Consider the following 56,456-nt stretch of genomic DNA (forward strand, 5'->3'; position numbering starts at 1 on the left):
GCCAGCACCGGCGCGGGCACCGGCCGTGTCCCGGACACCCGCGCGCGGCTCCCCCGCCGCGCCGTCGCGTGACGCGACGGGGCCGGGCCCCGTACCGGCCGCGCCCCGGTCAGGCGCCACGCGTCCCATGGGCGCGGCCACGTCGCCACCCGCGACGGCTTCCTCCACCACCGGGGCCCCAGCAGCGACGGCTTCGCCGTGAGCGGCCAGCGCGCCACCACGGTCAGCCGCGCGCTCCCCGTCCGCTGCCCCCGATCCGGCCGCGTGCCCGGACACGCATGGCCGCGCCGCCTCACCTCCGTCCGCGGGCACTCTGTTCCGCACGGCGACCACGACAGCCGGGGCCGCGCCCTGCCCCGCCTCACTCCCGCGCTGGCGCGGCACAAGCGGCTCAAGCGGCTCAAGCGCTGCAAGCGGTACAAGAGGTGCCTCATGCGCGTCCAGGAAGGACCTGGTCGCCCGGTGCCAGTCGAAGCGCTCCGCACGCGCGCGTGCCGCCTCGCGGCGGCCGCGGGCCGGGCGGGCGAGCAGGCCCGAGATCGCGTCCGCGAAGGCCCGGCCGGTGTTCGCCGCTGCCGCACCTGCCGTGCCCACGACCTCCGGGAGCGCCGACGATCCGCTGACCACCACCGGGGTTCCGCAGGCCAGTGCCTCCAGGGCCGCGAGTCCGAAGGTCTCCGCGGGGCCCGGTGCCAGGCAGATGTCGGCCGTGGCCTGAAGGGCGGCCAGCTCGGACCGGTCCGAGACATGGCCCAGGAAGGTCACCGGCAGTCCACGCGCGCGTGCCTGCCGGGCCAGTCGGGTGCGCAGCGGCCCGTCCCCCGCGACCACAAGCCGGGAGGGTGTCCCGCGTCGGATGAGCTCGTCCAGCGCGTCGATGGCCGTGCCGGGCCGCTTCTCGACGGACAGCCGGGAACAGAGGAAGAGCAGCACCTCCCCGTCGCGCGCGTGACGGGCGCGCACCCCTGGGTCGCTCAGGGCCGGGTGGCAGCGCGCCAGGTCGACCCCGAGCGGGGCCCGTACGACGTTGCGCGCCCCGATCCGCAGGAACTCGCGCTCCGCCCACTGCGTGGTGCACACGACCCGCGTATAGGCGTGTGCGGTACGGGTGTTCAGCACGTCGGCCACACGGCGGGCGGCCCGCCGTGGCACGCCCCAGGTGCGCAGCACCCCGTCCGCCGTCTCATGGGAGACCATCACGGCCGGAACCCGGGCGCGCCGCGCCCACTCCCCCGTCCAGCGCAGTGTGGTGCGGTCGCAGACCTCGAGCCGGTCGGGAGCGAGCCGCTCAAGCAGCCGTGCGGTGGCGCGCCGGTCCGCGAGGACCCGATAGCCGCCGGTGCCCGGCAAGGCGGGGCCCGGCAGGGTGATCACCCGCCCCTGCGGGGTGTCCCGGTCGGACGCCCGCTCGCCGGGCACGATCAGTACCGGCTCGTGCCCCGCGGCCAGGTATCCGGCGCCGAGTTCGCGCAACGCGGTGCGCAGACCCCCCGACGCGGGGGCCACGAAGTTCGCCATCCGGACGATCCTGAGGCTCATACGGCCACCGCCGTCGGCGTGCCGAGTACGTCGGCGTAGTGGCCGACGAGCTGGTCGCCCACGGCCTCCCAGCTGCGCTCTTCGACGGCGGCCCGCCCGGCCCGTCCGAAGGCCGCGCGCAGCCGCCGGTCGGCGGCCAGGGCCCACACCGCGTCGCGTACCGCGGGTGCGTCCCCCGGGGGCACAAGGAGGCCGGTACGGCCATGGGCGACGAGGTCGAGCGGTCCACCCGCGGCGGGGGCGATCACCGGGACTCCGGCCGCCATGGCCTCCTGCACGGTCTGGCAGAACGTTTCGTACGGGCCGGTGTGGACGAAGAGGTCCAGTGAGGCGAAGATCCGGGCGAGGTCGTCACCGGTGCGGCGGCCGAGGAAGACCGCGCCCGGCAGGGCACCGCGCAGCGCGGCCTCGCTCGGCCCGTCGCCGACGACCACCACCCGTACGCCGTCCATGGCGCAGGTGTCCGCGAGGAGTTCGATCCGCTTCTCGGGGGCGAGCCGCCCGACGTAGCCGACGATGAGCTCGCCGCCGGGCGCCAGCTCCCGGCGCAGCGCGGTGTCCCGCCGGTCGGGCCTGAAGCGCACGGTGTCCACGCCGCGAGGCCACAGCCGCACCCGGGGCACCCCGTGCTCCTCCAGGTCGCGCAGCGCGGCCGTGGAGGGGGCCAGGGTGCGCGCGGCCGCGGTGTGGACGCCGCGGATGCGCCGCCAGGCCGTGGCGCGGCCCGCACCCAGGTAGGTACGGGCGTAGCCGGCGAGGTCGGTCTGGTAGACCGCGACGGCGGGGATGCGCTGCCGCGCCGCGGCCGCCATGCCGCGTACGCCCAGCACGAACGGGCTCGCCAGATGGACGAGTTCGGCCCGGTGCGCGGTCAGTGCCGCGGCCACCCGTCGGCTGGGCAGCGCCACCCTGACCTGCGGATATCCGGGCAGCGGCAGGGACGGGACGCGAACCACCGGGCAGGGTGCCGCACGGTCGGGGCCGCTGGAGCCGTCGGTGTCGGACGCCGTGGCCGGGGCGATGACGAGCGGGTCGTGGCCGCGCCGTGCGAGGTGCCAGGCGGTCTGCAGGGCGCAGTGCGACACGCCGTTGATGTCGGGGGGAAAGGATTCGGTGACGATGACGACACGCATACGGCTGTTCTCGTCATCCGCGGCGTGGCCACGTCAACGTCGATCTTTCCTGACGGGGAACGTCCCATGAGCGTTGCGCTCCGGGTGCGCCCATCCGTTACGTCCATCCGTACATTCGGTACTTCACGCGTGCGTCAATCGGTACACACGCGTGCGACAAGCGGTGCGTCACACGGCGGGCGCGTCAGGTCCGATCCGGCTGCGTACCGCCGTCTGGACCTCGTCCTCCTCGGCCGGGTCGGCGGCGAGCCTTCTGAGCTGGTCGACCACGCGCATGTCTCCGGTCTCGGCGTGCCGGGCGGCGACCTCGCGGGTGGACTCCTCGCAGTCCCACAGGCATTCGACGGCGAAGCCCGCGGCGAAGGAGCGGTCGGTGGCGGCCAGGGCGCGTGCGGTGCGGCCGCGCAGCTGGGACGAGGCGGTCTCGCGGTAGACGTGGCGCAGCACGGGTGCCGCGCAGGAGATGCCGAGCCGCCCCGCTCCGTCGACCAGGGTCCACAGTGTCTGCGCGTCGGGACCTTCGCCGCGCACGGCCTCGCGCAGGGCCCCGAGCACCAGGGGCGCGTCCTGCGCGCCGCCTCGGCAGGCGAGCACCCGGCCCGCGGCGGCGCCGAGCTCGTCGGGCCGGTGCACCCAGCCACGGGCGCGGTCCACGGCGGCGTCGCTCTGCATCCGCTCGAAGGCGTCCACGGCGGCGTCCACGACCGTACGGGTGCCGTCGGCCACGGCGGCGTCGATCAGGTCGAGTACGACGGGGTCGCGGGCGTCGGCGAGGTAGCGCAGCGCCGTACTGCGCGCCCCGTCGCCGCCCATGCGGGCCGTATCGAGGATCTCCGGGCGGTCGTCGGGCCCGGCGACGGCGGCCAGACATCGGGCCGCGGGCACATGCCGTCCGGCGCCTCGTTCGACGGCTTCCTCGGCCCAGTCGAAGACGGCGCGCACGCTCCAACCGGGACGGGGCCCCGCCGGCTGCATCTGCCGTTGCCACTGGTCGAACGATCCGCGCTCCTGTGCCGCCCTGACCCGGGTGGCCACGGCCTCGCGCGGGTCGTCGGCCCACAGTCGCCACGGTCGCGGCTCGAAGGCGTCGCGTACGGCGGCCGCCAGCTCGGCCTCCCCTTCGGGGGTGTGCGGGAACCTGGCCAGGACCGGACCGGCCAGGGCGCGCAGGCCCGCGTCCTCGTCGCGCAGGGCGAGCTCGTCCAGGGCCCAGGCCCAGCCGGTGCCGCTCGCGGCGTACCGGCGCAGCAGGGCCAGCGCGTCGCCCCTGCCGTACGAGGCGAGGTGACCGAGTACGGCGAGGGCGAGCCCGGTGCGTGACTCGTCGGTGTCGACGACGTCGGCGCCGCAGAACAGGTGCCGCTCGATCTCGTCGAGTCCGCCGTGCAGGTCGAGGTAGAGACGGGCGTAATAGAGCGAGCGGTTCTCCACCTGCCAGTCGTGGCGGGGGTCGCTCAGCACACAGTGGTTGAGAGCCGCGAGTGCCTCGGCGCGGGGGGCCGTGAGGGCGTGCAGGGTGCCGTCGCCGCGGCCCCGCTGAAGCAGGCCGAGCAGGGTGCCGCTGGGCGCTATGACCGTGTCGAACATGGGAAAAGCCTCACATCAAGCTGTCGACGCAACAGGGGATCGTGCACTACCTGGCCGCGCAACAACACGTACGGCTGCCCGTCGTCTCTTGCTTGCTGTAGACCATCTTCCTCTGCCTCTCGTCGGTGGCCCGGAACGGGCCTCACGGTCCGCGTGGTGCAGCGTCTGCCCAGCCATCGCGTCCGTGAATCACGACGTCATGATGGCCCAGCCGTTCCAGCCACCGCGACCAGATTTCCTGTGGCTCCCCCCGTTCTCCCCCGTGGCACCCTCACTCGGCGCCGAACAGCTCCAGCAGCTCCGTCTTCTGGAACATCCGGGCCGTGTCCACCGCGGACGGTGTTCCGGCGGCCGGATCGGCACCCCCGTCGAGCAGTACCCGGACCACCGCGTCCTCGCCCTTGAAGACCGCTCCGGCCAGTGGCGTCTGCCCCCGGTCGTTGACCTTGTCGGCGTCCCCGCCGCGCTCCAGGAGGGCACGGACCGCGTCCGCGTGGCCGTGGTAGGCGGCGAGCATCACCAGCGAGTCACCCCGGTCGTTGGTGAGGTTCACCGGCACGCCCGCGTCGACGTACGCGGCAAGCGCTTCGGCCTCGCCCTGTCGCGCCAGATCGAAGATCTTCGTGGCGAGCTCCACGACCTCCGGATCGGGGGCTTCGGTCATCGCGGAACCGCCTTTCGCTGCATGGGTGGGGTACGCCTCATCGGCCGTACGAGTGAATCGACAGCGTACTGCCCACCAGGGCACATGACGGAGCGCGCCCGAGGCATAGATCACTCCAGGGTCACCCGTCGGATCGCGCGGCGCGTCCGGGCGGAGGCTCACGTTCCGCCATCGCGGCGAAACTTTCCGTAATTCACCCAGTTGCACCTTTTGTCGTATGGATACATGCTGTGAACCTGGAAGCACTCATGGTGACTGTCCCATCAACCAGGAGAAACACTCATGATCCTGTCCATCTCAGGCGTCGTGCTGCTGGGAATCATCGTCTTCCTCTTCTTCCGCAAGGACGGGCTGAAGGCCTCGCACGCTCTGGTCTGCGCCCTCTTCGGCTTCTATCTCGCGGGCACCGCGATCGCACCGAGCATCACGGCCGGCGGTGCGAGCCTGGCCAGCCTGCTCGGTGGGATCAAGCTCTGATCCCGGCGGACTACTTCAGGAGACAGACGTGGCCAGGCGACCACTCCCCCACATTCTGACCAGCGGCACCGCGTCGATCGCCCGCAGCAAGGCCTCGATCGCCCGCAGCCGGGAGCTGGCCAGGACGGCCGCCGACAGCGCCACCGACGTTCTCCATCCGCTGATCACCATCACCAGGGGACTCGGCCGACTGGCTGCCGCCGGTCGGCACCGGTGGACCGCGACGCCCAAGGACCGGCGCGGTCCGCTGCTGTTTCTGGTGGCCGCGTGCGTCCTGGTCGTGGCGCTCATGCCGTACGGGCCGCTGGTCGCCCTGATCTCCCTGATGGCAGCGGCCGCCTGGACCGGCCGGGACCGCACCCCACCGGCCCCGGAAGGTCCCGACGACACCCAGAAGCAGCGGCTGCAAGCGCTCTACGAGGCGCTTGTGCCGTACTTCTCGGTGGCCGACGACCCCAGCCCCCTCTACGCCCACGGCGGGGACTGGGACCAGGTCTTCGTCGACCACAAGTTCGACGACAGCGGGCGCGTCGCACGGCTGGTGCTGCGCTATCCGGCGTACTTCACGGACGGCGAGGCCGCCTCGCGCGCCCGGATCGAGCAGCTGCTGCACGCCAAGTCGGGGCGCGGCCGTGAGTACCACTTCGCCTGGGACGAGGAGGGCAACCAGCTCACGGTGACCGTCCTTGACCCACTGCCCACCGACATCGCGGCCCAGCGGTTCGTCACGGCCCCCGGCGAGACGGTGCTCGGCTTCACCGACGAGACCACCGTGCGGCGCACCCTCCCGGTGGCCGACGGCGACGAGCAGCGCGATGTGCCGCCCGTCGTCTGGCGTACGGGGGCCCGCTCCACCGAGCCGCATCTGCTGGTCGTCGGCCAGCCGGGCAGCGGCACCACCACACTGATGCGCTCCATCGCCCTGCAAGCCCTCCAGCACGGCGACGTGCTGATCGTCGAGGGCGGCGGCACCGGCGAGTACGCGTGCCTCACCGGCCGCGACGGCGTACTGGCCCTGGAGTGCGGACTTGCCGGGGCACTGGCGACGCTGGAGTGGGCGGCCCACGAGACCGAGCGGCGGCTGATCGCCGCCAACCGCGCACGGCAGGCGGGCCACGCGCCGCCCGACGACACCCGTCGGCCGCTGTGGCTGCTGCTCGACCGCCCCAGTGTCCTGGGGCATCTGGCCGCGGCGGACGGCCGTAAGGATCCGCAGGCGCTGCTTCAGGTTCCGCTGCGGCACGGCCGGGCGGCGAACGTGACGGTCGTGGTGGCCGACCAGTTCGACTGCCTGGAGGCCCTGAGCGATCCCGTACGGCAGCACACCCGGGCGCGCATGGTGCTCGGCCCGGCGGCGCCGGACCAGGTGGAGGCGGTCCTTGGCGTACCGCCGTCCACCACACCCACCCCCGATGTGCCCCCGGGCCGCGGCTACGCCCGGCTCGGCGCCGGTCCGGTGCACCGGCTCCAGGTGCCGGCCACGCCGGACCCGTACGACGACGCGACCAGCGAGGCACACCGGCAGGCGGTCCTCGACCTGCTCCCGCGGCACACCGAATCCTTCGCCGGCACGGAAACCTTCCCCGNGCCGTACGACGACGCGACCAGCGAGGCACACCGGCAGGCGGTCCTCGACCTGCTCCCGCGGCACACCGAATCCTTCGCCGGCACGGAAACCTTCCCCGCCGCCGAGGCCGAGCCCACCGCCGTGGCGCTCACCAAGGCCGGGCCGGTCACCCTCATCAAGGACGCACCCGCCCCGGCCACCGATTCCTGATGCCGTTTGTCAGGCCACGAACATCCGCTTGTCAGGCCACGAACATCCGCGACGACTCCGCCCCGCCGCCCGCGCCGGTCCGCACCAGCCGGGCGGCGGCCGCGAGCCGGACCGCCGCCTCGTCGGCAAGCGCGCCGCCGACCGTGAACGGCAGTCGTACATAGCCCTCGAACGCGCCGTCGACCCCGAACCGCGGCCCGGACGGCACCCGTACCCCCACCCGCTCGCCGACCTCGGCGAGCCGTGACCCGGAGAGCCCGCCGGCGCGCACCCACAGCGTCAACCCGCCCGCGGGCACCTCGAACTCCCAGTCCGGCAGCTCCCGGCGCACGGCGGCGACCAGCGCGTCGCGGTTCTCCCTGGCCTGTGTCCTGCGCACCTCGACAGCCCGCTCCCAGCCTCCCGTGCTGAGCAGCCAGCTGACGGCGAGCTGCTCCAGGACCGGGGTGCCCAGGTCGGCGTACGCGCGCGCCGCCACCAGGCTGCGGATCACGTCAGGGGCGGCCCGCACCCAGCCGATCCGCATACCCGCCCAGAAGGCCTTGCTCGCGGAGCCGACGGTGATCACCGTGGAGCCGCCCGGGTCGAAGGTGCTGACCGGGCGCGGCATGGTGAGGTCGGCGTCGAAGTGCAGCTCCGACATCGTCTCGTCGGCGATCAGTACGGTGCCTGCCGAGCGCGCGGCGTCCACCAGGGAGCGCCGCTGGTCGTCGTCGGCCAGGGCCCCGGTGGGGTTGTGGAAGTCGGCGACCACATAGGCGAGGCGGGGCGCGGCGTCGCGCAGCACCTGGCGCCAGCGCTCCAGGTCCCAGCCGGTCAGCCCGTCGGCCATGGCGACGGGCACCAGGCGGGCCCCGGCCTCGCGCAGCAGCTGGAGAATGTTCGCGTACGACGGCGACTCGACGGCGATGCGCTCGCCGCGGCCGCCGAAGAGGTGGCTGATCGCGTCGATGGCGCCCATCGCCCCGGTGGTGACCATGATCTGTTCGGGCATGGTCGGGATGCCGCGCGCGGTGTAGCGCTCGGCGAGCATCTGGCGCAGCACGGGCAGGCCCGCCGGATAGTCGCCGTGGGTGTGGGCGTACGGCGGGAGCTCCTCCAGCGCGCCCTGCACGGAGCGGGTCAGCCAGGGCTCGGGGGCGGGCAGGGCGGCACAGCCGAGATCGATCATCGAGCCGAGCGCCTCGGGCGGCAGCGGCTCCAGGCCGCGTGCGGGCAGCGGGTTGCCCGCGGGGACGGCGGTCCAACTGCCCGCCCCCCTACGGGATTCCAGGAAGCCCTCGCCGCGCAGCGCCTCATAGGCGGCGGCCACGGTGGTGCGGCTGACGTTCAGCGCCTGTGCCAGCTCGCGCTCGGCCGGCAGTCGCGCGGCCACCGGAACCCGGCCTTCCAGAACGAGCAGTCGGATGCCGTCCGCCAGCGACCGGTAGGCGGGCAGGCGGCGGGTGCCGACGCCCGCCGGGCGCTCCTGTTGGGAGCCGATGAGTCGGGCGAGCTGAGTGGAGCCCACCGCAGAAGTCCACTGCGCCATTTCGAGCAGTCCACCTTCCCCAAATTGGCCATGGTTGGCATCGCTCTACAAGCCACAGAGTGTCACGGGTCGGGCCACTACCACCACCAGGGGGCACAACTTGTCCAGGACAGACGCATCCACGATCCCGGAAGGCCGCCTCCCTCGGCGACTCGTGCAGCTGTACGTCGGCCTGGCGCTGTACGGCGTGAGCGTGGCGCTGCTGGTCCGCGCCGGGCTGGGTCTTGAGCCCTGGGGCGTGCTGAGTCAGGGCCTGGCGGAGCTGACCGGGCTGACCATGGGCATGGTGTCGATCATCGTGGGCGCGGCGGTGCTGCTGTTGTGGATTCCGCTGAGGCAGCGGCCGGGACTTGGCACGGTCTCCAACGTCTTCGCGATCGGCATCGCCCTGGACGCCACGCTCGCCCTCATGCCCGAGATCCACACCCTGGCCGTACGGGTGCCCCTGCTGGTCGCCGGGATCGTGCTCAACGGCGCGGCGACCGGCCTGTATATCTCGGCGCGCTTCGGACCCGGCCCGCGGGACGGCCTGATGACCGGCCTGCACCAGGTCACCGGCCTCTCCATCCGGCTGGCCCGCACCGCCGTGGAGGTCGCGGTCGTCACCGTCGGCTTCGTACTCGGCGGCACGGTGGGGCTCGGGACCGTCGCCTACGCGCTGGCCATCGGCCCCCTCGCGCAGTACTTCCTGCGCCTCTTCGCCATCCCCTCGGCAGGCGACGGCAGCAGGGTGGTCGCCGGTTCGCCACGCGACCACGCCATACTGCCGCGGTGAGCACCCTCGTACGGCACCCCTATCTCGACGCCGCAGGCCCCCTCGCCTTCGCCCACCGGGGCGGGGCGGCGGACGGCCTGGAGAACACCGCGGCCGCGTTCCGGCGCGCGGTCGACTCCGGTTACCGCTACCTGGAGACCGACATACACGCCACGGCCGACGGCCGGCTGGTGGCCTTCCACGACGCGACCCTGGACCGGGTGACGGACACCGGCGGCAGGATCGCGGACCTTCCGTGGCGCGCGGTACGCCACGCGCGCGTGGCGGGCGACGAGCCCGTCCCCCTCCTGGAGGAGCTCTTGGAGGAGTTCCCTCAGGCCCGCTGGAACATCGACATCAAGGCGGAACCCGCCCTCACCCCGCTGATCGATCTCCTGCGGCGCACCGGGGCCTGGGACCGGGTGTGCGTCGGCTCGTTCTCCGAGAGCCGGGTGGCGCGCGCCCAGCGGCTCGCGGGGCCGCGCCTGGCGACGTCGCTCGGCACCCGCGGCGTCCTCGGACTGCGACTGCGTTCGTACGGCCTTCCGGCGGCGCTGCGCCGGTCGGCGGTGTGCGCCCAGGTGCCGGAGGTCAGTTCGGGCGTACGAGTGGTGGACCATAGGTTCGTACGGGCCGCGCACGCGCTCGGACTGCAGGTCCACGTATGGACGGTGAACGACCGCGAGCGGATGACCGCCCTGCTCGACCTCGGCGTCGACGGCATCGTGACCGACGAGACCGGGACGCTGGCCGAGGTCCTCAAAGGGCGCGGAACCTGGACCTGAGCGAGTCCGTCGGGCGATCGTTCGGGAGCAGATTTAGCCGTTCAGGCCAAAGGCCGGTAGTGTACGCCTTTGACTTGCCGGGCGGACCGTTACTGCGCGCTAAAGAAAGAGAATCGCTGGGTGACATCTCCTGTTAGATGTGACAAACCGGGCGCCGGTGGGTACAACAAGGGGCGGCTACGACGGCGACGCATTACCCGGAACGGGAATCTTTACCGCCGACCGGACGTTGACCGGATGACGACGACAGCGACACCTGTCCTGTGGGCGACAAGCCCGGGAGGCACGATTCATGAGTGAGCGAGCTCTTCGCGGTACGCGCCTCGTGGTGACCAGCTACGAGACCGACCGCGGCATCGACCTGGCCCCGCGCCAGGCCGTGGAGTACGCATGCGAGAACGGCCATCGATTTGAGATGCCGTTCTCGGTAGAGGCGGAGATCCCGCCGGAGTGGGAGTGCAAGGTCTGCGGGGCCCAGGCACTCCTGGTGGATGGCGACGGGCCCGAAGAGAAGAAGGGCAAGCCCGCGCGTACGCACTGGGACATGCTCATGGAGCGGCGCACCCGCGAGGAGCTGGAGGAGGTCCTGGCCGAGCGCCTGGCCATCCTGCGCTCCGGAGCCATGAACATTGCCGTGCATCCGCGGGACAGCAGCCGCAAGTCCGCCTGACTCCGCGTACTTCAGTCAACGGCACCTAGCAGTAAGAGCCGTGGGCGGTGACACACCGAGTGTGTGTCACCGCCCACGGTGACACACCGAGTGTGTGTCACCGCCCACGGCTTTTTGTCATGGCTTTTTGTCATGGGGTACGCGAGCGGCCCCGGACCCGCACGGGTTCCAGGGCCGCTCCTACGTGGCCAGGACGGCCTTACGGGGCCAGGACGGCCTACGGGGCCAGCGGTGGGCGCGGGCCCTCGTCGGGGCGCTGGGCGTCGTCCTGCGGGCCCTCGTCGTCCTTGATGACCTCACCCTGGACGACCTTGCCGTCCGGGCGGTGAATGCGGGACTGCTGGAAGGCGTCCTCGAGGCTGCCCGGCGGCGCCTGCCGTACCCGCCGCTCGAAGGCCCGCTCCGCGTACCGGCTCACGGCGGTGCGTACCGGGGGCAGCAGGCACAGCAGGCCCACGGCGTCGGAAAGCACACCGGGCATCATCAGCAGCAGACCGCCCAGCATGACCATGCCGTTGCCGTTGGCCTTCTCCGGCGGTGTGGGTGCCTCGCCGCGCTGCTGCCGCTGGAGTGTCTCGCTCAGGTTCGCGAAGGCCCGGCGCCCGGCGCGCTTGACCACCGCGGCGCCGACCACGAAGCCCGCCACGAGCAGCAGGAACACGGTGAGGCCGCCCGCCGCACCCCCGATCACGATCAACAGCCAGATCTCGAGCACCAGCCAGGCGGCGATACCGAGCGGCAGGAGCCTGAGCAGCCGTGAGCGTGGCGGGCGGGCAGGGTTGGTCGGAGGCGGAGTGCCGGGCGTCATACTCCCAGTGTGCCGGGCGCGGCGTCCGTACGGCGTAAGGGGGTGCGAGCGAATTGACTGACCGCCGAGGTCAGGGGTCAGGACTGCTTGCGGCCCGTCACCCGGCCGATTCGCTCCTTCACGCCCCAGGCGGTGACCCGCCACAGCGCCTCGACGACGATGTCCCGGCTCATCTTGGAGTCGCCGAGCTCCCGCTCGACGAAGGTGATCGGCACCTCGACGACATGGAACCCGGCCTTGACCGCACGGCGGGCCAGATCCACCTGGAAGCAGTAGCCCTGTGAGGCGACCTCGTCCAGGCCGAGCCCCTCCAGGGTCTCCCGCCTGAAGGCCCGGAAGCCCCCGGTGACATCGCGGATCGGCACATCCAGGAGCAGCCGCGAGTACGTGCTGCCGCCACGGGAGAGGAACTTCCGGGACGCGGGCCAGTTCACGACCCTGCCGCCGGGCACCCAGCGCGACCCGAGTACCAGGTCGGCGCCCTTGAGGGCGGTCAGCAGCCGGGGCAGCTCCTCGGGCCGGTGGGAGCCGTCGGCGTCCATCTCCACCAGGACGCCGTAGCCGTGCTCGATGCCCCAGGCGAAGCCCGCGAGGTAGGCGGCCCCGAGGCCCTCCTTGCCCTTGCGGTGCAGCACCTGGACGTGGTCGTCCCCGACCGCGAGTTCGTCGGCCAGCTTGCCGGTGCCGTCCGGGCTGTTGTCGTCGGCGACGAGGACGTGCGCATCGGGCACAGAGGCGCGCACCCGGTCCACGATCGACTTGATGTTCTCGGCCTCGTTATAGGTCGGGATGATCACCAAGGCTGTGCCGAGCGGGCCGTACTGCCGCTCCTCGCCGTCCTTCACTACTGCCCCTTAAGTCCGTCCGCAGAGGCCCCACCATAGTCGGAGCCACGCCAGGACCTGCGGTTGCCCGGCAGGTGATGTCCGCGGCGGCTGCGGATCGGGGCCCGGCGCCCTTCGGGCCGACCTGGGGCCCGCTGGCTGCGGGTCGACCGAGAGCCGTTGTCTACTGAGCGTCCGGGCCCCACCCGGGTCACACCCTGCCGACCGGGCAGGACCTGCCATGCCCCCGAGGCGCGGGCGCTGGACCTGGCTGCCAGTGGAGGTGGCCGGTACGGCACACCCCCCATGGCCCAGCGGCGTTCGACGACTGCGTGGAGGTTTCCCGGTCGGACGTCCTGTGGTGGACCCGGCAGAACCTACCCGCCCCGGTCCGCCGTCTGTCAACAGTCGTTTGACCTGCGGCTCTTTGATGAACCGCCAGGTCAGCGCGGAGGACACGCAGGTCGCGCGACAGGCCGGGGAACATCGATCGGCGGACCGCATCGGGTGAGGATCACTCGTAAGGCCCTACGAGGCGTCAGGACCTCCCAAGCGTCGGGCCCTGCGAAGCATCAGGCCCTACGAGGCGTCAGGCCCTGCGTAGACGGTCTCGCCGAGCACCACGGTCCGCAGACAGACCGGCAGTTCGGCGTCCGGCGAGAGGTCGGGCAGTCCAGGGGTGCCCGAGCGCGGGTCGGTCGACCAGCGGGCCACCCGGTCGTCCGGGGCCTGCACCACCAGGTCGTCGGTGCGCCACACCGCGTAGTCCGCGGGCGCGCCGGGCACCAGCACCCCGGCGTCGTCCCGGCCGATCGCCCGCCAACCGCCACGGGTGTGCGCGGTGAAGGCGGCCCGTACCGAGATCCGGTGCTCGGGGGTGCGGTGGAACGCGGCGGCCCGCACCGTGCCCCACGGGTCGAGCGGGGTGACCGGGCCGTCCGAGCCGAAGGCCAGCGGCACACCGGAACGCAGCAGTGCGGCATAGGGGTTGAGGGTGCGGGCCCGCTCGGCGCCGAGACGCTCGGCGTACATCCCGTCCGAACCGCCCCACAGCGCGTCGAAGGCGGGCTGCACGGACGCGGTGAGCCCGAGCTCGGCGAAGCCGGCGATGCTCTCGGGGGTGAGCATCTCGGCGTGCTCGACGCGGTGCCGGGCCGCCCGTACACGGCCTGGGCCGACCTTCTCGGCGGCGGCGCGCACGCCGTCCACGACGGCGGTCACGGCCGCGTCGCCGATGGCGTGGAAGCCCGCCTGCAGGCCCGCTTCGGTGCAGGCCGCCACATGTGCGGCGACGGCCGCGGCGTCCAGGTAGGCGGTGCCGGAGTGGGCGGCGTCGGCGTACGGCTCGTGCAGGCAGGCGGTGTGCGAGCCCAGAGCGCCGTCCACGAAGAGGTCACCGGCGGCGCCGAGCGCGCCGAGCTCCCGGATGCGGTCGGCGTCCGCGGGCCCGGTGACCTGCTGGGCCCAGTAGCCGAAGACCCGCGGTCCCGGCTCGCCGGCCGCGAGTTCCAGCAGCCCGGTGAAGTCGTCCTCGCTGGAGATGTCCGGGCCCGCGCACTCGTGCACCGAGCCGATGCCGAGCGAGGCCGCGCGGCGCAGCGCCGCCCGCTGCGCCTCGGTGCGCTGCGCACTGGTGACCGCGCCGTACGCGGCGGCGCGTACGGCGTGGTGCGCGTCCTTGGTGAGCGGGGCGTCGGCCGCGTATCCGGCGCGCCCGGTGATGCCCGGCACGAGGTCGAGCAGGGCGGTCGTGGCGACCGCCGAGTGCACGTCGATACGGGACAGGTACAGCGGACGGCCGCCGGTGGCCTCGTCGAGCTCGGTACGGGACGGGGGCCGCCGTCCCGGCCAGCGGGCGGCGTCCCAGCCGTGGCCGAGGAGCACCCGGTCACCCGGCCTGGCGGCGGCGTGGGCGCGTACGAGGGCGAGCGCCTCCTCTAGGGTGCGCGCGCCGGAGAGGTCGAGGCCGGTGAGGGCCAGGCCGATCGCCGTGGTGTGCACATGGGCGTCGGTGAACGCCGGGGTGACCAGCGCCCCCTCAAGGTCGACGACCTCCTCGACACCCTCGGCGAAGGCGTCGGCCGCGCCTTCGGAGCCGACCCAGGCGATATGCCCGCGTTCGACCACCATCGCGGTGGCGAAGGGGTCGGCGGGGCTGTGGATGTCTCCGCCGCGCAGCAGCACGGTGCGGTTGGCGCTCTCGGTCATGGAGACCAGTCTCCCGCCTGCGCCCGGCCGGTCCGACCAGGGGGGCGGTCTTCACGCACCTGCCATGAGGTACGCGGCCACCGCCTCTGGCGCCACCACCTGGTGCAGATGGCCACCGGGCAGCACCGTCACCGGCCAGCCACGCGCGCGTGCCGCCGCGGCCACCGACTCGTAGGCCGGCGAGAAGCGCAGATAGGCGCAGGGCAGCCGACGCCACCCGTCGACCGCGGGCAGGGTCTGTTCGAAGTGGGCCAGTGGCAGTCGCGGCTGCTCCTCCTCCACGCGGCGGCGCACCTCGGGGTCGGGCAGCATCGCGGCGACGTCGCGCTCGGCGAACCAGGTGGTCCACGGCGGCAACGGCCCGTCCTGGTCGGCCAGTTCCCGCAGCAGCCGCAGCTGCCCGGCCGGCGCGATCCCGTCCGGCAGCGGGGCGTCGGCGAAGACGACACGCGCCACGCGCTCGCCCAGCTCCTCGACGATCGCCGGGACGAACAGTGCGGCGTTGCTGTGGACGACGAGCGTCGCGGGGCCGGGGAGCGGCCGGGCCGCCCGCGCCACCCGGCGGACGATCTCCGGCCAGGTCGGATGCGTCCCCACCGCGACACCGAGCAGGGACGGCACGGCGCAGCGGTGCCCCGCGGCCGTTAGAGCCTGTCTTTGAACCCCCGCCTGCGCCCCGACGCCCGGCACGCACTCTCGCCGCACGTCGCCACAGGACAGGTGGCTCCTTCCCCAAGCTCTCGGCTTCTCCCCCACTCTCGGCTCCGCTCGAGCGGGAGGTGCCCCCCTGAGCAGGGGAGACCCCATTCATGACCTGTACCGCCACACGCCGAGGCCACGCACCGCCGGGACATCAGCCGCTTCGCGGCGGGCGCTGCGCCCGCGCTCCGCGCGGACGACGGGGGTTCAAAGACAGGCTCTCAGCTCGGCGGCAACCGGCTGCCAGGTCGCCGGGCCCGCCACCGGGCTGTGCACCAGCAGGAAGGACGGCGGCGGCACGGTCAGACCCGCGGTGGCCTGGCCTCGTACGGTGTGGAGAGGACCACCGTCGTCCGGGTGGAGACCCCGGCCAGGGCGCGCAGCCGTGCCAGCAGCTCCTCCAGCTCCAGCGGTGTCCCGACCCGGACCTTGAGGATGTAGTTCTCCTCGCCGGCCACGCTGTGGCATGCCTCGATCTCGGGGACTCCGGCCAGGCGTTCCGCGATGTCGTCGGGGGCGCTGGGGTCGAAGGGTTTGACCGAGATGAAGGCGGTCAGCGGCAGCCCCACCGCCTCGGGGTCGACCTCCGCGGAATAGCCGCGGATGACGCCGCGCTGCTCAAGGCGGCGCACCCGCTGGTGCACCGCTGACGTGGACAGGCCCGTGGCCTTGCCCAGGTCGGTGTAGCTCATCCGCCCGTCTTTGACGAGCAGCTGCACGATCTGCCGGTCCAGCTCCTCCATGAGGCAAGAACCTACAGGGCCTTGATCCCCAGGGATACCTGGGTGACTCCCCGGCGACACCTGGACGACTCCCCGGACGCATCTGCACCGGGCATGTGACGAAGACCACACACCTGAGGCCGTGTCCACCGGGGCGGCGTGATTACTCGCGGGACGGGGCGGGCAATGCTTGCTGTGGTCGAGGCCGCAGCGCCTTGTCGGCCCACCCGAGGGGGAGAATCCCATGCAGAGTCAAAAGCGCTCCAACCGCGGTGCCCACCACCGGCAGCAGCCGGTCGTCGAGCCCTCACCGGAGGGCGTCGAACCCGACGCCGTCGACGGCGGCCACGGTGACGACAGCGACGCGTACGACACCTTCGAGATGTACCGGGTGGTCTGCCCGGACTGCGCGCAGCCGATCGCGCTCCTCGCGGATGAGGACGTCCTGCCCGAGCACGCCAAGTGCCCCACTCCGTGGAACCCGTTCGGGCTCACGGTCTGCGAGGGCACCGGCCGCCCGGCCGCCGACGCCCGCCCCGCCGACGATCTGACGGAGCCCCAGGAGCAGCACACCGCCTTGCTGTTGACGCTCCCTCAGGGCCTTGACTGGCGGACGCAGCCCTTCTCGCACGTCGGCGGTCCGGGCTCGCGTCCGGTGAAGGCGGCGCAGCTGCACCACGCGGCCTGACCGCCGCCGTCAACTCCAGTACTCACCCTGCACCATGGCTGCCAGTGAGGCGTGGTGCAGGATCAGTCGGTCCGGGTCGTCGGGCACCGCGACCTCGCCGAAGTACACCTGCCGGTAGGCGACGCGCAGCATGACCACGGCCTGCCGCAGCGCGGCGTACAGCGTGTAGAAGTCCATGTCGCGCGGGGTGTGTCCGGTGAGCCTCGCATAGCGCTCCTCGATCCGGTCCCGGCGCAGGAACTCCGGTAGCCCCACCTGCCCGAAGCTTTCCGTCAGGTCCTGGAAGAACCGGTGCAGATAGACGATCCAGCCGAGGTCGACCTCACGCGGGGCGAGTGCCGCCATCTCCCAGTCGAGTACGGCCGCGGGCGCGAAGTCGGTGTAGATGATGTTGCCGATCCGGGCGTCGCCCCAGCTCAGGACCGGATCGCCCTCAACGCGCGGCCATAGCTCGGCCAGCCGGGCGAAGCCGCTCTCGATCAGTGGCGAGCGGGGCAGCCCGTCCACCACCCAGGCGTAGTAGGCGCGTTGGGCCTCGACATGGCGGCGCAGCGGGCTGCCGTCGCCCGGCAGGGCGAGGAACGACGCCTGGTCCACCGGGAACTGGTCGTGCAGGCTGGCGATGATCCGTACCGTGTCCGCCTCCAGCGCGGCCCGGTCCGCGTCGCTCGCGGCGTGCAGCCAGTTTCCCTCGTAGGTGTACGGCATCACATCGGGTGGTACGCGGCCCTCGACGCGCTCCATCACGAAGAAAGGCGCCCCCAGCGGCCTCGGGTCCTCCTCCAGCCAGCTCACTTCGGGCACGGGGAGGTCGGTGTGTTCGGCGACCAGACGCATGGTGCGGTGCTGCCGCGGCAGGTCGTAGACGGGGAAGATGGTGTACGCGGCCGGGTCGGCGGCCAGGCGCAGGGCGCAGGCCCGCAGTGGTGGGTCGGGGTGCTCGATGTCGAAGAGCAGGGTCTCGCTGGACATGCCGTTGGACTCGGGGACGCGCACCCCGGTGGCCTTGGCGCCGGGCAGCCGGGTGGCCAGCCAGGCGCTGAGGCGGTGGGTGAGTTCCTCGGGGTCGCGGGTGGTGGTACGCGGACGGGGTGCCGTGGCCATCGTCGTACTCCTCTCGAAGGTCTCTGAGACTCAGGGCGCGACCGAGTCGAAGCCCGTGAAGCCGCTGGGGTCGTGGCGCCCGAAGCTGCCGTGTTCGAAGATCCCGTAGCCGATCCGCCCGTCGAGGGTGAACCGCGCGGCGTGGTCGGTCACCCCGTACCCGGCCAGCGGGTGGGCCGTGGGATCGGACAGGTCGTAGGCGCGCCGGTCGGTCCAGCCGCGCCCGCGCCAGGTGCCGTGCTGCCAGTCGTCGGCGGGCGGGTATCCGGCGCCGATCGCGAGCGGTGAGGAGGTGAGGACCTCGACGCCGAGTTCGAGGGGCTTACGGGACGGGTCGGTGAGGTGGATGGCGGCGCGCTCGGGGTGGCGGGTGCCGGAACGGTAGTGGATGTCGGCGTGCGGCCAGCCGAGTTGGACGTCACGGACCCCGTTGCGCACCAGAAGCGCCTCGTTCAGCGAGCGGTGGCCGTCCGCGTCCTCCTGGGCGATGACCATCACGAAGCGGTCGTCGAAACGCACGGGGGCCCAGATCCAGTGGAAGCCCTCGGTACGGTGCTCGGCGGCCGCGCGGCCGCCCTCCTCGCCGGGGATCGGGCGTACTCCCCAACTGCGGTCCCTGGTACCGGTCCACTCCCCCGGCGCGAGGGTGATCTCCTCGCCTCCGGCCCGGATGACCCCCTGGACGCCGCCCGCCTGGACATAGCGGCGGCCCTCCAGGGTCAGCCGGTCGCCGCGCCGCTGGATGTGGTGCGGCTCCCAGACCGCGGGGAAGTCGGCGTTCCAGGTGAGGTCGTACGAGAGCGAGTCGGTGCCGTCCGGATCGCAGGTCAGGCGTAGTCGCTTCAGGGGTTCGTCGACGGTGATGCGCAGCGGTCCGACGGCGAGGCGCATGCGGTCATCGCCGAGGGCGTCCGAGGCCCGTACGGCGTGCAGGGTCTCGCCGGTCCGCAGGGTGGCGTAGGCGTCGATCACTCCGGTGTTGGGGTAGACCCCGAGCCCGAGGATCAGCAGGAACCGGCCCTCGTGGTCGAGGACATGGAAGATGCAGCGGTCGTACGCGTTGCGGTCCCCGGTCGCGACGTGCTTCATCGACAGCGGGACCTGGTGGACGGGGTACTCGTCGAGCGGTACGGGACGGTCGTCGGCCACGGTGAGCCTCCCTGGACGCGGCGGTGGGCGTCGCGCGGAGGGGTGCGGGCCCCCGGGCGGCGGGACTTGACGGTACGTCAGATCCCGCGCGGGAGGCCATACTCGTGTCACCGCGGCCGGGGTGCGGGGCCGCCGAGAGCGCCACGCCGGGGGTACGAGGCCGCCGAGAGCCCGACGCCGGGGGCACGAGGCCGTCGAGACCACCACGCCGGGCGCACTCGGGCACACCCGGGCGCCGCGGGCGCGCACGGGCAGCTCCCTGAACTGACGCTCGAATCCACCCGACGGTGACCCTGGGGCCATTCGCGGCGTTTGCCTGAACATGAACACCTTGTACGAAGCGGTCGACCAACGCCATCGCACGCTGTACGTCCCCGCTCCGACCTTCGCAGAATCGCTTCAGCACCCCGGCTCGGCGACCGAGGTCCGTCCGTCCGACCCGCCGATCTACCGGGCCCTGCTGCACCACTGGGCAGGCCAGGGTAGGACCCTGCCGGGGCGCCGCGACCCGGAGTGGGCCAGGCTCACGGCACCCCAGGTGCGGTCCGGGCAGTTCAGCGCGTCTCGGGACCCGCGAGGTGGCGGGCGATGACCATGCGCTGGATCTGATTGGTGCCCTCGACGATCTGCAGCACCTTCGCCTCGCGCATCAGGCGCTCGACCGGGAAGTCCGCGGTGTAGCCATAGCCGCCGAGCACCTGCACGGCGTCGGTGGTCACCCGCATCGCGGCGTCGGTGCAGAACAGCTTGGCCATCGCGGCCTGCCGCGAGAACGGCCGCCCCGCGTCCCGCAGCCGCGCCGCCGAGAGGTAGAGCGCCCGGCCCGCCTCGATCTGCGTGGCCATGTCGGCGAGCATGAAGCGCAGCCCCTGGAAGTCGCCGATGGGACGGCCGAACTGCTTTCGCTGGGTGGCGTAGGCGAGGGCCTCGTCCAGCGCGGCCTGGGCAACGCCGATCGCGCACGCCGCGATACCCAGGCGGCCCGAGTCGAGCGCGGACAGCGCGATCGCGAAGCCCTGCCCCTCGTCGCCGATACGCCGGGCGTCGGAGACCCGTACGCCGTCGAAGTGGAGCTGGGCGGTGGGCGAGCCCTTCATGCCCATCTTGCGCTCCGGCGCGGCGGCGCTCAGCCCCTCGGCGTCGCCGGGCACCAGGAAGGCCGTGATGCCCCGGGCGCCCTCGCCGCCGGTGCGGGCCAGCACGGTGTAGAAGTCGGCCAGCCCGCCGTGGGTGATCCAGGCCTTCGTCCCGGTGATGACCCAGTCGTCGCCATCGCGCACGGCCTTCGTCCGCAGGGACGCGGCGTCGGAGCCCGAGGAGGGCTCGGAGAGGCAGTAGGCCCCGAGCAGACCGCCGCCGAGCATCGCGGGCAGGTGGTCGGTCTGCTGCTCCTTGGTGCCGTAACCGGCCAGCGCGTGACAGGCCAGCGAGTGGACGCTGACGCCGAGGCCGACCGTGAGGCGGGCGGCGGCAAGCTCTTCGAGTACCTGCAGATAGACCTCGTACGGCTGGTCACCGCCGCCGTACTCGGAGTCGTAGGGCAGACCGAGCAGGCCGGACTCCGACAGGAGCGTGAAGACCTCGCGCGGGAAGTGCCCGGCGTCCTCCTCTTCGGCCGCCTTGGGCGCGATCTCCCGCTGGGCGAGTTCACGCACCAGCGCGAACAGGTCCCGGGCCTCTTCGGTGGGCAGTTGACGTTCCACCGGCTGTACGGCGCGGTCTGTCATGGCGGCGCTCTCCTCCCTGTCGGGCGCTTCGGCGGGCACGCAAAGGGGTGGGGCGGCGCCGCCGAGATCTGAACTCTGCCCAGCCGATGCCGCCTCTTCCGGGTCTCGGACCAGGCTGACCAGCGACTGTGGCGCGTTGAGTATGCCCGATCAGAGGCCGCACGTCACCAGGTTCACGACCGTTCACTTCACTTTTCACCGTACCCCCCGAGAAGCCGGTCCACGCTCAGAGGGAATGCGGGGCCGGCCAGCCGGGCTCGAACTCCTGGATCACGCACAGCGCGCTACGCAGCGTGCGCGCCAGCAGCTCGCGCACGGCGTCCCGGTCGGGCTGGAAGTGGTCCAGCCAGTCCAGGGTGACGCCTTCCACGCTGCTCAGCCAGCCGACCAGGGCCAGCCTGGCGAGCGGGGGCATATCACGGCGCCCGTACGCGCCGTCGGCGATCGCGCCGAGCAGTTCCTCGCGGACCGCGTGGTGGATCGCCAGCACCTGCGCGTCGAAGCCGACCCCACCGGTGACGATGGTGCGGTACGCGGCCTGGTGGTGCTCGGCGTAGCGCAGATAGCCGTCGATGGTGCGGTGCACCCGCTCGGCGGGCGGCAGGTCGGTGTCGCTGCGGGCCCGGGCGACCAGTTCGGCCACGGACTGCTCGATGATCGCCAGGTAGTAGCCGCGCTTGGACGTGAAGTAGTAGTAGATCAGCCCTTTGGCCACCCCCGCCTGGCGGGCGATGTCGTCCATCGACAGTGCGTCATAGGACGTGTCGGCGAACAACTTCCGGCCGATCGCGATGAGTTCGGCGCGCCGCACCTGGGAACGTTCGGTGCTGCCGCGCTGTTGACTATTATTCAAATTACGCCCTAGTCTCCAACTGCCACGGAATGCGCGCAGTATGGCAGAGCCCTGCGCCACCTGCCGAAACGCCGTCCGTCGGAGCTCTTTCACGCACTCCCCCTGCGCATCCGGACGACGTACGGGAGGCTCCAGTGAGCGAAGCGAAGCGGCCGCGGGCCGTGGGGAGAACCAACTGGAAGAAGACCGCGGTCGTCGCGCTCCCGGCGATCCTGGCGGTCGGTGCGATGGCCTCGGTGATGGCCCAGGGGGCGCTCGCCGCGTCCTTCGCGGTCTCCGGGACCAGCTTTCAGGTGTCGTCGGGGAAGCTGACCAGCAAGGGTCTGGCCTCGTACGTCCAGACGGACCGTTCCGTGGACGGCAAGGGGCACCCGGTGGCGCTGCTCGGGATCGGCGACGCCACCCTGAGCGACATCTGCCAGGCGGCCGAGGTCAAGACGCCGCTCGGCACGGTGGTGTTCAAGCTGACGGCCGGCGGCAAGGCCGGGCAGGTCACCGCGACGAACCTGGTCATCGACGGCGAGGACCTGGTGGGCGACGCCCGCTTCGGCACGGCGGAGATCGGCCGGGACGCCTCGACGCTCGACGAGGTCCCCGGCGTCAAGGGCGAGCCCGGGAAGTTCGGGCTTCAGGCCGGGGACATCGAGGTGTCCAAGGTCCGGTCCAACGCCTGGTCGGCGACCGGCGGTAACTTCCGGCTCAAGGGCATGAAGGTCGACGTCAGCCTGGACGGCAAGAAGTGCTTCTGAGGGACGGGGGCACGGACGACGACGGGGACAGGGGCAGGGACAGTGGCGGGGCTGGCGACCGGGACGGCGGCGGCTGGCTGGACCGTCGCCTGCCGCTGCCCGAGGTCCGCCGCCCACTGCGCCGTTGGCGCCGCACCCGGCCGTTCTGGGGCGGCCTGCTGCTGATCCTGGGCGGCGGCGAGCTGCTCTTGGTCCCGCTGTCGCCGCTGACCGTGCTGGTGAGCCTGGGGCTCGGCGGGATCGCGGCGATCGGCATCGGGCTCGCGCTGATCGCGGCGGGCGTATTCCTCTGGGTGATGCCGCAGGCCAGGCACTATGTGAGCATCAACGCGCTGATCCTGTCGGTGCTGTCGTTCGCGGCGACGAACCTCGGCGGGTTCCTGGTCGGGATGCTGCTCGGCATCGCGGGCAGCGCGATGGGATTCGGCTGGACACCGGTGGCCGAGGACGACCGGGACGGGGCGAAACCACCCGCCGTGCGCGACGGACAGGGCACCCGTACGCTCGCCGCGGTCCTGCCCGTACTGCTGCTGGCCGCGGTTTTCGGCCCTGGAGTGAGCCGGGCCGCCGCCGCGCCTGGCGACGGCCCGATGGCACCGAGGACCCCGCCCACCGTCACCACCACACTCTTCGCGCCCCAGGGGTTCACCCTCGCCTCCGTACGCGAGATCCCCACCGTGGACGGTCCGTTGAAGGTGATGGTGCTGCGGATGAAGGCCGCCTCGCTCACCGACTACCGGCTCGACACCCGCGACGGCAGCGACGAACTCGCCCTGGGCGCCGACACCCTGCGGCTCAGCGGGGATGTGACGCTCTATCTCACCAAGTTCAGCGGCTGCCTCGAAGGGCTGCTCTGTGTGACGTTCACGCCGGACAAGCTGCCCGTGCCGCCCGTGGTGCCGCCGTTCGTCTTCATGACGGACGTGACCGCCGAGCAGGCGCTGGTGACCTCTGATCTGATCGAAGCGGGCGGGCTCACCCTGGGAGCGTCATGATCCAGATTCAGGCCGCGCTGTTCTGGGCGTACGCGATCGGGTCGACGTTCGCCCTGTCGGCCGGGCGCCAGCTGCAGATCTGGGAGCGGCTGAGTGTGGGCGAGGGGCCGCGCACCCGCAGCCGCTCGGCCAACCCGTATCTGACGCTGACCGTGCTGTTCGCCGCTGTGCTGATGGTGCCGACCGGGGTGTTCCTGCTGTGGCAGAACCCCTCCTGGGCGACGATGCACGTGGCCGATGAGCATGACGGCGTCTGGGCGGGGTTCGTGCTGTTCTACGCGGGCGGCATCCCCGTCGCCACGACGCTCGGCTTCGCTGCGGCGCAGCTGCTGGTCCTGGTGGGCGCGGGCTACTGGGCGTATCTCCAGTGCGTGGGGGCGTACTTCCTGCTGTTCGCGACACTGATCCACGGCTGGGACGGCAGCGGCTACCGGCGCTTTCTGTCCACCAGCGCCCGGGACCTCGCCGACTGGCCGAAGGACAGCGTGGTCAACAACGTGCTGGGCTTCCTGACCTCGGGCACCTTCCTTGCCCTGCTGCTGTTCGGCGCCGCGGTCATCGGCGGCATGCTGATCACGGAGGTCGGCTGGCTCATGGAGGGCTGGGCGCTGCCCGGCGCCGACGAGGACCGCAAGGTGCCTCGGATCGTGGCGGTCGTCATCGCGGCGGCGGGGGTCTACGGCCTGCCGTTCATCGGGGCGCTGACCGCGAGCGTGTTGATGCGGCTCGGCGGCGTACTCGGGCTGCTGCTGTTCGCGGTGCTCGCGGGCCTCGTCCTGCTGCCGGGGCGGTCACCGGTGCGGTGGCTGTACGGGCTTGTAGGCATCCCCGGGCGGCACTGGCGGGCGTCGGGGGAGGAAATCCCTACAGCAGACCGGCCTGCGTGACGAACATCGCCAGGACGACGACCAGGGTCCAGCCCAGCACGTGCTCAAGCACCTTGGGGCCGTCGCCCTTCGGGCCTCCGGTGCGGGCACGGGCGCGGGTGACGGTGGCGGTGCTGGCGGTCATGGCGGCTCACTCAAGGTCGTCCGACAGTGGTGTGTCCCCCCATTGACCCGACCACCATGCCAGCTGGACCCGTCCCCGAGGGAGAGACCTTGGTCACCCACACGCTGGGAGTGACGAACCCGTAGCGGATTGTCAGACCGTGCCCCTAGGCTTTACCGCATGTCCCCGAACGCTGAGCGGAGTGGTGCTGTGCGGTCCGCTGCCGTGGTGAATGAACAGATACGCGCCTTATGGGAGCGCGCCCGAGGGCGCCTCAGTGTGGAGGAGCGGCGGGAGTACGAGCTCCTGGTCACCGAGTGGGCGGCGGCGCGGCGCAGCGAGGTCGTCGAAGCGGCCTAGTAGTGCTTCGTTAGGAGTGCCGATCTTGGCTGGTCGGGGGCATGCTGCGGGGTATGAGGCTCGGGGAGGTGGAACGGCTCCGGGGTGAGTTGGCGGAGTTCGTTGCCGAGGTGTTCGGTTCGCTGCCGCGGCGGGATCAGCGCCGGTGGGGCGAGTGTTATCTGCGTGGTCTGATGCTGGACGGTCGGCGTAAGTCGATCCAGCCGATGGCAGATCGGTTGCCAGACGGCAATATGCAGGCCCTGCAGCAGTTCGTGAACCAGTCGCCGTGGGACTGGTCCCCGGTGCGCCGACGGATCGCCGAACGGCTCGTCGAGGTGGTGCGGCCTGAGGTGTGGGTCATCGATGACGTGTCGTTTCCCAAGTGCGGGAAGGCGTCGGCGGGGGTGGCCCGGCAGTACTGCGGGGCGGTTGGCAAGCGGGCCAACTGTCAGGTCGCGGTCAGTGTGCATGCGGCCACCGATATGGCGTCCTGCCCGCTGGAGTGGGAGTTGTTCCTGCCCGAGGAATGGGCCGCGGACGATCCTCGGCGCAGGTCCGCCCAGATTCCCGACGAGGTCGGCCACGTCCCCAAGTCCCGTCTGGCTCTGGGCCTGTTGGACCGGCTGGCGTCCTGGTGGCTGGATGTCCCGGTGATCGTCGCCGATTCCGGCTATGGCCGCAGCGTCAGCTTCCGGCTGGCCCTGGAAGCCCGCGCTTGGACTTATGTGATGGCTGTCCAGCCCAAGGAGATCGCCCGACCGGCCGATGCTGAGCCGTGTCTGGCGGCCTACGGCGGGCTGGGACCGCCCACCCTGCCCCGCTATCGGGCAGCGGCCCGGCCGCTGCCCGACCTCATTGCTGCGGACACTTTGTTCGAGGAGGTCGCATGGCGTAAGGGCAGCAAAGGGGAGATGGCCTCGTACTTTGCCGTCCTTGAGGTCAGGCCCTCCGGCAAGGAAGCCTCCCGCACCGCCCAGGAACAAGGCGGCGGCCGCAACCGGTGGGACGGAGTACTCCCGCTGCGAACCCTGCTGGTCGAACGGGCCGACCCGGGCCAGGAACCGACCAATTACTGGATCTCCAACCTGCCCGCCACCACCCCGATCGCGCACCTGGTGAGGCTCGCCAAAATGCGCTGGCGGATCGAACACGACTACCGCGAACTCAAACACGGCCTGGGTCTCGATCACTTCGAAGGCCGCACCTGGCGCGGCTGGCACCACCACGTCACCCTCGTCACCGCCGCCCAGGCCTTCCTCACCCTGAGGCGGCTCGACCCAAAAGCCCGCACACCGGCCTGACCCTCTACCAGACCCTCGACGCCCTCCAGAACCTACTCCGCTGCTGGACCGGAACCTGCACCACCTGCGGCAAACCCCTAACACGAGCCAGAACCTAACGAAGCACTACTAGGGGGCGTCTCCCCGATCTTCGCGGATCAGCCTGCGCCCGCTGCGAAGCAGCTGATGTCTCGCGGTGCGGTGCATCGGCGTGCGGCCGGATCGCCCTCGTACTGGACGTACTTGGGTGATTCGGCCGTGCGTCGAAGGGGGTCCCTCCCTGCTCAATGGGGTCTCCCCTGCTCGAGCGCAGCCGAGAGCTTGGGGAAGCAGTCGAGAGTTTGGGGGCGCGTGCCAGGCGTCGCGGGCCCGCGAAGATCGGGGAGACGCCCCCTAGAGTCAGGCTCTGGCCGCGCGCCCGAATGTTGGGCTAGCCGAACGCCTGGACGTAAGAGGTGGAGCGCGTCCGGTTCACCCCGGGCGCGCTCCACCGTGGCGTTCTCAGGGCTTCAGCGGATGCCCACCGACGCCAGGGCCCTGCGCTGGGCCGCGCTGAGGCGGGCCGGGAAGTAGAGGTAGCAGACCCCTCCGGTGCCCGAGACCACCTTGCCCTTGGAGTTGTAGCGCTTCGTTCGGAGCCAGACGTTCTCCCACTCGCGGCGCTGGTAGACGCGGCGTACGGCCTCGTTGGTCGGCGAGTTGGGGTCGTTGGCGATCACATCGCCGGACCTCGTGAAGCCGATCACCGTCATCAGATGGCCCGCCGTGCCGTAGCCCGCGCCGGTGAGCTCTTCGGCCAGGAAGGACTGCGAGGTGATGGCCGGGATACCGGCCGCGATCAGGGTCTCAAGATCCGTGAGCGAGCCGAGCCGGGTGACGACGCCCTGCAGGTCCTTGTAGGTGGCCGCGTAGGCCGCGTTGAAGGGCCAGTTGCCGCAGCCCTCGTACTGGTAGTCGTAGGTGTAGCGGGCCGCGTGGCAGACCTGCGGGTCGTCGAACTCCGGGTTGACCCAGGCCAGGTCCTCCGGGGTCGGCTTGCGGCCCCAGTACTCGATGATCATCTGCGAGGAGGTGGGGCTGCACCAGGCCTCGCCGCCGTTGTCGTACTCGGGGTACTGGCCGATGTGCGTCTCCTGCGAGTAGCGCGGCACGATCAGCTCCCGCGCGAGGCAGGGCTTGGACGCGGGCACCGTGAAGCGGTCCGGGATGTCCGAGCCCATGGCGCCGAGTCGCCAGACGGTCGGCGTGTCGGTGCTGCCGGGCTTGCGCAGCAGCGTCAGGCGCAGCTGGTACGAGACCAGCCGCAGGCCTGAGTCCGAGTCGTCGATGGCGAAGGTGTCGGTCCAGATGGAGCTCTTGCCGTCGCGCTGGCCGTCCACGGAGGTGCGGCGGATGTCGACGCCGTCGGCGTCGCCCGAGGTCCAGCGCCCCATCACATACCAGGGGGTCCGGGTGCCGTCGCTGTAGTCGCCCCGCAGCTCCACCTGCAGCCAGGTGCCGGCCGGGGTGTCGGCGTTCCAGGAGGTGATCACCTCGGTCGAGCGGACCGCGAGGCGGTGGACCGGCGAGGTCCAGCTGGCGTACTCCCAGGTGGCGGTGGTGCCGGTGTGCGGGTCGGTGTAGTCCATCCGGCCCGCGGGCTCGGCGAAGACCACCGCGGGCCGGGCTCCGGCGACCGCGGCGGTGCCGCGTGCGGTGCCGCCGCGCCAGTCGCGGTGCGAGGTCCAGAAGCGGTTGTCGATCAGTCGCTTGGGCGCCCCCGGCGCGGGTGCGGAGCCCGCCGCCGCGCCCGGCACGGCTGCGGCGGAGGTCGTGACACCGGCCGCGGCGGCGGCCAGAGCGGCGGCCAGCACGGTTCGGCGCGTAGTGGGGCGGGGCGGTCGGGCCATGAAGAGGGACCCCCAGTCGAGGACGAGTACGAACGGAGCACACGGATGGCCCCGTCCGGCCGGGCAACCGGCCCGCAGGCGGCAGGTGCACGACAGTGAGACAACTATCCCCGGTCACCGCGGACTTCTACCAGCACCACGGCCCGCATGGTGGCCACCAATATTGGTCTCAGCCACTGAAACGCAGGCGGAACGTAGGCTGGTGGTGATGAACGGCCACACCCCACTCCCCCAGCTCGCCGCGGAGCTGCGCGCGCTTGAGGCGTCCTGCGGGCCGGTCCGGCTGGTCGCGGTCGACGGGCACGCCGGGTCCGGCAAGTCGACGTTCGCCGATCAGCTGGCCGAGGCCCTGGGCGGCGCCCCGGTGCTGCACCTGGACGACTTCGCGACCCACGACGAGCTCTTCGCGTGGACCGACCGGCTGCGGCGCCAGGTCCTGGAACCGTTCTCCCGAGGGCAGACGGCCCACTGCACCCCGTACGACTGGCAGCTGCGCCGCTTCGGACCCGCGCGCACCGTACGTCCCGCGCCCGTCGTGCTCCTCGAAGGCGTCGGCGCCGGACGGCGGGCGCTGCGGACCGAGCTGGCACGGCTGTACTGGATGGACCTGCCGTCCACGGACGCCTGGCGGCGCGGTCGGCGGCGGGACGGAGCCGAGCAGCGGGCCTTCTGGGACGGCTGGGAGCCCGCCGAGCGACGGCATTTCGCCGAAGACCCCTCGCGCCCCTTCGCCGACGCCCTGGTACGGCAGTGTCCAGAGGGGTACATGGTGCTGCCGATGACCTCTGAGGCATCCGGCGACACCCGAGTCGTCACCCACCGTGAGGACCCGTCGGCAGTGCGCTGAGCCGCCCGAAACCCGTCTCCCCGACTCCCCCAACTCCGCTTGACCCAGGGGCCGTACAGGTCTTACGTTCTCAATGTGCGGCCCTTCGGGAGCCGCCCGCAGATGCGAAGCCCCCGGTTGTTCCCCCGTGATCGGGGGCTTCGTTCTGCCCTTTGTCCGTTATCGGACCGCGCCGACGCGTTCTTCGTTCACCCTCGGTCACCGTCCAGGACCCCGCCCCCGCGCCACCCCGTCCACCGATCCCTCACACGGCACCCTTCGGCCGACGGTGGACTCGCAGGTACGATGCCTCTCGGTGCGACCTCCTGGACGGTGGAGTCGACACCTGGTCAACTCCCGCCCTCAGCACGAGAGTTCGGTGGGCACGGAGCACGCCGCCGACGGGCACTCGCCCGACGGCGCATCGCGGGGGCACGGTTGTGGGGGACGTGATGGACTTCGACGCGACGGGCTCGTCGACCCCGGCCGACCTCGCCTGGCTGCGCGGAGTCGACGCCTACACCATGGGCGCCTACCCGCAGGCCGAGGAGGAGTTCAGGGCCGCGGTACGGATGGACCCCGGCATGGCGGACGGCTGGCTCGGGCTGCACGCGCTGCGCGTCGACACCACGACGGCGCTGCTGCGGATGTACCGCCACCAGGGCCGCTTCGGCGAGCAGCGCGCCCGCCACCGGCGCACCCTCAACTCCTGGTACTGGCTGGGCTGGTGGGTCCAGCCGGTGCTCGAGTCGACCCGCGACCTGTTACTCGCGCACGCCTCGCACTGGCTCGACGGCCGCCATGTCCCGGAGCTGGACCGGGCCCTGGCCGGGCTGCCGCCGGTCGACGCCGACCGCCAGGTGCGCTTTCTGCACGCCTGCCGCTCCTACCTGGTCAAGGACTGGGAGCAGCTCGTACGGCACACCGACCCGCTGCTCGACGACGGTGTGCTCGGCATCGAGGCGGGCCTGTTCGGCGGCATGGCCCGGGTGCGCCTGGAGATGTACGGGCAGGCCGAGCCGCTGCTGTCCGTCGCCCTGATGCGCTGCCGCAGCGAGCAGCCGCAGCGCAAGGAGCTGCGGTACTGGCTGGCCAGGGCACACGAGGGCACCGGCCGCAGCGCCGCCGCGCTGCCGCTGTACCGGGCCGTGCACCGGATCGACCCCGCCTTCATGGACACCGCGGCGCGGCTCGCGGCGATCGCGGAGTACGACGGCTTCGACGGGACCGACAGCGAGTCCGCCGATCTCGCCTCGGTGGCCCTGGCGGGCGTCGGCCAGGACGGCACGGACCTCCAGGAGAGCGCCGAAGGCGTCCTCGGCGCCGAGGGCCGCGAGATGAAGCTCGGGATGGACCCGGACGCATCCGGTACCGGAACGGCGCCGCAGCCGCCGGACGACGTACGCGAGAAGGCGGTGCTCCCCGTCCAGCCCGGACCCGCACACCTGCCGGCCGGGCCGGCCGACCCCGCACTCCTGGAACAGGCCCTGTCCGAACTGGAGCGGATGGTCGGCCTGGAGCCGGTGAAACGCCAGGTCAAGGCGCTCTCGGCGCAGCTGCGGATGGCGCGCCTGCGGGCCGGGCAGGGACTCCCCGTACAGCCGCCGAAACGACACTTCGTCTTCTCCGGGCCATCGGGCACCGGCAAGACCACCGTGGCCCGCATCCTGGGCCGGGTCTTCTTCGCGCTCGGGCTGCTCGGCGGCGACCATCTGGTGGAGGCCCAACGCGCCGATCTCGTCGGCGAGTTCCTCGGCCAGACCGCCGTCAAGGCCAATGAGCTGATCGACTCGGCGATCGGCGGGGTGCTGTTCGTGGACGAGGCGTACGCGCTGTCCAACTCGGGCTACAGCAAGGGCGACGCGTACGGCGACGAGGCCCTCCAGGTGCTCCTCAAGCGCGCCGAGGACAACCGCGACCACCTGGTGGTGATCCTGGCGGGCTACCCGGAGGGCATGGACCGGCTGCTCGCCGCCAACCCTGGACTCGGCTCCCGCTTCACCAGCCGTGTGGACTTCCCCTCGTACCGTCCGCTGGAACTGACCGCGATCGGCCAGGTGCTGGCCGGCGAGAACGGCGATGTGTGGGACGAGGAGGCCGTGGAGGAGCTGCGCTCCATCAGCGGGCATGTGGTCGACCAGGGCTGGATCGACGAGCTCGGCAACGGCCGCTTTCTGCGCACCCTGTACGAGAAGAGCTGCGCCTACCGCGACCTGCGGCTCTCCGGCTTCGCCAGCACACCGACCCGCGACGACCTGGCGACGCTGCGACTGCCGGACCTGATGCAGGCGTACGGCGAGGTGCTCTCGGGGCGCGGCCCGCAGGACCCGGCCGGGGCCTGAGAGCCTGCTTCTGAGTCCCCGCCACGGGTTCTGATCCGCGCCCCGAGGGCGGCACGGGTCAGCGCACCAGCACCCGCGTGTCGTCCCCGGCTCGCGACTCCACCGACGCGTGGTGGGGCCCTCGGGGGGCTCGGGGTGCCACCATCCGGTGTGCCGGGTCGCGTACCTCGCCGACCAGGTGCTCCAGTACGTCCTCCAGGGTGACCAGACCGAGTACCCGCCCCGACGCGTCGGCGACCTGCGCCAGATGCGTCGCGGCCCGGCGCATCACGGACAGGGCGTCGTCCAGGGGGAGTTCGGCGCTCAGGGTCGTCATCGGACGCCAGATGTGCTGGGGTACCGCCCGCTCGTCGTCCTCCAGGTCCAGTACGTCCTTGACGTGCAGATAGCCCATGAAGGCGCCCCCTTCGGCGCACACCGGGAAGCGGGAGTAGCCGGTGCGTACGGTCAGCTCCTCGATCCGGCGCGGGGTGACCGAGGGGTCGACGGTGACCAGCGCGGTCCGGTCCAGCAGGACGTCGGTGACCGGGTGGGAGCCCAGTTCCAGCGCGTCCCCGAGGCGTTCCTGCGCCTCGGGCTCCAGCAGGCCCGCGTGGCGCGAGTCCGCCACCAGGCGGGTGAGCTGCTCGCTGGTGTAGACGGCGTCGACCTCGTCCTTGGGCTCGACGCCGAAGAGCCTGAGCACCACGCGGGAGCAGGCGCCGAGTGCCGTGGTGACCGGGCGGCACAGCCGCGCGAACGCGACCAGACCGGGGCTCAGCCACAGCGCGGTCTTCTCGGGGGCCGCGAGGGCCAGGTTCTTGGGAACCATCTCGCCGATGACGAGGTGCAGGAAGACCACCACGGCGAGCGCGATGACATAGCCGAGCGGATGCACCAGCCCTTCGGGCACCCGCGCGGCGTGGAAGGCGGGCTCGAGCAGCCGCGCGACGGTGGGTTCCGCCACGGCGCCCAGGGTCAGCGAGCAGACGGTGATCCCGAACTGGGCCGCGGCCATCATCTGCGGCAGGTGCTCAAGCCCGTACATCACTCGGCGGGCCCGCGCGGACTCCGCCGCGAGCGGCTCGATCTGGCTCCGGCGTACGGAGACGAGCGCGAACTCGGCACCGACGAAGAAGCCGTTGCCGAGGACCAGGAGAAAGGCGAGGAGAAGCGGCAGCACGCTCATCGGACAACCTCCGGCGCCCTGGAGACGGGCAGGGGGGCAGCGGTCGTACGGGTGAGCCGAACGCGTTCGGCGCGGTAGTGGCCGACCTGGCGTACCTGGAGCCGCCAGCCCGGGAGTTCGGCCCGGTCGCCGGGTGCGGGGATACGGCCGAGCAGGGTGGCCACGAGTCCGGCGACGGTTTCGTACGGCCCTTCGGGTACCTCCAGGCCGATCCGTAGCAGGGTGTCGACGCGGCAGCTGCCGTCGGCCTCCCAGGCGGGCCGTCCGTCCTCGGGGGCGGCCGCGGCGAGTTCCGGCAGGTCGTGCCCGTCGTGCTCGTCCCGTACCTCGCCGACGAGTTCCTCGACGATGTCCTCCAGGGTCACCACGCCCGCCGTACCGCCGTACTCGTCGACGACCACGGCTATCGGCTGCTCGGTGCGCAGCCGCTCCAGGAGCGGCTGCACCGGCAGGGTGCGCGGGACCAGCAGCGGAGGCAGTGCTATCCGGCCGACGGTGGTGCGCTGGCGCTCCTGCGCGCGGACCGCGAGGGCGTCCTTGAGGTGCACCATGCCGACGATCTCGTCGATCCGCTCCCGGTAGACCGGGAAGCGCGACAGGCCGGTGGCGCGGGTGAGGTTGACGACGTCGGCGGCGGTCGCCGAGGCCTGCAGCGCGTTGACCTTCACGCGCGGGGTCATCACATGCTGCGCGGTCAGCTCGCCGAGCGACAGCGTACGGACGAACAGGTCGGCCGTGTCCGCCTCGATCGCTCCGGCGCGCGCCGAGTGCCGGGCGAGCGAGACGAGTTCGTCGGGCGTACGGGCGGAGGCCAGCTCGTCGGTGGGCTCGACGCCGAAGGCGCGCACCAGGCGGTTGGCGACGGCGTTCAGCGCAGCGATCACCGGCCGGAAACCGGTCGCGAAGAGGTGCTGCGGGCCCGCGACGAAGCGCGCGACCTGCAGCGGCCGGGAGACCGCCCAGTTCTTGGGCACCAGTTCACCGATCACCATCTGCACGGCGGAGGCCAGCAGCATGCCGGTGAGTACGGCGAGAGAGGGCACGGCGGAAGCCGGAACACCGGCCGCGGTGAACGGACCCGCCAGCAGGTGGGCCATCGCGGGCTCGGCCAGCATGCCCACCACCAGAGAGGTGAGGGTGATGCCGAGCTGAGTCCCGGAGAGCTGGAAGGACAGCTCCCGCAGGGACGTGACGACTCGCCGCGCCCGCCGGTCGCCGTCGGCCGCGGCGCGCTCGGCGTCGGCGCGCTCCACGGTGACGAGGCCGAACTCGGCCGCGACGAAGAAGCCGTTGGCGAGGATCAGGAGGAAGGCGGCCGCGAGGAGCAGCAACGGGATGGTCATGCCGCCGCCCCCGTGATGGGCCGGGAGGGGGCGGCGCGGGTACTACCGGACGGTCCGTCCATTGCCGGAGAGGGTCACTCCTCGGTGAGCAGGAGCCCTTGGCCGGTCGGGGCCGGACAGGGGCGGAGGCCACGGGTGGCCTCCGGCCACCAGATTAATCACGAGACGGCGTCCCGTGTCAGCCCTGGCGGGTCAGAAACAGGCTCTCAGTCTTCCGCTCCGGTGCCGTGTGCCTGGGCGAGGGCGCGCAGGGTGCGCGCGTCGCTGATGGCGCGCTGCTTGGCGATGCCGGGCTGGATTCCCATGGCCGGCAGGCTGGTGCCGTCGCTCAGGTCGAGGAACACCCAGGGGTCGCCGGGCCGGAGGTTGACCTGGAGGATCTCCGCCCAGGCGAGCTGCCGCGTGCTGGTGAGGTTGACGACCGTGACGCCGGACTCGTCGGCGACCACCTTGGGCCTGCTGAGCAGCACCAGCACACCGAAGAGCAGCGCACCGGTGAAGACGAAGCTGACCCGCTCCCCCGGTCCCAGGCGCTCCAGCATCAGGGCGATCACCGTGATCACCACGAACATCGCGGCGCCGACGCTCAGCAGGACGGCCCGGGTACGGGTGGGCCGGAAGACGACGGGCAGGGTGGGCAGTTGCTCGGGCATCGACGCGCTCCGCGGTTCAGAGTCGGTCAGAGCCGGCAGGCGTGGATGGCCGTGGTCAGGATGGCCCGCGCGCCGATGCGGTACAGGTCGTCCATGATCCGCTGGGCCTCCTTGGCCGGGACCATGGCGCGGACGGCGACCCAGCCCTCGTTGTGCAGCGGCGAGACCGTCGGCGACTCAAGGCCCGGGGTGAGGGCGACGGCCTGCTCCAGGTGCTCGGCGCGGCAGTCGTAGTCCATCATCACGTACGTACGCGCCACCAGGACGCCCTGCAGTCGGCGCAGGAACTGCTGCACCTGGGGCACGTCGCCGTCGGCGCCGGTGCGGCGGATGACGACCGCCTCGGACTTCATGATCGGCTCGCCGAAGACCTCCAGGCCCGCGTTGCGCAGGCTGGTGCCGGTCTCCACGACGTCGGCGATGACCTGGGCGACGCCGAGCTCGATGGCGGTCTCGACGGCGCCGTCCAGGTGGACGACGGAAGCCTCGACGCCCTGGTCGGCCAGGTGCCCGGCGACGATTCCCTCGTACGAGGTGGCGACCGTGGTCCCTCCGAGGTCCCCGACGCTCTTGGCCGTGCCCGGCTTGGCGGCGAAGCGGAAGGTGGAGCGGGCGAAGCCGAGCGGGAGGATTTCCTCGGCGTCGGCGCCCGAGTCGATCAGCAGGTCGCGCCCGGTGATGCCGATGTCGAGCTTGCCGGAGGAGACGTAGATCGCGATGTCGCGCGGACGGAGGTAGAAGAACTCGACCTCGTTGTCCGGGTCGACCAGGACCAGCTCCTTGGACTCCTTGCGCTGCTGGTAGCCGGCCTCATGCAGCATCTCCGACGCAGGCCCTGACAGTGAACCCTTGTTGGGGACGGCGATGCGCAGCATGAGGTCGGCTTCCTTTGCTCGGTGTACGTACGAAAGAGGGGGCTGGGCGGATCAGAGGTGGGCGTAGACGTCGTCGAGGGAGATACCGCGGGCGACCATCATCACCTGTACGTGGTACAGGAGTTGCGAGATCTCCTCGGCGGCGGCGTCCTTGCCCTCGTACTCGGCGGCCATCCAGACCTCGGCGGCTTCCTCGACGACCTTCTTGCCGATGGCATGGACACCCTTGTCCACCAGCTCGGCGGTACGGGATGTGGCGGGGTCGCCGTTCGCGGCCTTGTGCTGGAGCTCGGTGAAGAGCTCCTCGAAAGTCTTCTGGGACATGGTGGTGCTCACTCTACGCGGCTCGGGCGCCCGGCTCAGCGCCAGGGTTCCGAGACGGCACGCAGCGTGGCGGCGGTGGCGACGGCCGCGGTGACCGCTTCGTGCCCCTTGTCCTCGTTGGAGCCCTCCAGGCCCGCGCGGTCCAGGGCCTGCTCGTCGGTGTCGCAGGTCAGCACGCCGAAGCCGATGGGCACGCCGGTGTCGACCGAGACCTGGGTGAGGCCCTGGGTGACGCCCTGGCACACGTACTCGAAGTGCGGGGTGCCGCCGCGGATGACGACGCCGAGCGCGACGACCGCGTCATAGCCGCGGTCGGCGAGGACCTTGGCCACCACGGGCAGCTCGAAGCTGCCGGGGACGCGCAGCAGGGTCGGCTCGTCGATGCCCAGCTCGTGCAGGGCCCGCAGGGCGCCGTTGACCAGGCCGTCCATGACCTTCTCGTGCCACTGCGCCGCCACCACCGCGACCCGCAGGTCGCCGCAGTTCTTCACGCTCAGTTCGGGTGCGCCCTTGCCGCTCACGTCTCTCCTCGGTGCTGTGTGCTGTGTGCTGTGTGCTGTGTATGTGGTGCTTTGCGTGATGTGGTGCTTTGCGTGCTGGTTGCCCGGTGCTCTGCGGGCCCGGACGCGTCAGTTCGCGTCGAGCCAGGGCAGGTCGTGTCCCATCCGGTCCCGCTTGGTGCGCAGATACCGCAGGTTGTGCTCCCCGGTCTGGACGTGCACCGGCTCGCGCCGGGTCACCTGAAGGCCGTGGCTCACCAGGGCCTCGGTCTTCTCCGGGTTGTTGGTCATCAGCCGCAGGCTGCGTACGCCCAGGTCGGCGAGGATCTGGGCGCCCGCGGCGTAGTCCCGGGCGTCGGCGGGCAGGCCGAGTTCCAGGTTGGCGTCCAGGGTGTCGCGGCCGCGCTCCTGGAGCTCGTAGGCGCGCAGCTTGGAGAGCAGGCCGATGCCGCGCCCCTCGTGGCCGCGCAGATAGACGACCACACCGCGGCCCTCGTCGGTGATGCGGTCCATGGAGGCCTGCAGCTGGGGCCCGCAGTCGCAGCGCAGCGAGTGGAAGACATCGCCGGTCAGGCACTCGGAGTGCACCCGCACCAGGACGTCCTCGCCATCGCCGATGTCGCCCTGGACGAGGGCGACGTGCTCGACGCCGTCGACGACGGAGCGGTAGCCGTAGGCGGTGAAGCGGCCGTGGGCCGTGGGCAGCTCGACCTCGGCCTCGCGGCGTACGGTCGGCTCGGCGGTGCGCCGGTAGGCGATCAGGTCCTCGATCGAGATGATCGTCAGGCCGTGCTTGCGGGCGAAGGGGATCAGCTCGGGCAGCCGCAGCATCCGGCCGTCCTCACCGGCGATCTCCACGATCGCTCCGGCGGGGCGCAGTCCGGCGAGCCTGGCCAGGTCCACGGCGGCCTCGGTGTGGCCGTTGCGGACCAGGACGCCGCCGGGCCTGGCGCGCAGCGGGAAGATGTGTCCCGGGCGTACGAAGTCGTCGGCCTGGGCCGTGCCGTTCGCCAGGAGCTGGAGTGTGGTGGCGCGGTCGGACGCGGAGATGCCGGTGCTCACGCCGTGCGCGGCGGAGGCGTCGACCGAGACGGTGAAGGCGGTCTTCATCGACTCGGTGTTGTCCTGGACCATCTGCGGGAGCGCGAGGCGGTCCAGTTCGTCGCCCTCCATGGGGGCGCAGATCAGGCCGCGGCACTCGCTCATCATGAAGGCGACGATCTCGGGTGTGGCCTTCTCGGCCGCGATGACGAGGTCGCCCTCGTTCTCGCGGTCCTCGTCGTCCACGACGACGACCGGGCGGCCGGCCGCGATGTCGGCGATGGCCAGCTCGATCGGGTCGAGGGCGAGGTCCTCGGCGTTGTCGGTCGAGTACCAGACGGGGGCGGTAGTCATGCCGGTGCTCCTTCCAGAACGGGCGCGGTCGCACGGGAGCGCAGCCACCAGTCGCGCATTCCCCACAGGACGAGGGCGAGGTAGATCACGTACACCAGGCCGGAGAAGGCCAGGCCACTGCTGAAGGCGAGCGGGACGCCGACGAGGTCGACCAGGAGCCAGGCGAACCAGAACTCCACCAGGCCGCGGGCCTGGGCGACCATGGCGACCAGGGTGCCGACGAAGATGTAGGCGTCGGCCCACGGGCTCCAGGACAGAGACGGAAACGCGGTGAACAGGCCGCCCACCGCGAGGGTGCCGAGGGCCGCTGAGACGAGCAGCAGTCCGCGCTCGCGCCAGGAGGCGAACCGGATGGCGATGGAGCCGTCCTGGGCCTGCTGCCGTCCCTGCTGCCACTGGCGCCAGCCCCATACGGCCACGCCGATCACCAGGAGCTGCTTGCCGACGCCGCCGGAGAGCTGGGCGGAGGAGTACGCGGCGACCAGGATCAGGCCGGACAGGAGCTGTGCGGGCCAGGTCCATATGGAGCGCCGCCAGCCAAGGGCGAGGGCCGCCAGGCCGACGCTGTTGCCGACCATGTCGGACCAGATGACGTGCTGTCCGAAGGCGGTGAAGGCCTCGGTGTTGAGGAAGTCGAAGGTGCTCACTTGGCGCGCTCCCCGGCGTCGTTCGCACGCTCCCGGGCGCCGTTCGCGCGCTCTCCTGCCTGCGCGCCGAGCAGGCGCTCCACGTACTTGGCGATGACGTCGACTTCGAGGTTGACCGGGTCGCCCGGCTGCTTGATGCCGAGGGTTGTCAGCGCGAGGGTGGTGGGGATCAGGCTGATCGTGAAGTAGTCCGGGCCCGCGTCGACGACGGTGAGGCTCACGCCGTCGACGGTGATGGAGCCCTTCTCCACGACGTAGCGGGAGAGCCCGGCGGGCAGCGAGATCTTGACGATCTCCCAGTTGTCCGAGGGCTTGCGGTCGACGATGGTGCCGGTGCCGTCCACGTGGCCCTGGACGATGTGGCCGCCGAGCCGGGCGCCGACGGCGGTCGGGCGCTCCAGGTTGACCCGGGAGCCGGCCGCGAGTGCGCCGAGGCTGGAGCGGTTCAGGGTCTCGGCCATCACATCGGCCGTGAACTCCTCGCCCTCGCGGTCGACGACGGTCAGGCAGACGCCGTTGACGGCGATCGAGTCGCCGTGCTTGGCGTCCTCGGTGACGACGGGGCCGCGCAGTCGGAAGCGGGAGGAGTCACCGAGGTTCTCGACGGCGGTGACCTCGCCCAGCTCTTCGACGATTCCGGTGAACACTTCAGTGCTCCTTCGAGGCGGGAGTGACAGGGGCGGTGGGCAGCGGGACGGCGGTGACGCGGAGATCGGGGCCGATGCGTACGGTCTCGGTCACGTCGAGCCGCAACGCTTCGGTGATCGTGGTGATTCCGGCGTCGGTGAGGGCGGCGGGGCCCGCGCCGAGCAGGACCGGGGCGAGATAGCCGACGATCCGGTCGACGGCGCCCGCGGCGACGAAGGCTCCGGCGAGGGTCGGCCCGCCCTCCAGGAGAACGGAGCGGACGCCGTCGTCGTACAGGGCGGCGAGGAGTGCGGGGATGTCCAGGCCGGTGGCGGCGCGCTTGACGCGGAGGACTGCCGGCAGGTGTGCGGTGGCGTCGGGGCCGAGGTCGGCGGCGACCGCGACCAGGGTGCGGGCGGCGTCGTCCAGGACTCGCGCGCCGGGCCGTACGGCGGTGGCGTTCGTGTCGACGACGACGCGCAGCGGCTGGGTGGCGCCGTCGATGCCGCGCACGGCGAGGTGCGGGTCGTCGGTGCGGGCGGTGCCGGAGCCGACGACGACCGCGTCCGCCTCGGCGCGCAGCCGGTGGACGTCGGCGCGGGAGCCGGCGGAGGTGATCCAGCGGCTGGTGCGGTCGGCGGCGGCGATCCGGCCGTCGAGGGTCGCGGCGTACTTCCAGGTGACGTACGGGCGGCTGGTGCGTACGGAGGTCAGCCAGGCGGTGTTGCCCGCTGCGGCCTCGTCTTCGAGCAGGCCGGAGGCCACCTCGACGCCGGCGTCGCGGAGTCGCCCAGCGCCGCCGGTCGCGGTGGGGTTGGGGTCGCCGACCGCGTAGACCACACGGGTGATCCCGGCGTCGATCAGGGCCTGGACGCAGGGGCCGGTGCGGCCGGTGTGGTTGCAGGGTTCGAGGGTGACCAGGGCGGTGCCGCCGCGGGCCTGCTCGCCTGCCGCACGCAGGGCGTGCACCTCGGCGTGCGGGCCGCCGGCGCGCTGGTGGTAGCCCTCGCCTACGCGCTCGCCGGAGGCGTCCAGGATGACGCAGCCGACGACGGGGTTGGGGCTGGTGGAACCGAGTCCGAGCGCGGCGAGCTCGATGGCGCGGCGCATGGCGGCACGCTCTGGGGCGGGCGCTGCTTCGGTGGCCACCGGGTCCTCCTGCCTCTTCGGGCACGGACTCCGGGGCCTGTCGCGGACGACAGAATGGACGAGCTGCGCATCTCGTATGAGGTACGGCGCCGGAAGTGATCCGCCGACGAGGGCGGACCAACGGCGGCGTACAGAGATGCCCGCTCGCCGCGCACTGCCTCCCATCCGGACTTTCACCGTCGGTCCAGGAATTTCACCTGGTCAACCGGCCACTGGATGCGGCCGGGTCGCGGACTGTAACCGCCGGTTCGGAATTACACCGACCCCGGAGTGCGCTGCTGTTGGTACAGGGTCAGTGTGCCACGGTCGGGCGCGATGCATGCGGGCGATCACCTGTGGGCTGACTCACAGCACGTTGACGTGGACATTTCCTGTTATCCGGTACGGCGGCCAGAGCCCACCCCCTTCCGGATTGGTCCATACCTATTGACGCTCTGGTCTAGTCCTCTTAATCTCTGCGTCACTCCGAGGAGTTGGCCCGGCCGGTGTGCGCACACCGGGGCCCCTGCCCTGATTCGTTGTGCGACACCAAGCCTCCCCAGGAGGAACCGACGTGCTGTCCCCCACACGTGCGAGAGCCACGCTGCTCGCCACGGGTGCGGCGGTCGCCGGGCTGCTGCTCAGCGGCCTCACCGCGACCACCGCACACGCCGTGGACGACGCCTCGTGCCGCCCCGACGGCCTCTATACGACGTCGGGCGTCGACGTCCCGTACTGCTCGGTCTACGACACCGAAGGCCGCGAGAAGATGGGCGCCGACCACCAGCGCCGCGTCATCGGCTACTTCACCGGCTGGCGCACCGGCCAGGACGGCACGCCCGCCTATCTGGCCAGCGACATTCCGTGGGACAAGGTCACCCACATCAACTACGCCTTCGGGCACATCGACGGCGCGGGCAAGCTCTCCGTCGGATCGGACAGCGCGAAGAACGCCGCGACCGGGATGACCTGGCCCGGTGTCGAGGGCGCCGAGATGGACCCCGCGTACTCCTACAAGGGTCATTTCAATCTGCTGAACAAGTTCAAGAAGCAGAACCCGAACGTCAAGACACTCATCTCGGTGGGCGGTTGGGCCGAGACCGGCGGATATTTCGACGACAACGGCGACCGGGTGGACTCGGGCGGCTTCTACAAGATGGCCACCAACGCCGACGGTTCGGTGAATCACGCCGGTATCGAGACATTCGCCGACTCCACGGTCGACTTCATCAAGAAGTACGGATTCAACGGCGTCGACATCGACTACGAGTACGCGACGACCATGAAGGACGCGGGCAATCCGCTGGACTGGTCGATCTCGAACCCCCGGCGCGCGGGCCTGGTCAAGGGCTACGACGCCCTGATGAAGACGCTGCGCGAGAAGCTCGACCGGGCCGGTGCCGCCGACGGCAAGCACTATCTGCTCACCGTGGCCGCGCCGTCATCCGGCTATCTGCTGCGCGGCATGGAGACCTACCAGATGCAGAAGTATCTGGACTACGTCAACATCATGTCGTACGACCTCCATGGCGCCTGGAACGAATACGTCGGGCCGAACGCCTCGCTCTTCGACGACGGCAAGGACGCGGAACTCGCGGCCGCCGGGGTCTATTCCACGTCCCAGTACGGCGGCATCGGCTATCTGAACGCCGACTGGGCCTATCACTACTTCCGCGGGTCCATGCCCGCGGGCCGCATCAATATGGGACTGCCTTACTACACCCGCGGATTCAAGAACGTACAGGGCGGTACGGACGGACTGTGGGGCAAGGCGGCCAGCACCGACTGCCCGGCGGGCTCCGGGCTCACCAAGTGCGGTGACGGCGCGTCCGGCATCGACAACCTGTGGCACGACAAGGACGACAACGGCCAGGAGTCCCCTGCCGGTTCGAACCCGATGTGGCACGCCAAGAACCTGGAGAAGGGCGTCGTCGGGGACTATGTGACCGACTACGGATTCCCCGCCGACACCTCCCTGACGGGCGACTACGCGCGCAAGTACGACTCGACGCTGGTCGCGCCGTGGCTGTGGAACTCCGAGAAGAAGGTGTTCCTGTCCACTGAGGACGAGGAGTCCGTCGCCACCAAGGCGGACTACGTGGTCGACCGCGGGCTCGGCGGGACCATGGTCTGGGAGCTGGCGGGCGACTACGGCTGGAACGCGGCCAAGGGCCAGTACGAGATGGGTGACACGCTCACCACGACGATGTACGAGAAGTTCAAGTCGGCCGCGCCGTACGGTGCGCAGCGCGCCACTATCGACATGCCGACCGAGGCCGTCGACATCGAGGTGGGCTTCGGTGAGTTCCCGCTCGGCGACTCGAACTACCCCATCAGCCCCAAGCTGACGATCACCAACAAGACGCAGTCGACCCTGCCCGGCGGCACGGAGTTCCAGTTCGACTACGCCACGTCCGCTCCGGCCAACGCCAAGGACCAGTCGGGCTTCGGTACGGAGATCATCCGCAGTGACCACACCGGGGACAACGTCGGCGGCCTGAAGGGCGACTACCACCGCGCCTCGCTGAAACTGCCGAGCTGGCAGTCTCTGGCGCCCGGCGACTCGGTGCAGCTCGACTTCGTCTACTACCTGCCGGTGTCGACTCCGTCCAACTGGACGGTGTCCTTCGACGGCAGGACGTACGGACTCGCCGGTGACCTGGCGCGCGGGACGACCGTGGTCGAGCCCGGCGAGGGCGGCGGCGATGGCGGGGGTGACGGTGGCGGCGACGGCGGTGGCGGTGGCGGCGAGTGCACCGACCCGGCCTGGAACGCGGAGGACGCGTACGGCGGCAGCTCCGTCGTCTCCCACGACGGGCACTCCTGGAAGGCCAAGTGGTGGACGCGGGGCGAGGAGCCCGGCACCACCGGCGAGTGGGGGGTCTGGGAGGACCTCGGCCCGTGCTGACCTGGCCTGGCCTGACCGGACATGGCCTGACCTGGCCTGGCCTCAGGTACTGAGGTACTGAGGTTCTGAACCACCCGGCGGCGGTGTCGACGGCCCTTGCCCGCCGCCGGGTCTGCTATGCCCTGGGCACCTATGTCCTGGGCACCGCGAACAGTTCGTCCTGGGCCGCGTCCCGTGCGGTGTACAACGCGCCGTGCAGGACCGCGGTGCCACCCAGGGCGCCCGCCCGCACCTCGGTCGCCAGCGGCGTCATCGCGGCGAGCCTGACCGCCACCCGCTCCGCGAGCTCCGTCCCGCCCGCGCGGCCCACTTCGCCGCCGAGGACCACACAGCCGGGGTCCAGGACGGCGACCACCGACGCCACCCCGACCACGAGACGCTCGGCGAGCCCGTCAAGGAAGGCCGCGGCCGGGTCCGCGCCAGGCTCGCCCGACACCGCGGCTCGGACGACCGCCGCCGCGCGCCGCTCGTCCGGCGCGTCCCGCTCGTCCGGCTTCGTAGCCGCCAACAGTCCGTGTTCCGCGGCGAGTTCACAGATGGCGGCCGCACCGGCCAGCGAGTGGAAGCCGCCGTCGCACCCGGTAGCCGACGGCAGGGCGCCGGTGCCCGGCACCGGCAGGAAGCCGATCTCGCCGGTGCCGCCGGAGGCCCCCCGGCGCAGCGCGCCGTCGAGCACGACGGCGGCGCCCACACCCGCGCCCAGCCAGAGCAGCACGAAGGTCTCGCGGTCCGTCACCGCGCCGCAGTGCTGCTCGGCGACGGCGGCGAGGTTGGTCTCGTTCTCGACCAGGACCGTCGCGGGGAGCCGCTGCTGTAGCGCGGCGACCAGGCTCCGGTGCCAGGCCGGGAGGCCGGTGGTGTTGCGGAGTTCGCCGGTGGCCGGGTCGATCAGGCCCGGTGCGCCGATGCCGACGCTGTGCAGCGGCCGCGCCCCGGCCGCCTTGGCGGTGCGCTCCAGCAGGGCCACGGCCCCCTCTACGGCTGACTCGGTACCCGCGTCCTTGTCGATCGGCAGGGTGTCCTCGGCCAGGACGGTGCCCAGCAGGTCGGCGACCATCGCGGAGACACCGTCGGTGCGCACGTCGAGGGCGGCGAGGTGGGCGCGGTCGGCGACGATGCCGTACAGCCGCGCGTTCGGACCGCGGCGCTCGGCGCCCGCCTCGCCGACGACGGTGATCAGCCCGGAGCCCTGGAGGCGCTCCACGAGGTCGGCGACCGTGGGCCGGGACAGTCCGGTGAGCCGCTTCAGCTGGGTGGCCGTCAACGGGCCCTCCCGCTGCAGCAGTCGAAGGGCGAGCCGGTCGTTGATGGCCCGGGCGGTGCTGGGTGATGCGGGCATGGTGACGATCCTTCCAGACTCCTGGCTGCTGGCTCCCGACTGCCTGCCCCCGACTCCTAGCTCCCAGCTCCTGCGTGCCGCTGGATATCGCCTTTTTATCAGGCAGGGTCCCTGATAGTTTACGGCGCGCGGGACAGGAAGCCACGATGGGGAGGGGCAGATGGGTCAAGTCACCCTTGATATACGGCAGTTGAGGCGGGCGCGGTATGCCGTGGCCGCGGTGTTCTGTGTGCACGGTGCGGTCACCGGGTCCTTCGCGACCCGGGTGCCGTGGATTCAGGAGCACACCGGCGTGAGCGCGGGCCAGCTCGGCCTGGCGCTGGCCTTCCCCGCGATCGGCGCCTCGCTGGCGATGCCGCTCGCGGGCGCGATCAGTCACCGCTTCGGGGCCCGTACGGCGCTGCGCGGGCTGCTGGCGCTGTGGACGATGGCGCTGGTGCTGCCGTCGCTGGCGCCGAATCTGCTCACGCTGTGCGCTCTGCTCTTCGTGTACGGGGCGACGGCGGGGATGTCCGATGTGGCGATGAACGCTCTCGGCGTGGAGATCGAGAACCGCATGGACCGCTCGATCATGTCCGGGCTGCACGGCATGTGGAGCGCGGGCGCCCTGATCGGCTCGGCCGCGGGCACCCTCGCCGCGCACCTGGGCGCCGACGCGCGGCTGCACCACCTGCTCGCGGCGGGGGCGCTCACCGTCTTCGGTGTCCTCGCCTGCCAGGGCGTACTCGATCTGCGCAGCACTTCGGACGAGGCGCCGCCGCCGCGGTTCGCCCTGCCGCCGAAGTCGGCGCTGCTGATCGGCGCGGTCGGGTTCTGCGCGGTGTTCGCGGAGGGGGCGAGCCTGGACTGGTCGGCGGTCTACCTGCGGGACGTGCTGAGCAGTTCACCGGGGGTCGCGGCCGCGTCCACGACAGCGTTCGCGCTGACCATGGCGGTGGCGCGGCTGTGCGGGGACGCCGTGGTCGACCGGTTCGGCGCGGTGCGTACGGTGCGCGTCGGCGGGGTGTTCGCGACGATCGGCGGGCTGTTGGTGGTGACCGCGCCCAACGCGGCGCTCGCGCTGACCGGCTTCGCCTTCATCGGCCTGGGGGTCGCGGTCGTGGTGCCGCTGGCCTTCGCCGCGGCGGGCCGCAGCGGCGACAACCCGAGCCTGGCCATCGCGGGGGTCGCCACCATCACGTACACCTCGGGCCTGATCGCCCCGTCGGCGATCGGCGCGGTGGCGGACGTGACCTCGCTGGTGGTCTCCTTCGGCCTGGTGACGGCCCTGGCCTTCGGGCTCATCGCGTGCGCGGGCGTGCTGCGTACGGCGGGCAGGGTCGGCGCCGAGGCCCGCGAACAGGCGGCCACCGCCGCGCAGGGTCAGCCCCCGGTCACCAAGTCGTAGGCGTAGTCCGGGGTGAAGCTGCCCGCCTTGCCCCGGCAGCCGTCCGCCTCACCGGGCAGCTTGATCCACAGGTAGCCGTCGATCCGCGACTGACCGGTGCTGAGGGTCGGCGGCTGCCCCAGTTTGCGGCCCGCGGGGTCGCACCAGGCGCCGCCGGGCGGCGGGCCGTTGCCGTTGCGGCTGGTGTCGATGACGGCGCCGAGTGAGGCGGGGCCGCCCAGGGCGGAGAGCACCTGGCGGGCGTAGGCCGCCTCGTCGCCGGTTCGGTGGAAGTTGGAGACGTTGGTGTAGATGCCGTCCGAGGAGGCGGTTGAACCGGCGCCCGCCTGACGCAGCAGGCCGGCCATCGTGGCCGCCGGGTGCCAGCCGGAGTGCCCGGCGTCGTAGTAGACCCTGGCCTTCGGGTTCGCGGCGTGCAGCGCGCGTCCCGCGCGCGCCAGTGAGGCGAACCGGGCCTGGCGCTGCCCGGCCGAGAGGCAGTCGGAGAGCGCGATGGCGTCCGGCTCCAGTATCACGATGACCTCGTCGGAGCCGAGCCCCGCGGCGAACTTCTCGATCCACCGGTCATACGCGGCGAGGTCGGGCGCGCCGCCCTGGGACGCGCCGCCGCAGTCGCGGTCGGGTATCGCGTACGCCACCAGGACCGGCACCCGGCTGCCGGATGGCGAGGTGACCGCGCGCACCCGTGAGGTGATCACGTCCGGGTTGTACTCGGCGAACCACACCGCGGCGGGCCTGTCCGCTATCCGCTCCTCGATCAGGGGGCGCCGTGGGTCGCCGCGGTTGGCCCTGACCCAGTCGAGCACCTGCGACTGGCCATGGCGGTAGAGCTTGCTGTCGGCGGGCTCGGCGGGCTTGGGGGCCGGGGGCTTGGTCGGGCTCGACTTCTTCTCGGGTGTCGGGGACGCCTTCGGCGGCTTCTTCGACTTCGAGGCGGACGGCGAAGGCGACGCAGACGCGGACGGTGAGCTCGACGGGGTCGGCGTCGGGACCGCGGGCAGCGGCTGCAGGGTCGGGGACCGGGACTCCTTAGGGCGCGCCTCGTCCCGTTCGCCGCCGTCCTGCACGGTCGACAGCACGCCCATCGCCGCCCCCACGGCAACCACGACCGACGCGGCGGCGGCCATCGCCTGTCGCCCGGCCGCCCAGCGGCGTCCGGCGCGATCGACCCGGCGCTGAGCGCGTGAGCCTGACACGGTGAATCCCCCCAGATTGACGTGCTTGCCACCGGCCGTTCCCCCGTTTCGGGGAAGGTCGCGGCCAGGTGAACCCCGCGCCAGCTTACGACTGGGACGCTGCGTGTATGGCGCAGACCCTGCATTCCCCCGGGGCGCACACCCCCGCACCCCGGCAGAACAACACGGCCCCGGCGGTCCCGGCCGACGTCGGCACCCTGGTCGCACGGATGCGCGCGCTGGGGGCGTCCTGGCCGCCGGACGACGGGGTCGCCGTCTTCAACCGGGTCTATCTGACGGTCACCGAAGAGGTCGGACAGCACATCGGCGCCGGCGTGTTCCCGGACGCCCCGGCGGCCGCGACGCTGGACGTCCGGTTCGCCGAGCGCTATCTGGCGGCCGTGGACACGGTGGTCGACGGGCAGCGGCCCGCGGCGTGCTGGCGGCCGCTGTTCCAGCATCGGCGGCATCCGGGCGTACGTCCGGTGCAGTTCGCGCTCGCGGGTATCAATGCGCACATCGGGCACGATCTGGCGCTCGCGGTGGTGGACGCCTGTCGTACGCTCGACTGCCAACCGGCCGACCTGGAGGACGAGTTCGACCGCGTAGGCGATCTCCTGGTGGCCCTTGAGGAGCGCGTCAGGGAGGACCTGATGCCAGGGCCCGACCTGCTGGAGGTCGCCGATCCACTGACGCACCTGGTCGGCTCGTGGAGCCTGGAGCGGGCCCGGCAGGCCGCCTGGTCGGCGGCGCGGGTGCTGTGGGGGCTGCGGGAACTCCCGGAGCTGGCCGAGGAGTTCAGAGTACGGATGGACGATGGCGTCGGCCTGGTCGGGCGCTGCCTGCTGACACCCTGGCGCTGAGTGCGGCAGCCTCGCTGAGTGCGGCGGCCTCGGGGGCTCCCCCTGGTCTTGCCGCCCCTCGCCGCGGCCGGTGCCGGGGGTGACAGCTCACCCCCGGCCGGCCTCAGGTTCTCAGTCCTCGGGCAGCTCGACCGGTGCGATCTCGTCGTAGAGGTCGCCGGGCCCGGGGTTGGTCGGGTCGGTGGCCCCGCCGAACTGGTGCATCACGCCCCACACGGCGTTGAGCCCGGTCTGGATGGCACCCTCCGCCCAGCCGGCCGTCCAGGAGATGTCGTCGCCCGCGAGGAACAGGCCGCGCTTGTCCTCGGCCAGCTCGTCCTGCATGAAGTGGGTGAACAGGCGCCGCTGGTAGCGGTAGTGGCCGGGCAGGTTGGCCTTGAACGCGCCCATGAAGTACGGCTCGTTCTCCCAGGACACGGTGACCGGGTTGCCGATGATGTGGCGTCGGATGTCGACCTTCGGGTAGATCTCGCCGAGCGACTTGAGCATGACCTCCATCCGCTCGTTCGCGGACAGCGGCAGCCACTTCAGGCTGTCGTCGCACCAGGTGTAGGAGAGGCAGATGACGGCGGGCTGGTCGGGGCCGTTGTCCAGCAGGTAGGTGCCGCGCGTCATGCGGTCGGTGAGCGTCATCGACATGGTGTCGCGGCCCGTCTCCTCGTCCTTGTCCAGCCAGAACGGCCGGTCGACCGGGACGAAGAGCTTGGAGGACTCCATGTAGTGGGTGCGCTCGATCGCCGTCCAGTGGTCGATCGGGAAGAGCGAGTCATCGCACTCGATCTTGGAGAGCAGCATCCACGACTGGGCGGTGAAGATCGCCGCACGGTAGGTGCGGATGTCCCCGGAGGCGTCGGTGACCGTGATGCGGTTGCCCGCGGTGCGGTGCAGCCGGGTCACGGCGGGGCGCGGCTCGCCGTCCTCGTGCAGCGACTTCAGGGACGTGCCGTACGCCCAGTGCACGATCTTCTCGGGCTCGCGCTCCCAGAGGCGCAGCGGCAGCTGCTGGCTGCCGCCGACGATGCCGCGGTGGTGGTCGTCGGCTTCAGTGTAGACGACGCGCAGGATCTCCAGGATGGAGTTCGGGAAGTCGGTGTCCCAGCCGCCGGTGCCGAAGCCGACCTGGCCGAAGATCTCGCGGTGCCTAAAGGACTTGAAGGCCTCGGACTCGCAGAGGAAGCCGTAGAAGGTCTGGTTGTCGAGCTTCTCGACGAGCTTCGCCCAGATCTCCCGGATACGCGGGACGTCGCGCTCGCGCAGGGCGCGGTTCATGTCGGAGAAGTCGGCGCCCTCCTCCAGGCAGGCGTTCCACGCGTGCATCACGTCGCGGTAGACCTGCGGCAGGTCGTCGACCGTCTCGGCGTAGTGCGACTCGCCCTTGAGATCGACGACCGTGGAGGGGGTGTCGGGGGCCAGCGGGTTGGGGAACGGCCGGGTCTCAAGGCCCACCAGGTCGATGTAGTGCTGCAGGGCGGTCGACGACGGCGGGAAGCGCATCGCGCCCATCTCGGCGGTGAGGTCGCCATCGCAGCCGGGGAAGCCGACCGTGCGCAGTCGCCCGCCGATCTGGTCGGCCTCGTACACCACGGGCTTGAGGCCCATCTTCATCAGCTCGTACGCGGCCACGATGCCGGAGAGCCCACCGCCGATGACCGCGACCTCGGCGCCGTGCTCGCCCGCGGGTATCTGGCCGAGCCCCGCCGGGTGTGCGAGGAAGTCGTCGTAGGCGTACGGGAAGTCCGGACCGAACATGGTGATCGGCGGCTGCGCGTCGGTGTGCTGGACGGCGGTGGGCACCGTGGACGTCATGGGGTACGGACTCCTTGCGCGGTGGTGAAGGGGGAAGCGAGGGGGTGTTGCTCAGACGAGGGAGGTGTAGAGGCCGGGCCGCCGATCCCGCAGATACGGGTTGGTCGCCCGGGAGGCGTTCAGGAACTCCGGGTCCACATCGCCGGAGACCAGCTCTTCGGCGCGACCCGCACGCGCGCGGGCGACCCCGTCAGGTCCGACCAGGGTGGACAGCCCGGCGAACTCGAACTCACCCTCGGGGCCGTTCCGGTTGGCGTAGGCAAGGTACATCTGGTTCTCGAAGGCCCGGACCGGCAGCACGGACTCGGCGACGATCTGGAAGGGGTGCATCAGCGCGGTGGGGACCAGCAGCAGGTCGGTGCCCGCCAGGGCGTGCGCCCGTACGTTCTCCGGGAACTCCACGTCGTAGCAGATCACCACGCCGACGGTCAGACCGCCCAGCTCGGCCTGGACGACCGGCTGATCGCCTGCCGTGAACTTCTCCGCCTCGAAGGCGCCGAACAGGTGGGTCTTGCGGTAGTTCAGTAGGCGGGTGCCGTCAGGGCCGACGAGCTGCGCCGCGTTGAAGACCGTCTCGCCCGCGCGCTCCGGATAGCCGTACGCCACCGCGATGCCGTGGCGGCGGGCGATCTCGGCCACCGTACGGGCGGACGGGCCGTCCACCGGCTCGGCGAGCCGGTGCACATCGTCGCCGATCGCGTAGCCGGTCAGGAACAGCTCGGGGCAGACCAGCAGCCCGGCCCCGGTGGCGGCCGCACGACCCGCCTCCGCGTCGAGGAGCTCCAGGTTCTTCGCCACGTCACCGGGGCGTCCGGAGCTCTGGAGCAGGGCGGTGCGCAGCGGCGGCATGGGCTTCCTCGGGCGGTACGGAAGGGTGTTCTGGGGACGCTTTGACGGTACGGGCCCGAGTTCTGCCCGGACAAGGCGCCACCGTTGCGCGACGCCGAGCGATCTGTTGCGTGTTTTCGACGCGATGCGGCGATTCGTTGCGCGCCCCAGCGCGGCCCGGTACGGAAGCCTCGCCTCCCGTACCCGTACGGTCCTACGCCACCGACCCGGACGTGAACCGCCTCAGCAGCGGCGACAGCACCAGCACCGACTTGGTGCGCTCCACGAAGGGCTCACCCGCGATGCGCTCGAGCACCCGCTCGAAGTGGCGCATGTCGGAGGCGAAGACCTGGACGACGGCGTCCGCGTCCCCCGTGACGGTCGACGCGGACACCACCTCCGGATACCGCTCCAGACCACGGCGGATGTCGTCGGGCGCGGTGTTGTGCCGACAGTAGATCTCGACGAACCCCTCGGTCTCCCAGCCGAGCGCCGCCGGGTCGACCCGGACCGTGAAGCCCGTGATGGCGCCTTCGGCGCGCAGCCGGTCGACCCGCCTTTTCACGGCGGGGGCGGAGAGACCCACCTCGGAGCCGATGTCCGCGTAGGAGCGGCGGGCGTCTTCGGCGAGGGCGTGGACGATGCGTTCGTCGAGGTCATTCAGTCGCACTGCGGGTGGATCACTTCTCTGCGGTGGCCAGTTCGGACGGCGCGTTCCCGAGCTGGGAGCGGTGCATGCCGTATCCGAAGTAGAACACGAGACCCACGACCATCCAGCCACCGAACCACATCCAGGTGAGGCCCGGAAGGCTGTACATGTTGTACGCGCAGAAGACGAAGCCCAGGATCGGGGTGACCGGGAAGAGCATCACCCTGAAGGTGCGGTTCATCTCGGGCCGGGTGTAGCGCAGGATGACGACGGCGATGTTGACCAGCGCGAAGGCGAAGAGGGTGCCGATGCTGGTGGCGTTGGCCAGCTCGCCCAGCGGGATGAACGCGGCGAGGGTGCCGCAGAAGAGCGAGACGATCACGGTGTTGGCGCGCGGCGCACCGGTCTTCGCGTCGACCTTGGCGAAGATCTTGGGCACGAGCCCGTCGCGGGACATCGCGAAGAGGATACGGGTCTGGCCGTACAGCACCGCGAAGACGACGCTGGCGATGGCCACGACGGCGCCCGCGGCCAGGACCACGCCCCAGAAGCTGTGTCCGGTGACGTCCTTCATGATCTGGGCGAGGGCGGCCTCGGTGCCCTCGAAGCTCTCCCACGGCATGGCGCCGACGGCCACCAGGGCGACCATGCAGTAGAGGACCGTGACGATCACCAGGGACAGCATGATCGCGCGCGGCAGATCGCGCTTGGGGTTCTTCGCCTCCTCACCGGCGGTGGAGGCGGCGTCGAAGCCGATGTACGAGAAGAACAGGACGGCCGCACCGGCGCTGATCCCGGTGATACCGAGCGGGGCGAGGGGGGTGTAGTTGCCCGCCTTGATGCCCAGGAAGCCGATCGCGCAGAAGAGCAGCAGCGTCGCGATCTTGATCACGACCATGATCGTGTTGACTCGGGCGCTCTCCTTGGCACCGCCCATCAGGAACACCATGGCGAGCAGGATGACGATGAGCGCCGGGAGGTTGACGTAGCCGCCCTCACCGAGCGGGGCCGACACCGTCTCGGGGATGGTGACGCCGAGGGTGCCGTCCAGCAGCTCGTTGAGGTACTCGCCCCAGCCGACCGCGACGGCCGCGACCGACACGCCGTACTCGAGGATCAGGCACCAGCCGCATATCCAGGCGATGAGCTCGCCCATGGTCGCGTACGAGTAGGAGTACGAGGAGCCGGAGACCGGTACGGAACCGGCCAGCTCCGCGTAGGAGAGCGCCGAGAACAGGGCGGTCAGGCCGGCGATGACGAAGGAGATCGTTACGGCGGGTCCGGCCTTGGGGGTCGCCTCGCCGAGGACGACGAAGATGCCGGTACCGAGGGTGGCACCGATGCTGATCATGGTCAGCTGCCACATGGTGAGCGACCGCCGCAGCGTGCCGCCCTCACCCTGACCGCCCTCGGCGACCAACACCTCAACGGGCTTGCGGCGCATCAGCCGCGCCCCGAGCCCGGGGGTTCGTACGGCCGTGGGGGGTGCCGAGCTTTGGTCCAACACTGGGGACGCTCCTTGTCGTGCTGCGGGTCGAGCGGCGGTTGACCGCGACGGCCCACGGCAGGGCAGGGCGAAAGCACCTGTGGCCGGGGGCCGCCGAGCAGGCGGTCGCCGCCACTCCACGTACAGCGGTCGAGCCTATGAGCTGGGTGTTCCCATACGTAATGCACCAACCTTGCGCATCCGCGAATGATCATTGCGCGCAACAGCGACAGATGGATGTTTGTTGCGCATCGCCGTTACAAGTCGCGCAGACGGTCGGCAATCTCCCTCAACAGGGCCGGGTCCCGGTGCCGCTGGTCGGTGCGGGGTGGGGTCACCTGGACCAGACCGGCCTCGACCAGGTCGACGAGCAGGACACGGACGACCGTGAGGGGCAGATCCGCGTCGGCGGCGATCTCGGCGACCGGTCGCGGTCCGCGCCGCACCAGGCCGAGCAGGGAACTGCGGGCATGGTCGAGACGCGCCGCGGACGGAGCTGCTTCCACGGCTGTGACCTGCGACATCAGGTCAACTGTGTGCGCCGCGGCAGGACGTGTCCGGCCTCGGGTAACGGTGTAGGGCCGCACCATCGGCCCGGTCTCGTCCTCGTACCAGTGCTCGTCCTGCTCGTCTTCGTACTGGTTGTCGCGCACGGATCAGGGGTCGACCTCTTCGGTGGCAGCGCGGGCGGGGACGGCCATATGGCGCCCCACCCGCCTGACCAGCAGGGCCATTTCGTGGGCCAGTTGTCCGACGTCGGTCTCGATGTCGCTGAGCACCGCCAGTCGGCTGCCGTCTCCCGCCGGGGTGACGAACAGGTAGGCGTCTTCGAGCATCACCATCGTCTGCCGCACGTTCCCGGCCGCGAAGCGGGCGCCGGTCTCCTTGGCGAGGCTGTGGAAGCCCGCACAGACCGCGGAGAGGTGCTCGATGTCCTTCTCGTCCATGCCGTCGGAGGCGCTGGTGGCCAGGCCGTCGCTGGTCAGCAGCACGGCCTGGCGGACATGGCCGGTTCTGGCCACCAGGTCGTCCAGCAGCCAGCCGAGGTCGCCCCGGGTCTGGTCCGACACCTGTTCGTCAGTCATCGTCGTCCGTTCCCTCTTCGGTCGTACGGGGGCTCTGGGCGGGGATCGCGGGCGGCGGGCCGACGGGGTCGCCCTGGCGGCCGCGGTCGAGTCCGCGCTGGAAGGAGCCGAAGATGGTGCGCATCTCGTCGGCGGTCACCTCGCGGGCGGGGGGCCGGTCCTGCTCCACCGGTTCGTCACGCAGGGGCGCGGCGAGCGAGGCCTGGCGCACTCGCCTGGGCAACTTCCGTACGGAGGTGCCGGCTTCGGGGACGGAAGCTTCAGGGACGGCAGCCTCGGAGGCCGACTTACGTGCAGCGGGCAGCGCCTCCCGCACCGGTTCTTCACGCTCTTCCGCCACGGGTCCGGTACCGGTCACCGGCTCGATGGCAGCGAGGATCGCATGGGGCAGCAGCACCACAGCCGTGGTGCCGCCGTACGGCGAGGGGCAGAGGGTGACCTCGATGCCGTGCCGTTCGGCGAGCCGTCCGACGACGTACAGGCCGAGGCGGTCGTTCCGTACCGGGTTGAACGTGCCGGGCCGGGACAGCGTCTCGTGCGCCCGCGCCCGCTCGTCCGCGTCCATACCGAGGCCGCGGTCGTCGATCTCCAGGACGAAGCCGTTGCGGGCCTCTCCGGTCCGCATGGTGACCTGGGTGTGCGGCGGCGAGAACACGGCGGCGTTCTCGACGAGTTCGGCGACGAGGTGCACCACGTCGGCCACCGCCTCCGCGCGGACGCCCGTGGGCGGCATCGGCGGGACCTCGACCCTGGTGTAGTCCTCGATCTCGCCGACCGCCGCCGACACGACGTCGGCGACCGGGACGGGACCCCGCCATCTGCGTCCCGGCGCGGCCCCGGAGAGGATGATCAGGCCTTCCGCGTGGCGGCGCATACGCGTGGTCAGATGGTCGATCCGGAACAGCTCGTGAAGCATGTCCGGGTCGCTGGTACGGCGCTCCAGGGTGTCGACGAGCTTCGACTGGCGGTGCACCAGCGCCTGGTTGCGGCGGGCGATGTTGAGCAGCACCGCGAAGACGCCGCGGCGCAGGTTCGCCTGCTCGACGGCGGCCTCGACGGCCGCCAGGCGTGCCGTGTTCAGGGCCTGCCCGACCTGCCCGATCTCGTCCGGGCCCCGCGCGTCGTCGCCGAAGTCCACGGGCGGGGCCGCCTTGGCCGCGTCCACCTCATCGCCGGCGCTGAGGCGCTCCATCACCTCCGGCAGCTGGCGGGTGGTGAGGAGGTCCGCGGCGTCGCGCAGCTCCTCCAGGCGACGGGAGATCCGGCGGCCCCCGGCCACCGAGAACCAGAGGGACAGTCCGCCGGCGGCGAGTCCGACACCGCCCACGACCGCGGCCTGGACCACCTCGCGGTAGGCGAAGTCGCGGCCCCGGTCGGCGCTGTTGAGTGCCGACCGGGTACAGAGCAGCATGTACCGCTGGACCGCCCGGTCCGTCGTGGTGCGCCAGGAGTCGGCGGTGACGGCCCGTCCCGCGCCGGACGCCCCCGCTGTCAGCAGCGCGTCCTCGCCGGCGATCAGCGCCCGGTACGCGTCGTCCTTCTCGAACTCCTCGAACAGCTCCCGGGAGTCGTCGGGGAGCGCGGGGACGTACGTACGGTGGAAGACCCGTCGGTCCTCGATGGTGGCGGTGAGCAGGCCGTACTGGCGTGCGGTGAGGCCGCCCGCGGCTCGGGCGCCCGCGACGAGGGCGTCCTCCCGGGAGACGAACTCCCTGACCCGCACCAGTTCGATGACGACCTGCGCCTCGCGGGCCAGCTGTCCTGCCTGCAGAGCAGTGAGCGCGGACTGCACGGCGAAGGTCGGTTCGACGACGCCGGTATAGGCGTCGACGGCGCGGTCCCAGGAGATCTTCCGGGTGATCACCCGTTCCCGCAGGCCACCCAGTCGCCCGGCGGCCTCGGCCATCTCCGAGAGGGCCGCGCGCTGCCCGTCGGAGAGTTCATCGCGCCGCTCTGGGTCGTCGATCGCCTCCCGCATGGCGCGTACGGCCCGGTCGGTCTTGCGGTGCTGGGTGATCAGGGCGGTGACGGCGGCCGTACCGCCGTCCTCCCCCTTGCCCAGGTACTCGGCGGAGATCCGGCGTTCGATCTGGATCTGCCCGACTGCGGTGTCGACCGGTGTTCCGAAGCCCTCGTAGACGCTCTGCAGCCGGATCAGGGCCCGCAGGTCGCCGGTCACCGAGACCATGGCGAAACTCCACAGCCCCAGCAGGGCGATGACCGGTGCGAGGGTGAGGGCCACGATCCGGCCGCGGATCGTGGGACGGCGCGGTTTCCGGAGCATGGTCTCCCCAGGTGCGTGGAGCGGCTGCGGGAGAGCGGCGGCCCGCGGCCGTCGCAGGGACGGCGACGGGCACACGGAGCCCGAACGGCGGGGGGTCCGCAGTTGTTACTCCCTGGTAGGAGCAGCAAGCTACGTGACTTGGCATGCACGTCGCAATATTTCGACGGCCCCGAACCGCACGAAACGGCCCCGACCGTACGAAGACGATCGGGGCCGTGTCAGAAGCAGGCGGCGGCCAAGCGGGGGCGCTCAGCTCCAGCTGGCGTGCAGCGGCTTGCCCTCCGCGTAACCGGCGGCGCTCTGCACACCGACGACGGCGCGCTCGGCGAACTCCTCCAGCGACCCGGCACCGGCGTAGGTGCAGGAGGAGCGGACGCCCGCGATGATCGAGTCGATCAGGTCCTCGACGCCGGGACGGGTCGGGTCCAGGAACATCCGCGAGGTGGAGATGCCCTCCTCGAAGAGCGCCTTGCGGGCCCGGTCGTAGGCGGACTCCTCGGAGGTGCGGTTGCGCACGGCACGCGCCGACGCCATCCCGAAGGACTCCTTGTACAGCCGCCCGTCGGCGGACTGCTGCAGGTCCCCGGGCGACTCGTACGTACCGGCGAACCACGACCCGATCATCACGTTGGACGCACCGGCGGCCAGCGCCATGGCGACGTCGCGCGGGTGACGGACTCCGCCGTCGGCCCACACGTGCTTGCCGTACTTCCTGGCCTCAGCGGCGCACTCGAGCACGGCCGAGAACTGCGGCCGTCCCACGCCGGTCATCATGCGGGTGGTGCACATGGCACCGGGGCCCACACCGACCTTGATGATGTCGGCGCCCGCCTCGACCAGATCCCGTACGCCCTCGGCGGCGACGATGTTGCCC

Annotated in this window: 51 protein-coding genes, 1 pseudogene and 1 riboswitch (1 of these 53 running past the window's edge); of the genes and pseudogenes, 16 read left to right on the plus strand and 36 right to left on the minus strand. The window is 71.5% G+C overall.

Annotated features, from left to right (window positions below; genetic code table 11):
• Positions 1–387 precede the first annotated feature (387 nt).
• The 4 genes and pseudogenes from U9R90_RS21465 to U9R90_RS21480 all read right to left on the minus strand — a co-directional run.
• A pseudogene (locus tag U9R90_RS21465) lies at positions 388–1,539 on the minus strand (glycosyltransferase); the annotation flags it as partial.
• The gene (locus U9R90_RS21470; protein WP_411058276.1) at positions 1,536–2,672 is read right to left on the minus strand and encodes a glycosyltransferase family 4 protein; all 1,137 of its coding nucleotides are present in this window, start codon (positions 2,670–2,672) and stop codon (positions 1,536–1,538) included. The pseudogene U9R90_RS21465 and the gene U9R90_RS21470, both read right to left, overlap by 4 nt.
• Before the next feature lie 168 nt (positions 2,673–2,840).
• Positions 2,841–4,259, minus strand: a complete 1,419-nt coding sequence (locus U9R90_RS21475) for a HEAT repeat domain-containing protein (protein WP_411058277.1) — start codon at positions 4,257–4,259, stop codon at positions 2,841–2,843.
• A gap of 271 nt (positions 4,260–4,530) precedes the next feature.
• A complete protein-coding gene (locus tag U9R90_RS21480; RefSeq protein WP_411058278.1) occupies positions 4,531–4,923 on the minus strand; it encodes an ankyrin repeat domain-containing protein in 393 nt (130 codons plus the stop codon).
• A 282-nt stretch (positions 4,924–5,205) separates the two neighbouring features.
• Between U9R90_RS21480 and U9R90_RS21485 the strand changes: the two genes are divergently transcribed.
• Positions 5,206–5,400 (plus strand): hypothetical protein, encoded by a 195-nt coding sequence (locus U9R90_RS21485; protein ID WP_411058279.1) that lies wholly within the window; start codon positions 5,206–5,208, stop codon positions 5,398–5,400.
• 28 nt (positions 5,401–5,428) lie between these two features.
• Positions 5,429–7,177, plus strand: a complete 1,749-nt coding sequence (locus U9R90_RS21490; protein WP_411058280.1) for a hypothetical protein — start codon at positions 5,429–5,431, stop codon at positions 7,175–7,177.
• A 31-nt stretch (positions 7,178–7,208) separates the two neighbouring features.
• Here U9R90_RS21490 and U9R90_RS21495 read toward each other — a convergent pair whose 3' ends face one another.
• On the minus strand, positions 7,209–8,708 hold the full coding sequence (locus U9R90_RS21495; protein ID WP_411058281.1) for a PLP-dependent aminotransferase family protein: 1,500 nt from the start codon (positions 8,706–8,708) through the stop codon (positions 7,209–7,211).
• 100 nt (positions 8,709–8,808) lie between these two features.
• Here U9R90_RS21495 and U9R90_RS21500 point away from each other — a divergent pair, with 100 nt between their 5' ends.
• The 3 genes from U9R90_RS21500 to U9R90_RS21510 all read left to right on the plus strand — a co-directional run bounded on the left by U9R90_RS21500 (position 8,809) and on the right by U9R90_RS21510 (position 10,917).
• Positions 8,809–9,483 carry a YczE/YyaS/YitT family protein gene (locus tag U9R90_RS21500; RefSeq protein WP_411058282.1) on the plus strand — a complete coding sequence of 225 codons (675 nt, stop codon included), beginning with the start codon at positions 8,809–8,811 and terminating at the stop codon, positions 9,481–9,483.
• A complete protein-coding gene (locus U9R90_RS21505) occupies positions 9,480–10,247 on the plus strand; it encodes a glycerophosphodiester phosphodiesterase (protein WP_411058283.1) in 768 nt (255 codons plus the stop codon). Before U9R90_RS21500 ends, U9R90_RS21505 begins: the two co-directional genes overlap by 4 nt.
• A 292-nt stretch (positions 10,248–10,539) precedes the next feature.
• Positions 10,540–10,917, plus strand: a complete 378-nt coding sequence (locus U9R90_RS21510) for an RNA polymerase-binding protein RbpA (protein WP_411058284.1) — start codon at positions 10,540–10,542, stop codon at positions 10,915–10,917.
• A gap of 217 nt (positions 10,918–11,134) precedes the next feature.
• Here the strand turns inward: U9R90_RS21510 and fxsA are convergent, their stop codons facing one another.
• The 5 genes from fxsA to U9R90_RS21535 form a co-directional block, all read right to left on the minus strand.
• Positions 11,135–11,725, minus strand: a complete 591-nt coding sequence (fxsA, locus tag U9R90_RS21515; protein ID WP_411058285.1) for an FxsA family membrane protein — start codon at positions 11,723–11,725, stop codon at positions 11,135–11,137.
• Between the two features lie 77 nt (positions 11,726–11,802).
• Complete coding sequence (locus tag U9R90_RS21520) at positions 11,803–12,570, minus strand: polyprenol monophosphomannose synthase (protein ID WP_411058286.1); 768 nt, start codon at positions 12,568–12,570, stop codon at positions 11,803–11,805.
• A gap of 558 nt (positions 12,571–13,128) precedes the next feature.
• Positions 13,129–14,757, minus strand: a complete 1,629-nt coding sequence (locus U9R90_RS21525) for an amidohydrolase (RefSeq protein WP_411058287.1) — start codon at positions 14,755–14,757, stop codon at positions 13,129–13,131.
• Positions 14,758–14,808: 51 nt separating this feature from the next.
• Positions 14,809–15,564, minus strand: a complete 756-nt coding sequence (locus U9R90_RS21530; protein WP_411058288.1) for an alpha/beta fold hydrolase — start codon at positions 15,562–15,564, stop codon at positions 14,809–14,811.
• A 194-nt stretch (positions 15,565–15,758) separates the two neighbouring features.
• Complete coding sequence (locus U9R90_RS21535) at positions 15,759–16,199, minus strand: Lrp/AsnC family transcriptional regulator (RefSeq protein WP_411058289.1); 441 nt, start codon at positions 16,197–16,199, stop codon at positions 15,759–15,761.
• A gap of 223 nt (positions 16,200–16,422) precedes the next feature.
• Here U9R90_RS21535 and U9R90_RS21540 point away from each other — a divergent pair, with 223 nt between their 5' ends.
• Entirely contained in the window at positions 16,423–16,866 is a 444-nt protein-coding gene (locus tag U9R90_RS21540; protein ID WP_411058290.1) for a hypothetical protein, read from the plus strand.
• A gap of 9 nt (positions 16,867–16,875) precedes the next feature.
• On the opposite strand, the gene U9R90_RS21545 is transcribed toward U9R90_RS21540, so the two are convergent.
• The 4 genes from U9R90_RS21545 to U9R90_RS21560 form a co-directional block, all read right to left on the minus strand.
• On the minus strand, positions 16,876–17,970 hold the full coding sequence (locus U9R90_RS21545) for a phosphotransferase family protein (RefSeq protein WP_411058291.1): 1,095 nt from the start codon (positions 17,968–17,970) through the stop codon (positions 16,876–16,878).
• A gap of 30 nt (positions 17,971–18,000) precedes the next feature.
• The gene (locus U9R90_RS21550) at positions 18,001–19,119 is read right to left on the minus strand and encodes a hypothetical protein (protein WP_411058292.1); all 1,119 of its coding nucleotides are present in this window, start codon (positions 19,117–19,119) and stop codon (positions 18,001–18,003) included.
• Positions 19,120–19,673: 554 nt separating this feature from the next.
• Positions 19,674–20,846, minus strand: a complete 1,173-nt coding sequence (locus tag U9R90_RS21555; protein ID WP_411058293.1) for an acyl-CoA dehydrogenase family protein — start codon at positions 20,844–20,846, stop codon at positions 19,674–19,676.
• A 226-nt stretch (positions 20,847–21,072) separates the two neighbouring features.
• Positions 21,073–21,699, minus strand: coding sequence for a TetR/AcrR family transcriptional regulator (locus tag U9R90_RS21560; RefSeq protein ID WP_411058294.1), 627 nt, complete (start codon positions 21,697–21,699; stop codon positions 21,073–21,075).
• A gap of 134 nt (positions 21,700–21,833) precedes the next feature.
• On the opposite strand from U9R90_RS21560, the gene U9R90_RS21565 reads away from it, so the two are divergent.
• The 3 genes from U9R90_RS21565 to U9R90_RS21575 are packed head-to-tail and all read left to right on the plus strand — an operon-like array spanning position 21,834 to position 24,330.
• On the plus strand, positions 21,834–22,448 hold the full coding sequence (locus tag U9R90_RS21565) for a DUF6230 family protein (RefSeq protein WP_411058295.1): 615 nt from the start codon (positions 21,834–21,836) through the stop codon (positions 22,446–22,448).
• The gene (locus tag U9R90_RS21570) at positions 22,439–23,443 is read left to right on the plus strand and encodes a DUF6114 domain-containing protein (RefSeq protein ID WP_411058296.1); all 1,005 of its coding nucleotides are present in this window, start codon (positions 22,439–22,441) and stop codon (positions 23,441–23,443) included. The genes U9R90_RS21565 and U9R90_RS21570 overlap by 10 nt, the downstream gene beginning before the upstream one ends.
• Entirely contained in the window at positions 23,440–24,330 is an 891-nt protein-coding gene (locus U9R90_RS21575; RefSeq protein ID WP_411058297.1) for a hypothetical protein, read from the plus strand. Before U9R90_RS21570 ends, U9R90_RS21575 begins: the two co-directional genes overlap by 4 nt.
• On the opposite strand, the gene U9R90_RS21580 is transcribed toward U9R90_RS21575, so the two are convergent.
• Positions 24,308–24,454, minus strand: coding sequence for an SCO1431 family membrane protein (locus U9R90_RS21580; RefSeq protein ID WP_411058298.1), 147 nt, complete (start codon positions 24,452–24,454; stop codon positions 24,308–24,310). The two genes, U9R90_RS21575 and U9R90_RS21580, sit on opposite strands and share 23 nt — an antisense overlap.
• 159 nt (positions 24,455–24,613) lie before the next feature.
• On the opposite strand from U9R90_RS21580, the gene U9R90_RS21585 reads away from it, so the two are divergent.
• Both U9R90_RS21585 and U9R90_RS21590 read left to right on the plus strand, forming a co-directional pair.
• Complete coding sequence (locus tag U9R90_RS21585) at positions 24,614–24,793, plus strand: hypothetical protein (protein ID WP_411058299.1); 180 nt, start codon at positions 24,614–24,616, stop codon at positions 24,791–24,793.
• 53 nt (positions 24,794–24,846) lie between these two features.
• Positions 24,847–26,076 (plus strand): IS701 family transposase, encoded by a 1,230-nt coding sequence (locus U9R90_RS21590; RefSeq protein WP_411055621.1) that lies wholly within the window; start codon positions 24,847–24,849, stop codon positions 26,074–26,076.
• 488 nt (positions 26,077–26,564) lie between these two features.
• On the opposite strand, the gene U9R90_RS21595 is transcribed toward U9R90_RS21590, so the two are convergent.
• Complete coding sequence (locus U9R90_RS21595) at positions 26,565–27,944, minus strand: peptidase C39 family protein (protein ID WP_411058300.1); 1,380 nt, start codon at positions 27,942–27,944, stop codon at positions 26,565–26,567.
• 208 nt (positions 27,945–28,152) lie between these two features.
• Between U9R90_RS21595 and U9R90_RS21600 the strand changes: the two genes are divergently transcribed.
• Positions 28,153–28,791, plus strand: a complete 639-nt coding sequence (locus tag U9R90_RS21600; RefSeq protein WP_411058301.1) for a uridine kinase — start codon at positions 28,153–28,155, stop codon at positions 28,789–28,791.
• 431 nt (positions 28,792–29,222) lie between these two features.
• Positions 29,223–31,112, plus strand: coding sequence for an AAA family ATPase (locus U9R90_RS21605; RefSeq protein ID WP_411058302.1), 1,890 nt, complete (start codon positions 29,223–29,225; stop codon positions 31,110–31,112).
• 58 nt (positions 31,113–31,170) lie between these two features.
• On the opposite strand, the gene U9R90_RS21610 is transcribed toward U9R90_RS21605, so the two are convergent.
• From U9R90_RS21610 to ribD, 10 genes are all read right to left on the minus strand, one after another.
• Positions 31,171–32,280, minus strand: a complete 1,110-nt coding sequence (locus U9R90_RS21610; RefSeq protein ID WP_411058303.1) for a hemolysin family protein — start codon at positions 32,278–32,280, stop codon at positions 31,171–31,173.
• Positions 32,277–33,623, minus strand: coding sequence for a hemolysin family protein (locus U9R90_RS21615; RefSeq protein WP_411058304.1), 1,347 nt, complete (start codon positions 33,621–33,623; stop codon positions 32,277–32,279). The genes U9R90_RS21610 and U9R90_RS21615 overlap by 4 nt, the downstream gene beginning before the upstream one ends.
• 206 nt (positions 33,624–33,829) lie before the next feature.
• A complete protein-coding gene (locus U9R90_RS21620; RefSeq protein ID WP_411058305.1) occupies positions 33,830–34,276 on the minus strand; it encodes a PH domain-containing protein in 447 nt (148 codons plus the stop codon).
• Between the two features lie 26 nt (positions 34,277–34,302).
• Positions 34,303–35,151 carry an ATP phosphoribosyltransferase gene (gene hisG / locus U9R90_RS21625; protein ID WP_411058306.1) on the minus strand — a complete coding sequence of 283 codons (849 nt, stop codon included), beginning with the start codon at positions 35,149–35,151 and terminating at the stop codon, positions 34,303–34,305.
• 51 nt (positions 35,152–35,202) lie between these two features.
• Positions 35,203–35,475 carry a phosphoribosyl-ATP diphosphatase gene (locus U9R90_RS21630; protein ID WP_411058307.1) on the minus strand — a complete coding sequence of 91 codons (273 nt, stop codon included), beginning with the start codon at positions 35,473–35,475 and terminating at the stop codon, positions 35,203–35,205.
• A 35-nt stretch (positions 35,476–35,510) separates the two neighbouring features.
• Positions 35,511–35,996: a 6,7-dimethyl-8-ribityllumazine synthase gene (ribH, locus tag U9R90_RS21635; protein ID WP_411058308.1), complete on the minus strand. Its 486-nt coding sequence runs from the start codon at positions 35,994–35,996 to the stop codon at positions 35,511–35,513.
• A 108-nt stretch (positions 35,997–36,104) separates the two neighbouring features.
• Positions 36,105–37,370 (minus strand): bifunctional 3,4-dihydroxy-2-butanone-4-phosphate synthase/GTP cyclohydrolase II, encoded by a 1,266-nt coding sequence (locus U9R90_RS21640; protein ID WP_411058309.1) that lies wholly within the window; start codon positions 37,368–37,370, stop codon positions 36,105–36,107.
• The gene (locus U9R90_RS21645; RefSeq protein ID WP_411058310.1) at positions 37,367–38,017 is read right to left on the minus strand and encodes a nicotinamide riboside transporter PnuC; all 651 of its coding nucleotides are present in this window, start codon (positions 38,015–38,017) and stop codon (positions 37,367–37,369) included. The genes U9R90_RS21640 and U9R90_RS21645 overlap by 4 nt, the downstream gene beginning before the upstream one ends.
• Positions 38,014–38,664, minus strand: a complete 651-nt coding sequence (locus U9R90_RS21650) for a riboflavin synthase (protein ID WP_411058311.1) — start codon at positions 38,662–38,664, stop codon at positions 38,014–38,016. The genes U9R90_RS21645 and U9R90_RS21650 overlap by 4 nt, the downstream gene beginning before the upstream one ends.
• A gap of 1 nt (position 38,665) precedes the next feature.
• A complete protein-coding gene (gene ribD, locus U9R90_RS21655) occupies positions 38,666–39,754 on the minus strand; it encodes a bifunctional diaminohydroxyphosphoribosylaminopyrimidine deaminase/5-amino-6-(5-phosphoribosylamino)uracil reductase RibD (protein ID WP_411059764.1) in 1,089 nt (362 codons plus the stop codon).
• Positions 39,755–39,940: 186 nt separating this feature from the next.
• A riboswitch (FMN riboswitch) is annotated at positions 39,941–40,071 on the minus strand.
• 275 nt (positions 40,072–40,346) lie between these two features.
• On the opposite strand from ribD, the gene U9R90_RS21660 reads away from it, so the two are divergent.
• On the plus strand, positions 40,347–42,680 hold the full coding sequence (locus tag U9R90_RS21660) for a chitinase C-terminal domain-containing protein (RefSeq protein WP_411058312.1): 2,334 nt from the start codon (positions 40,347–40,349) through the stop codon (positions 42,678–42,680).
• A gap of 130 nt (positions 42,681–42,810) precedes the next feature.
• On the opposite strand, the gene U9R90_RS21665 is transcribed toward U9R90_RS21660, so the two are convergent.
• Entirely contained in the window at positions 42,811–44,019 is a 1,209-nt protein-coding gene (locus U9R90_RS21665) for an ROK family transcriptional regulator (RefSeq protein WP_411058313.1), read from the minus strand.
• A gap of 160 nt (positions 44,020–44,179) precedes the next feature.
• Here U9R90_RS21665 and U9R90_RS21670 point away from each other — a divergent pair, with 160 nt between their 5' ends.
• The gene (locus U9R90_RS21670) at positions 44,180–45,406 is read left to right on the plus strand and encodes an MFS transporter (RefSeq protein WP_411058314.1); all 1,227 of its coding nucleotides are present in this window, start codon (positions 44,180–44,182) and stop codon (positions 45,404–45,406) included.
• On the opposite strand, the gene U9R90_RS21675 is transcribed toward U9R90_RS21670, so the two are convergent.
• Complete coding sequence (locus tag U9R90_RS21675; RefSeq protein ID WP_411058315.1) at positions 45,382–46,602, minus strand: glycoside hydrolase family 6 protein; 1,221 nt, start codon at positions 46,600–46,602, stop codon at positions 45,382–45,384. The two genes, U9R90_RS21670 and U9R90_RS21675, sit on opposite strands and share 25 nt — an antisense overlap.
• A gap of 107 nt (positions 46,603–46,709) precedes the next feature.
• Between U9R90_RS21675 and U9R90_RS21680 the strand changes: the two genes are divergently transcribed.
• Complete coding sequence (locus U9R90_RS21680; protein ID WP_411058316.1) at positions 46,710–47,444, plus strand: DUF5995 family protein; 735 nt, start codon at positions 46,710–46,712, stop codon at positions 47,442–47,444.
• Positions 47,445–47,555: 111 nt separating this feature from the next.
• On the opposite strand, the gene U9R90_RS21685 is transcribed toward U9R90_RS21680, so the two are convergent.
• The 8 genes from U9R90_RS21685 to U9R90_RS21720 form a co-directional block, all read right to left on the minus strand.
• Complete coding sequence (locus tag U9R90_RS21685) at positions 47,556–49,250, minus strand: flavin monoamine oxidase family protein (RefSeq protein ID WP_411058317.1); 1,695 nt, start codon at positions 49,248–49,250, stop codon at positions 47,556–47,558.
• A gap of 51 nt (positions 49,251–49,301) precedes the next feature.
• Positions 49,302–50,099: a carbon-nitrogen hydrolase family protein gene (locus U9R90_RS21690; protein WP_411058318.1), complete on the minus strand. Its 798-nt coding sequence runs from the start codon at positions 50,097–50,099 to the stop codon at positions 49,302–49,304.
• 193 nt (positions 50,100–50,292) lie between these two features.
• Complete coding sequence (locus tag U9R90_RS21695) at positions 50,293–50,748, minus strand: Lrp/AsnC family transcriptional regulator (protein WP_411058319.1); 456 nt, start codon at positions 50,746–50,748, stop codon at positions 50,293–50,295.
• 10 nt (positions 50,749–50,758) lie between these two features.
• Positions 50,759–52,171 carry an amino acid permease gene (locus U9R90_RS21700; RefSeq protein WP_411059765.1) on the minus strand — a complete coding sequence of 471 codons (1,413 nt, stop codon included), beginning with the start codon at positions 52,169–52,171 and terminating at the stop codon, positions 50,759–50,761.
• Between the two features lie 299 nt (positions 52,172–52,470).
• The gene (locus tag U9R90_RS21705) at positions 52,471–52,866 is read right to left on the minus strand and encodes a DUF742 domain-containing protein (RefSeq protein WP_411058320.1); all 396 of its coding nucleotides are present in this window, start codon (positions 52,864–52,866) and stop codon (positions 52,471–52,473) included.
• A 3-nt stretch (positions 52,867–52,869) separates the two neighbouring features.
• On the minus strand, positions 52,870–53,298 hold the full coding sequence (locus U9R90_RS21710; RefSeq protein WP_411058321.1) for a roadblock/LC7 domain-containing protein: 429 nt from the start codon (positions 53,296–53,298) through the stop codon (positions 52,870–52,872).
• The gene (locus U9R90_RS21715) at positions 53,291–55,582 is read right to left on the minus strand and encodes a nitrate- and nitrite sensing domain-containing protein (RefSeq protein ID WP_411058322.1); all 2,292 of its coding nucleotides are present in this window, start codon (positions 55,580–55,582) and stop codon (positions 53,291–53,293) included. Before U9R90_RS21715 ends, U9R90_RS21710 begins: the two co-directional genes overlap by 8 nt.
• A 249-nt stretch (positions 55,583–55,831) precedes the next feature.
• On the minus strand, positions 55,832–56,456 hold the 3' end of the coding sequence (locus U9R90_RS21720; protein WP_411058323.1) for a GuaB1 family IMP dehydrogenase-related protein. It continues 842 nt past the right edge of the window; only the last 625 of its 1,467 coding nucleotides appear in the window; its start codon lies off the right edge, out of view; it ends in the stop codon at positions 55,832–55,834.

The organism is Streptomyces sp. E11-3 (assembly GCF_046540415.1).
Taxonomy (GTDB): domain Bacteria; phylum Actinomycetota; class Actinomycetes; order Streptomycetales; family Streptomycetaceae; genus Streptomyces.

What these genes read in the sequence shown, in the direction of transcription:
- U9R90_RS21470 (WP_411058276.1), bottom strand. Translation starts at nt 2,672, where the DNA reads ATGCGTGTCGTCATCGTCACCGAATCCTTTCCCCCCGACATCAACGGC.
- U9R90_RS21475 (WP_411058277.1), bottom strand. Translation starts at nt 4,259, where the DNA reads ATGTTCGACACGGTCATAGCGCCCAGCGGCACCCTGCTCGGCCTGCTT.
- U9R90_RS21480 (WP_411058278.1), bottom strand. Translation starts at nt 4,923, where the DNA reads ATGACCGAAGCCCCCGATCCGGAGGTCGTGGAGCTCGCCACGAAGATC.
- U9R90_RS21485 (WP_411058279.1), top strand. Translation starts at nt 5,206, where the DNA reads ATGATCCTGTCCATCTCAGGCGTCGTGCTGCTGGGAATCATCGTCTTC.
- U9R90_RS21495 (WP_411058281.1), bottom strand. Translation starts at nt 8,708, where the DNA reads ATGGCGCAGTGGACTTCTGCGGTGGGCTCCACTCAGCTCGCCCGACTC.
- U9R90_RS21510 (WP_411058284.1), top strand. Translation starts at nt 10,540, where the DNA reads ATGAGTGAGCGAGCTCTTCGCGGTACGCGCCTCGTGGTGACCAGCTAC.
- fxsA (WP_411058285.1), bottom strand. Translation starts at nt 11,725, where the DNA reads ATGACGCCCGGCACTCCGCCTCCGACCAACCCTGCCCGCCCGCCACGC.
- U9R90_RS21525 (WP_411058287.1), bottom strand. Translation starts at nt 14,757, where the DNA reads ATGACCGAGAGCGCCAACCGCACCGTGCTGCTGCGCGGCGGAGACATC.
- U9R90_RS21530 (WP_411058288.1), bottom strand. Translation starts at nt 15,564, where the DNA reads ATGGGGTCTCCCCTGCTCAGGGGGGCACCTCCCGCTCGAGCGGAGCCG.
- U9R90_RS21535 (WP_411058289.1), bottom strand. Translation starts at nt 16,199, where the DNA reads ATGGAGGAGCTGGACCGGCAGATCGTGCAGCTGCTCGTCAAAGACGGG.
- U9R90_RS21540 (WP_411058290.1), top strand. Translation starts at nt 16,423, where the DNA reads ATGCAGAGTCAAAAGCGCTCCAACCGCGGTGCCCACCACCGGCAGCAG.
- U9R90_RS21545 (WP_411058291.1), bottom strand. Translation starts at nt 17,970, where the DNA reads ATGGCCACGGCACCCCGTCCGCGTACCACCACCCGCGACCCCGAGGAA.
- U9R90_RS21555 (WP_411058293.1), bottom strand. Translation starts at nt 20,846, where the DNA reads ATGACAGACCGCGCCGTACAGCCGGTGGAACGTCAACTGCCCACCGAA.
- U9R90_RS21575 (WP_411058297.1), top strand. Translation starts at nt 23,440, where the DNA reads ATGATCCAGATTCAGGCCGCGCTGTTCTGGGCGTACGCGATCGGGTCG.
- U9R90_RS21580 (WP_411058298.1), bottom strand. Translation starts at nt 24,454, where the DNA reads ATGACCGCCAGCACCGCCACCGTCACCCGCGCCCGTGCCCGCACCGGA.
- U9R90_RS21585 (WP_411058299.1), top strand. Translation starts at nt 24,614, where the DNA reads ATGTCCCCGAACGCTGAGCGGAGTGGTGCTGTGCGGTCCGCTGCCGTG.
- U9R90_RS21590 (WP_411055621.1), top strand. Translation starts at nt 24,847, where the DNA reads ATGAGGCTCGGGGAGGTGGAACGGCTCCGGGGTGAGTTGGCGGAGTTC.
- U9R90_RS21595 (WP_411058300.1), bottom strand. Translation starts at nt 27,944, where the DNA reads ATGGCCCGACCGCCCCGCCCCACTACGCGCCGAACCGTGCTGGCCGCC.
- U9R90_RS21600 (WP_411058301.1), top strand. Translation starts at nt 28,153, where the DNA reads ATGAACGGCCACACCCCACTCCCCCAGCTCGCCGCGGAGCTGCGCGCG.
- U9R90_RS21605 (WP_411058302.1), top strand. Translation starts at nt 29,223, where the DNA reads ATGGACTTCGACGCGACGGGCTCGTCGACCCCGGCCGACCTCGCCTGG.
- U9R90_RS21610 (WP_411058303.1), bottom strand. Translation starts at nt 32,280, where the DNA reads ATGAGCGTGCTGCCGCTTCTCCTCGCCTTTCTCCTGGTCCTCGGCAAC.
- U9R90_RS21615 (WP_411058304.1), bottom strand. Translation starts at nt 33,623, where the DNA reads ATGACCATCCCGTTGCTGCTCCTCGCGGCCGCCTTCCTCCTGATCCTC.
- U9R90_RS21620 (WP_411058305.1), bottom strand. Translation starts at nt 34,276, where the DNA reads ATGCCCGAGCAACTGCCCACCCTGCCCGTCGTCTTCCGGCCCACCCGT.
- hisG (WP_411058306.1), bottom strand. Translation starts at nt 35,151, where the DNA reads ATGCTGCGCATCGCCGTCCCCAACAAGGGTTCACTGTCAGGGCCTGCG.
- U9R90_RS21630 (WP_411058307.1), bottom strand. Translation starts at nt 35,475, where the DNA reads ATGTCCCAGAAGACTTTCGAGGAGCTCTTCACCGAGCTCCAGCACAAG.
- U9R90_RS21640 (WP_411058309.1), bottom strand. Translation starts at nt 37,370, where the DNA reads ATGACTACCGCCCCCGTCTGGTACTCGACCGACAACGCCGAGGACCTC.
- ribD (WP_411059764.1), bottom strand. Translation starts at nt 39,754, where the DNA reads ATGCGCCGCGCCATCGAGCTCGCCGCGCTCGGACTCGGTTCCACCAGC.
- U9R90_RS21665 (WP_411058313.1), bottom strand. Translation starts at nt 44,019, where the DNA reads ATGCCCGCATCACCCAGCACCGCCCGGGCCATCAACGACCGGCTCGCC.
- U9R90_RS21670 (WP_411058314.1), top strand. Translation starts at nt 44,180, where the DNA reads ATGGGTCAAGTCACCCTTGATATACGGCAGTTGAGGCGGGCGCGGTAT.
- U9R90_RS21680 (WP_411058316.1), top strand. Translation starts at nt 46,710, where the DNA reads ATGGCGCAGACCCTGCATTCCCCCGGGGCGCACACCCCCGCACCCCGG.
- U9R90_RS21685 (WP_411058317.1), bottom strand. Translation starts at nt 49,250, where the DNA reads ATGACGTCCACGGTGCCCACCGCCGTCCAGCACACCGACGCGCAGCCG.
- U9R90_RS21690 (WP_411058318.1), bottom strand. Translation starts at nt 50,099, where the DNA reads ATGCCGCCGCTGCGCACCGCCCTGCTCCAGAGCTCCGGACGCCCCGGT.
- U9R90_RS21700 (WP_411059765.1), bottom strand. Translation starts at nt 52,171, where the DNA reads ATGCGCCGCAAGCCCGTTGAGGTGTTGGTCGCCGAGGGCGGTCAGGGT.
- U9R90_RS21710 (WP_411058321.1), bottom strand. Translation starts at nt 53,298, where the DNA reads ATGACTGACGAACAGGTGTCGGACCAGACCCGGGGCGACCTCGGCTGG.
- U9R90_RS21715 (WP_411058322.1), bottom strand. Translation starts at nt 55,582, where the DNA reads ATGCTCCGGAAACCGCGCCGTCCCACGATCCGCGGCCGGATCGTGGCC.